This window comes from Sporolactobacillus sp. PKPK-6 (assembly GCF_056678885.1).
Genome location: NZ_JBWXPA010000001.1, coordinates 1,959,009 through 2,016,679, shown reverse-complemented (window position 1 = coordinate 2,016,679; position 57,671 = coordinate 1,959,009). Strand labels below are relative to the sequence as shown.

Annotated in this window: 49 protein-coding genes and 3 tRNA genes (2 of these 52 cut by a window edge); 19 read left to right on the top strand and 33 right to left on the bottom strand. The window is 44.3% G+C overall.

The window, feature by feature from the left end:
* Together msrA and AC1MBV_RS09900 are read right to left on the bottom strand one after the other, a co-directional pair.
* Positions 1–336, bottom strand: partial view of a peptide-methionine (S)-S-oxide reductase MsrA gene (msrA, locus tag AC1MBV_RS09905; RefSeq protein WP_255747903.1) — the 5' portion only. The gene continues 618 nt to the left of window position 1, outside the view; only the first 336 of its 954 coding nucleotides appear in the window; its start codon is at positions 334–336; its stop codon lies off the left edge, out of view.
* A 159-nt stretch (positions 337–495) separates the two neighbouring features.
* The gene (locus AC1MBV_RS09900; RefSeq protein WP_255747905.1) at positions 496–1,218 is read right to left on the bottom strand and encodes an LbetaH domain-containing protein; all 723 of its coding nucleotides are present in this window, start codon (positions 1,216–1,218) and stop codon (positions 496–498) included.
* A 351-nt stretch (positions 1,219–1,569) separates the two neighbouring features.
* On the opposite strand from AC1MBV_RS09900, the gene AC1MBV_RS09895 reads away from it, so the two are divergent.
* Positions 1,570–3,954, top strand: coding sequence for a phosphoketolase family protein (locus tag AC1MBV_RS09895; protein ID WP_370645989.1), 2,385 nt, complete (start codon positions 1,570–1,572; stop codon positions 3,952–3,954).
* A 93-nt stretch (positions 3,955–4,047) separates the two neighbouring features.
* Here the strand turns inward: AC1MBV_RS09895 and AC1MBV_RS09890 are convergent, their stop codons facing one another.
* Together AC1MBV_RS09890 and AC1MBV_RS09885 are read right to left on the bottom strand one after the other, a co-directional pair.
* Positions 4,048–4,878, bottom strand: coding sequence for an ROK family protein (locus tag AC1MBV_RS09890; protein WP_255747909.1), 831 nt, complete (start codon positions 4,876–4,878; stop codon positions 4,048–4,050).
* A gap of 294 nt (positions 4,879–5,172) precedes the next feature.
* Positions 5,173–5,337, bottom strand: coding sequence for a hypothetical protein (locus tag AC1MBV_RS09885; protein WP_255747911.1), 165 nt, complete (start codon positions 5,335–5,337; stop codon positions 5,173–5,175).
* A gap of 175 nt (positions 5,338–5,512) precedes the next feature.
* Here AC1MBV_RS09885 and AC1MBV_RS09880 point away from each other — a divergent pair, with 175 nt between their 5' ends.
* Positions 5,513–6,034 (top strand): GNAT family N-acetyltransferase, encoded by a 522-nt coding sequence (locus AC1MBV_RS09880; RefSeq protein ID WP_255747913.1) that lies wholly within the window; start codon positions 5,513–5,515, stop codon positions 6,032–6,034.
* Between the two features lie 121 nt (positions 6,035–6,155).
* Here the strand turns inward: AC1MBV_RS09880 and AC1MBV_RS09875 are convergent, their stop codons facing one another.
* From AC1MBV_RS09875 to AC1MBV_RS09850, 6 genes are all read right to left on the bottom strand, one after another.
* Positions 6,156–6,437, bottom strand: a complete 282-nt coding sequence (locus tag AC1MBV_RS09875) for a hypothetical protein (RefSeq protein ID WP_255747914.1) — start codon at positions 6,435–6,437, stop codon at positions 6,156–6,158.
* A 160-nt stretch (positions 6,438–6,597) separates the two neighbouring features.
* Entirely contained in the window at positions 6,598–7,413 is an 816-nt protein-coding gene (locus AC1MBV_RS09870) for an ABC transporter permease (protein WP_480948169.1), read from the bottom strand.
* Positions 7,410–8,435: an ATP-binding cassette domain-containing protein gene (locus AC1MBV_RS09865; RefSeq protein WP_480948168.1), complete on the bottom strand. Its 1,026-nt coding sequence runs from the start codon at positions 8,433–8,435 to the stop codon at positions 7,410–7,412. Before AC1MBV_RS09865 ends, AC1MBV_RS09870 begins: the two co-directional genes overlap by 4 nt.
* A 251-nt stretch (positions 8,436–8,686) precedes the next feature.
* Positions 8,687–9,187, bottom strand: a complete 501-nt coding sequence (locus tag AC1MBV_RS09860; protein ID WP_480948167.1) for a shikimate kinase — start codon at positions 9,185–9,187, stop codon at positions 8,687–8,689.
* 6 nt (positions 9,188–9,193) lie between these two features.
* Positions 9,194–10,087 (bottom strand): prephenate dehydrogenase, encoded by an 894-nt coding sequence (locus AC1MBV_RS09855; protein WP_480948166.1) that lies wholly within the window; start codon positions 10,085–10,087, stop codon positions 9,194–9,196.
* Positions 10,084–11,253 carry an MFS transporter gene (locus tag AC1MBV_RS09850; protein ID WP_480948280.1) on the bottom strand — a complete coding sequence of 390 codons (1,170 nt, stop codon included), beginning with the start codon at positions 11,251–11,253 and terminating at the stop codon, positions 10,084–10,086. Before AC1MBV_RS09850 ends, AC1MBV_RS09855 begins: the two co-directional genes overlap by 4 nt.
* A 526-nt stretch (positions 11,254–11,779) precedes the next feature.
* On the opposite strand from AC1MBV_RS09850, the gene AC1MBV_RS09845 reads away from it, so the two are divergent.
* Both AC1MBV_RS09845 and AC1MBV_RS09840 read left to right on the top strand, forming a co-directional pair.
* On the top strand, positions 11,780–12,724 hold the full coding sequence (locus AC1MBV_RS09845) for an aldo/keto reductase family protein (RefSeq protein ID WP_255747924.1): 945 nt from the start codon (positions 11,780–11,782) through the stop codon (positions 12,722–12,724).
* Between the two features lie 141 nt (positions 12,725–12,865).
* Positions 12,866–13,357 carry a hypothetical protein gene (locus AC1MBV_RS09840; RefSeq protein ID WP_255747926.1) on the top strand — a complete coding sequence of 164 codons (492 nt, stop codon included), beginning with the start codon at positions 12,866–12,868 and terminating at the stop codon, positions 13,355–13,357.
* 691 nt (positions 13,358–14,048) lie between these two features.
* Here AC1MBV_RS09840 and AC1MBV_RS09835 read toward each other — a convergent pair.
* The gene (locus AC1MBV_RS09835; RefSeq protein WP_480948165.1) at positions 14,049–15,158 is read right to left on the bottom strand and encodes a PTS sugar transporter subunit IIC; all 1,110 of its coding nucleotides are present in this window, start codon (positions 15,156–15,158) and stop codon (positions 14,049–14,051) included.
* 289 nt (positions 15,159–15,447) lie between these two features.
* On the opposite strand from AC1MBV_RS09835, the gene AC1MBV_RS09830 reads away from it, so the two are divergent.
* From AC1MBV_RS09830 to nrdG, 6 genes are all read left to right on the top strand, one after another.
* Complete coding sequence (locus tag AC1MBV_RS09830) at positions 15,448–17,091, top strand: malolactic enzyme (RefSeq protein ID WP_480948164.1); 1,644 nt, start codon at positions 15,448–15,450, stop codon at positions 17,089–17,091.
* Positions 17,088–18,506 carry an anion permease gene (locus AC1MBV_RS09825; protein ID WP_480948163.1) on the top strand — a complete coding sequence of 473 codons (1,419 nt, stop codon included), beginning with the start codon at positions 17,088–17,090 and terminating at the stop codon, positions 18,504–18,506. The genes AC1MBV_RS09830 and AC1MBV_RS09825 overlap by 4 nt, the downstream gene beginning before the upstream one ends.
* Positions 18,507–19,194: 688 nt before the next feature.
* Positions 19,195–21,123, top strand: coding sequence for a PTS fructose transporter subunit IIABC (locus tag AC1MBV_RS09820; RefSeq protein ID WP_480948162.1), 1,929 nt, complete (start codon positions 19,195–19,197; stop codon positions 21,121–21,123).
* 107 nt (positions 21,124–21,230) lie between these two features.
* The gene (locus tag AC1MBV_RS09815; RefSeq protein ID WP_480948161.1) at positions 21,231–21,377 is read left to right on the top strand and encodes a hypothetical protein; all 147 of its coding nucleotides are present in this window, start codon (positions 21,231–21,233) and stop codon (positions 21,375–21,377) included.
* A gap of 210 nt (positions 21,378–21,587) precedes the next feature.
* Entirely contained in the window at positions 21,588–23,795 is a 2,208-nt protein-coding gene (gene nrdD / locus AC1MBV_RS09810; protein ID WP_480948160.1) for an anaerobic ribonucleoside-triphosphate reductase, read from the top strand.
* 16 nt (positions 23,796–23,811) lie between these two features.
* Complete coding sequence (nrdG, locus tag AC1MBV_RS09805) at positions 23,812–24,399, top strand: anaerobic ribonucleoside-triphosphate reductase activating protein (protein ID WP_480948159.1); 588 nt, start codon at positions 23,812–23,814, stop codon at positions 24,397–24,399.
* A 63-nt stretch (positions 24,400–24,462) separates the two neighbouring features.
* Here nrdG and AC1MBV_RS09800 read toward each other — a convergent pair whose 3' ends face one another.
* Positions 24,463–24,921: a hypothetical protein gene (locus AC1MBV_RS09800; protein ID WP_480948158.1), complete on the bottom strand. Its 459-nt coding sequence runs from the start codon at positions 24,919–24,921 to the stop codon at positions 24,463–24,465.
* Between the two features lie 335 nt (positions 24,922–25,256).
* Between AC1MBV_RS09800 and AC1MBV_RS09795 the strand changes: the two genes are divergently transcribed.
* The 5 genes from AC1MBV_RS09795 to AC1MBV_RS09775 all read left to right on the top strand — a co-directional run bounded on the left by AC1MBV_RS09795 (position 25,257) and on the right by AC1MBV_RS09775 (position 30,409).
* On the top strand, positions 25,257–26,138 hold the full coding sequence (locus tag AC1MBV_RS09795) for a LysR family transcriptional regulator (protein ID WP_480948157.1): 882 nt from the start codon (positions 25,257–25,259) through the stop codon (positions 26,136–26,138).
* Positions 26,139–26,319: 181 nt separating this feature from the next.
* A complete protein-coding gene (locus AC1MBV_RS09790; protein WP_480948156.1) occupies positions 26,320–27,285 on the top strand; it encodes an ABC transporter substrate-binding protein in 966 nt (321 codons plus the stop codon).
* Positions 27,286–27,382: 97 nt separating this feature from the next.
* On the top strand, positions 27,383–28,405 hold the full coding sequence (locus AC1MBV_RS09785; protein ID WP_480948155.1) for a FecCD family ABC transporter permease: 1,023 nt from the start codon (positions 27,383–27,385) through the stop codon (positions 28,403–28,405).
* Entirely contained in the window at positions 28,406–29,431 is a 1,026-nt protein-coding gene (locus tag AC1MBV_RS09780; protein ID WP_480948154.1) for a FecCD family ABC transporter permease, read from the top strand.
* Positions 29,432–29,602: 171 nt separating this feature from the next.
* Entirely contained in the window at positions 29,603–30,409 is an 807-nt protein-coding gene (locus AC1MBV_RS09775; RefSeq protein WP_255748724.1) for a MetQ/NlpA family ABC transporter substrate-binding protein, read from the top strand.
* A gap of 138 nt (positions 30,410–30,547) precedes the next feature.
* Here the strand turns inward: AC1MBV_RS09775 and AC1MBV_RS09770 are convergent, their stop codons facing one another.
* The 4 genes from AC1MBV_RS09770 to AC1MBV_RS09755 all read right to left on the bottom strand — a co-directional run bounded on the left by AC1MBV_RS09770 (position 30,548) and on the right by AC1MBV_RS09755 (position 34,491).
* Entirely contained in the window at positions 30,548–31,141 is a 594-nt protein-coding gene (locus tag AC1MBV_RS09770; RefSeq protein WP_480948153.1) for an isochorismatase family protein, read from the bottom strand.
* A 19-nt stretch (positions 31,142–31,160) separates the two neighbouring features.
* Positions 31,161–32,381, bottom strand: a complete 1,221-nt coding sequence (locus tag AC1MBV_RS09765; RefSeq protein ID WP_480948279.1) for a multidrug efflux MFS transporter — start codon at positions 32,379–32,381, stop codon at positions 31,161–31,163.
* Positions 32,382–32,482: 101 nt separating this feature from the next.
* A complete protein-coding gene (locus AC1MBV_RS09760) occupies positions 32,483–33,313 on the bottom strand; it encodes an AraC family transcriptional regulator (RefSeq protein ID WP_255748723.1) in 831 nt (276 codons plus the stop codon).
* Between the two features lie 134 nt (positions 33,314–33,447).
* Complete coding sequence (locus AC1MBV_RS09755) at positions 33,448–34,491, bottom strand: alpha/beta hydrolase (protein ID WP_480948152.1); 1,044 nt, start codon at positions 34,489–34,491, stop codon at positions 33,448–33,450.
* 295 nt (positions 34,492–34,786) lie between these two features.
* On the opposite strand from AC1MBV_RS09755, the gene AC1MBV_RS09750 reads away from it, so the two are divergent.
* Both AC1MBV_RS09750 and AC1MBV_RS09745 read left to right on the top strand, forming a co-directional pair.
* The gene (locus AC1MBV_RS09750) at positions 34,787–35,206 is read left to right on the top strand and encodes a MarR family winged helix-turn-helix transcriptional regulator (RefSeq protein WP_480948151.1); all 420 of its coding nucleotides are present in this window, start codon (positions 34,787–34,789) and stop codon (positions 35,204–35,206) included.
* Positions 35,203–36,066: an SDR family oxidoreductase gene (locus tag AC1MBV_RS09745; RefSeq protein WP_480948150.1), complete on the top strand. Its 864-nt coding sequence runs from the start codon at positions 35,203–35,205 to the stop codon at positions 36,064–36,066. The genes AC1MBV_RS09750 and AC1MBV_RS09745 overlap by 4 nt, the downstream gene beginning before the upstream one ends.
* Before the next feature lie 408 nt (positions 36,067–36,474).
* Here AC1MBV_RS09745 and AC1MBV_RS09740 read toward each other — a convergent pair whose 3' ends face one another.
* From AC1MBV_RS09740 to AC1MBV_RS09660, 17 genes are all read right to left on the bottom strand, one after another.
* Complete coding sequence (locus AC1MBV_RS09740; protein ID WP_480948149.1) at positions 36,475–37,929, bottom strand: alpha-amylase; 1,455 nt, start codon at positions 37,927–37,929, stop codon at positions 36,475–36,477.
* Between the two features lie 321 nt (positions 37,930–38,250).
* The gene (locus AC1MBV_RS09735; protein ID WP_255748718.1) at positions 38,251–39,456 is read right to left on the bottom strand and encodes a CynX/NimT family MFS transporter; all 1,206 of its coding nucleotides are present in this window, start codon (positions 39,454–39,456) and stop codon (positions 38,251–38,253) included.
* A gap of 136 nt (positions 39,457–39,592) precedes the next feature.
* On the bottom strand, positions 39,593–40,072 hold the full coding sequence (gene rlmH, locus AC1MBV_RS09730; RefSeq protein ID WP_480948148.1) for a 23S rRNA (pseudouridine(1915)-N(3))-methyltransferase RlmH: 480 nt from the start codon (positions 40,070–40,072) through the stop codon (positions 39,593–39,595).
* 1,458 nt (positions 40,073–41,530) lie between these two features.
* Positions 41,531–42,769, bottom strand: coding sequence for a S1C family serine protease (locus AC1MBV_RS09725; RefSeq protein ID WP_255748715.1), 1,239 nt, complete (start codon positions 42,767–42,769; stop codon positions 41,531–41,533).
* 217 nt (positions 42,770–42,986) lie between these two features.
* Positions 42,987–43,781, bottom strand: a complete 795-nt coding sequence (locus AC1MBV_RS09720; protein WP_255748714.1) for an MBL fold metallo-hydrolase — start codon at positions 43,779–43,781, stop codon at positions 42,987–42,989.
* A gap of 33 nt (positions 43,782–43,814) precedes the next feature.
* Positions 43,815–44,633, bottom strand: coding sequence for a two-component system regulatory protein YycI (locus AC1MBV_RS09715; protein ID WP_255748713.1), 819 nt, complete (start codon positions 44,631–44,633; stop codon positions 43,815–43,817).
* Positions 44,630–45,946 (bottom strand): YycH family regulatory protein, encoded by a 1,317-nt coding sequence (locus tag AC1MBV_RS09710; protein ID WP_255748712.1) that lies wholly within the window; start codon positions 45,944–45,946, stop codon positions 44,630–44,632. The genes AC1MBV_RS09715 and AC1MBV_RS09710 overlap by 4 nt, the downstream gene beginning before the upstream one ends.
* A gap of 1 nt (position 45,947) precedes the next feature.
* Positions 45,948–47,762, bottom strand: coding sequence for a cell wall metabolism sensor histidine kinase WalK (gene walK, locus AC1MBV_RS09705; RefSeq protein ID WP_255748711.1), 1,815 nt, complete (start codon positions 47,760–47,762; stop codon positions 45,948–45,950).
* Entirely contained in the window at positions 47,755–48,474 is a 720-nt protein-coding gene (gene yycF / locus AC1MBV_RS09700) for a response regulator YycF (RefSeq protein ID WP_255748710.1), read from the bottom strand. Before yycF ends, walK begins: the two co-directional genes overlap by 8 nt.
* A 328-nt stretch (positions 48,475–48,802) precedes the next feature.
* A tRNA-Phe gene (locus tag AC1MBV_RS09695) sits at positions 48,803–48,875 on the bottom strand.
* A 7-nt stretch (positions 48,876–48,882) separates the two neighbouring features.
* Positions 48,883–48,958, bottom strand: a tRNA-Asp gene (locus AC1MBV_RS09690).
* Positions 48,959–48,961: 3 nt separating this feature from the next.
* Positions 48,962–49,038, bottom strand: a tRNA-Met gene (locus tag AC1MBV_RS09685).
* 225 nt (positions 49,039–49,263) lie between these two features.
* Entirely contained in the window at positions 49,264–50,550 is a 1,287-nt protein-coding gene (locus tag AC1MBV_RS09680) for an adenylosuccinate synthase (protein ID WP_255748709.1), read from the bottom strand.
* Between the two features lie 150 nt (positions 50,551–50,700).
* Positions 50,701–52,071, bottom strand: a complete 1,371-nt coding sequence (gene dnaB / locus AC1MBV_RS09675; protein ID WP_255748708.1) for a replicative DNA helicase — start codon at positions 52,069–52,071, stop codon at positions 50,701–50,703.
* A gap of 235 nt (positions 52,072–52,306) precedes the next feature.
* Positions 52,307–52,750: a 50S ribosomal protein L9 gene (gene rplI / locus AC1MBV_RS09670; protein WP_255748707.1), complete on the bottom strand. Its 444-nt coding sequence runs from the start codon at positions 52,748–52,750 to the stop codon at positions 52,307–52,309.
* Positions 52,751–54,730 carry a DHH family phosphoesterase gene (locus AC1MBV_RS09665; RefSeq protein ID WP_255748706.1) on the bottom strand — a complete coding sequence of 660 codons (1,980 nt, stop codon included), beginning with the start codon at positions 54,728–54,730 and terminating at the stop codon, positions 52,751–52,753.
* Positions 54,731–54,876: 146 nt separating this feature from the next.
* Complete coding sequence (locus AC1MBV_RS09660; RefSeq protein ID WP_255748705.1) at positions 54,877–55,824, bottom strand: YybS family protein; 948 nt, start codon at positions 55,822–55,824, stop codon at positions 54,877–54,879.
* A 474-nt stretch (positions 55,825–56,298) separates the two neighbouring features.
* On the opposite strand from AC1MBV_RS09660, the gene AC1MBV_RS09655 reads away from it, so the two are divergent.
* Positions 56,299–57,234, top strand: a complete 936-nt coding sequence (locus AC1MBV_RS09655) for a cation diffusion facilitator family transporter (protein ID WP_255748704.1) — start codon at positions 56,299–56,301, stop codon at positions 57,232–57,234.
* A 117-nt stretch (positions 57,235–57,351) separates the two neighbouring features.
* Positions 57,352–57,671: the 5' portion of a chemotaxis protein CheW gene (locus AC1MBV_RS09650; RefSeq protein WP_255748703.1), read on the top strand. Its footprint extends 157 nt past the window's final position; 320 of the gene's 477 nt are visible here — the first part of the coding sequence; the start codon lies at positions 57,352–57,354; the stop codon falls past the right edge of the window.

Below are 57,671 nucleotides of genomic sequence, written 5' to 3'. Positions count from 1 at the left end.
TTCGGCAAGTGCCTTCTGTTCATCACTATGATAAAAAATAGCTGTACGATACTGACTGCCCCGATCATGGAACTGTCCCTTGCGATCGGTAGGATCAATCTGCTGCCAGTACAGCTCAAGCAGCTTAGCGTATGGAAAAACATCCGGATCAAACGTAATCTGGACCGCTTCGGCATGCCCGGTTTTTCCATAACATACTTCACGATAGGTCGGATTCTCCACATGGCCGCCGGTATAGCCGGACACGACGTCAACGATGCCCGGCTCCTGATCAAAGGGCTGCACCATGCACCAAAAACACCCGCCGGCAAATGTCGCCTTTTCCGTTCGACTCATCTAAATCACCTCATAATTGAAATCGGTTTCTTTATTAATTATTATATCATCCCCAAGGGCAAATCAAGAAATACGGGGCCAGGAGGTGTCGCATCCGTCACAAAGCGCGCAAAAAAAAGCGCTCCGCGGGAGAACGCTTCTCTTTACTTTCAGTTTTATTTACGGCTTCAGCTTCATTTTCTTGTTCGGTGTAAGGTTAAGTTCCTTGCCGCCCATCGATACTCGTGTTTCTTTTGGAATAAATCCGTGGGCGCGCGTCAATGGGAACACCCATGTATACGGCCCGATGCACGTTCCAGGTAAGGTTGCCGAATTGGCACCGATTCGGCTGAAATCGCCAAGCACACAACCGAAGAAATCAGTATCAAACTTTGTATACGTATCGCCGACCTTGACCCCGATGATACCCTGATCAAAACGCCTATTTGCAATAATCGTACCGGAACCGACACGTGCGCCTTGTCCAATGACCGAGTCGCCGGCAAACGTGAAGCTCTGTACCTTAGCACCGTTGCTGATAATTGCATGCTTCACTTCGCAGCCATGGCCGATCACACAGTTATTGCCGATCATCGTATACGGACGAATCAGCGCCCCGGACTGAATTGTGACGTTTTCGCCGATAATGACCGGTCCTTCAATGGTGACTTGCGAATGAATTTGTGTCCCCTTGCCGATCGAATAATTGCCGTGCAGATAGCTTCCCTCAGCAAGTTCTCCGTCATTCTTTTTCAGATTGTTGTTTTCCACACGTTGCTTTATAATTTCCGTCGCCTTTTGCAATGCTTCCCAAGGATACTCAACCCCTTGGAAAACTTCCGGAACGTAGAAGCTATCCATATTCTCAAAGAAATAGCTAAGCTTCAATTGTTCTTCACTCATGCTCATAACCTCCATTGCTTATGTTGAGATCTGTCTGCCATCTGTATTTTTAATAAGTGCGGTCATCAGAGCGTCCACGCCTATTGCTGCCTTGAATCACTTAACGGATCCTTCTCCATTATATCCATAACACGATATGTTTCACAGTGCTTTCATTGATAAGGCCAAGTACGCAGAAAACCAAACAGGAATCTGCTTCCCATTTAGCGAAAATAGACTTATGGTAAGAATAAAGCATTCCATGAATTAACCAGCATTTACTTATTTTTTTATCCCGCTTGACGAACACTATACTATCCGCACTATTGTACCAGTCAAACTTATTCCCGCTTTTGAAAGGAGCCGCGTATGATGAATGAATCAGTAGAAAAAATAGTGGACTACTCTTCTGAATCCTATCTGGATAAAGTTGATAAATACTGGCGTGCCGCGAACTATCTGTCCATCGGTCAAATTTACTTAAAAGACAACCCGCTGCTTGATCGGCCGATTGTGCCAAGCGACATTAAAGTTCATCCGATTGGACATTGGGGAACGATCTCCGGTCAAAATTTTATCTATGCCCATTTGAATCGAATTATTAACAAGTATGATGTGAACATGTTCTATATTGAAGGACCCGGTCACGGCGGACAGGTTATGGTTTCGAATGCCTATCTTGACGGCAGCTACAGTGAAATTTATCCGAATATCTCGCAGGATAAAGCAGGTATGCAGCGTCTTTTCAAACAATTTTCCTGGCCGGGCGGTGTTGCGTCGCATGCCGCTCCCGAAACCCCCGGATCCATTCACGAAGGCGGCGAACTCGGCTATTCCATTTCACACGGCGTCGGTGCCATTCTGGATAATCCGGATCAAATCGCTGCTGTCGTAGTGGGTGACGGTGAGGCTGAAACAGGACCTCTTGCCGCCTCGTGGCACGCAAACCATTTCATTAACCCAATATACGACGGCGCTCTTTTGCCGATTGTCTATATTAATGGGTATAAATTAAGCAATCCGACCCTGTTTTCCCGAACTTCCGATGAGGATTTAAGAAGCTATTTTGAGGGATTGGGTTGGGATCCTTACTTTGTCGCAGGCAGCGATCCGCAAGCCGTTCATCCGGCCATGGCAAAAGTGCTGGACCAAGCCCTTGAAAAAATTAAAACCATCCAGAAAAATGCCCGAGATCATAACGATGCAGCTATGCCAAAATGGCCGGTCATCATCTTCCGAAGCCCTAAAGGCTGGACGGGACCGAAGATGTGGGAAGGCAAGCCTGTTGAAGATTCTTTCCGGTCTCATCAAATTCCCATTCCGGTTGACCAGCATCATTTGGAGCATGTGGATGCACTGATTCAGTGGCTGAAATCTTATAAACCGGAAGAACTGTTCAACTCGGACGGTTCCTTAAAAACTGAGATTGCTTCGATCATTCCTAAAGGAAACAAGCGGATGGCGGTCAATCCGATCACGAACGGAGGAATCGAACCGCGAGCGCTTCGCCTGCCGGATTATCGTCATTATGCGGTCGACATCCGGGAACGAGGCAGTCAAGTTACTCAAGATATGATTATCTTAGGGAAGTATGTCCGAGATATCATCCCGCTCAATCCGCATAATTTCCGCATTTTCGGTCCTGATGAAACGGCATCTAATCGGCTGACATCTATTTTCGAAGTCACAAGCCGACAATGGTTGGGTGAAATTGATGAGCCTCGCGATGAATTCGTCGCGCCTTCCGGTCGGGTATTGGATGCACAGCTCTCCGAACATCAAGCCGAGGGCTGGCTTGAAGGATACATTTTGACCGGCCGTCATGGATTTTTTGCCAGCTATGAAGCGTTCCTGAGAGTTGTGGATTCGATGCTCACACAATATTTCAAATGGCTGCGCAAATCGAGTGAACTTGCTTGGAGAAAGTCGTGTCCATCGTTAAACCTTATTGCTTCTTCAACGGTTTTCCAGCAGGATCACAACGGCTACACACACCAGGATCCGGGACTGCTCTCGCATCTCGCTGAGAAAAAGCATGAATATATTCGTGAATACCTTCCGGCAGACGCCAATACACTGCTCGCCGTCGCGAATAAACTGTTCCGGAGCCGAGACAAGATTAATTTAGTCGTGGCCTCGAAGCACCCGCGGCAACAATGGTTTTCCATTGATGAGGCCTCCGAATTGGTCGATAACGGATTGGGAATTATCGACTGGGCCAGTACCGATCAAGGAACAGAGACCGATCTCGTTATTGCAAGCTCCGGCACCGAACCGACACTGGAGAGTCTCGCCGCCATTCAATTGCTGCACCATGCTTTCCCTGAAATGAAAATTCGCTTCATTAATGTGGTGGATTTGTTGAAGCTGAAAAGTCCTAGAAAGAGTCCGAGAGGATTAACGGATGAAGCATTCGATCACTATTTTACAAAAAACAAACCAGTACTTTTTGCTTTTCATGGCTATGAGGACTTAATCGAAGATCTGTTCTTTGGCCGTCACAACACAAACCTGACCGTACACGGCTATCGTGAAAATGGAGATATTACAACACCGTTTGACATGCGCGTGCTGAACCATTTGGATCGGTTCCATCTTGCCAAAACGGCAATTATGCTGCAGCCGAGCTATGCAGAGAAAGGCGATGCGTTCATTGCGCAAATGGATCGCATGATCGCCAAGCATAATCGCTACATCCGCGAGGAAGGTGCAGACCTTCCGGAAGTAGTGAATTGGGAATGGACACCGTTAGACTGACAACTTCGCCGGCAAATTTAAGATCATCATTTGAAACTCCCTCCTTCACCGGTTTAGTACCGGTCTAGGAGGGATTTTTGCATGCAAACCTATTTATTTTTCCAATTGATTTTTCGCCAGCAAAAAGCCGCCGATAATTCCTGCCTGATCGTTAAGTCCAACAGGCTGGATGTAGTTTTCTAAGTCAGGCAGATCCACATAGTCGTTAAGCATGTTCTTAAAATGCGCTCTGATCAGCTGAAATATCTGCTTCTGTTTCATGAGCCCGCCTCCCAGAATAATCCGTTCCGGACGCAGAACAAGTGTGTAACTAATCAGTGCTTGAGCAAGGTAATAAGCTTCAAGCTCCCAGACTTCGGACCGTTCGGCAAGATCAACACCCTTTTTCCCCCAACGCTTTTCAACTGCCGGACCGGAAGCCATCCCCTCCAGACAATCCTTGTGAAACGGACAATTTCCCTCATAGTTATCGTCCGGATGGCTGTATGCATTCAGAATTTTGCCTTGATTGACAAAGCCTCCGCCGATCCCGGTACCGATCGTCAAATACAGACAGCTTTTCGTACCCTTGGCGTTCCCCAAAACATACTCAGCATAGCCTGCCGCATTCACGTCCGTATTCCACGCGATCGGCACTTCATAATGACTGCTCAGATTCCCGACAAAATTAAAATTTTTCCAATGGGGTTTCGGAGTTGATGTAATATACCCGTAGGTGTTCGAATCCTGGTTAACATCAATTGGGCCAAAGGAACCGATACCGACCGCATCGAGTTGAAACTGATCGAAAAAACGAAAAATCGGCTTCATCGTTTCTTCCGGTTTCGTTGTCGGAACTGTAATCGTGTCGATGATATTCATTTGATGATCACCGATCGCCGCGATAAATTTTGTTCCGCCTGCTTCAATTGAACCTAATACCATATGCTCCACTCCCAAATGAATTTGTCATCACTCGATTACAAAGAAGCAGCCCCGATGTCGCACCAAGGCCGAATTCTTTATTTTTCTCCATACTACACGAGAAGCCTCTCACTTTTTTGATCACCACTGGTTACTTTGAGTACTGTGGTCCTACTTTTCGTTTTAAGTTTACCGTATCAAGGAGAAAAAGCGTAACTATTTAGGCTCGGAGCATCGCAAATCATATGTATACGTGATTAATACGTCTCACGTTCATTGTTTGGCCCATAATAAAAGTAAAGATCTTAGTGACCTTCATTTTTGATTCCTTTTCTGCTTCTGTGTCAGCATGACCGTTATGATCGCCGATACAAGGATGCCTGACACAAGGCACGGATACACAGCTTTAAAAACCAAACCTGTAATCATCCCTCCGATGACCCCAATACCCAATATTGTTGCACGCTCTTTTTTATCCATGTTCATTCCTCCATTTTTATTAGCAGCACATTGCCTTTATTTATTGTGTCATCTTTCAACGATTCCCTTGTTAAACACTAGTGTATTAATTGCCTCTTGTTGAACCTGTATCCTATAATGAGCATACATAGATTTTTTTGCAACAGGAGTATGAATTGCGATAGGGGGACCACGTTTGACTACTTATTTACGTAAGGCAACAAGCCATGATTTTCCTGAGATTAAAAAGATTATTGATGAGGCTAAGCTCTTATTGAAGGCTGATGGAATTGATCAATGGCAGGACGGATACCCAGACGACGCAACCTTGAAAGAGGATATCGCCCAGGAGATCAGCCATGTGCTCATCGTTGACGGACGAGTTGCAGGTACCGGAGTTCTTTTTGCGAAAATAGAACCTGCCTATGAGGCCATTGAGTCCGGCTCTTGGATTCAAACGAGTGCATCCTCATATGCATCCATTCATCGAGTAGCGCTCTCTCCTGATTATCGCGGCCGTCATTTGGCTTCTTCGCTCATGACATTTCTCATTACTGCCGCTGCACTGAATGGCCATACTGACATCCGCATTGATACGCATCCTGAAAATCCCCGCATGCAGCATGTCATCAAGCAAGCAGGATTCGAGTATCGCGGCGTTGTTCATTTGGATATGCCGAACGGAAAACGATGGGCCTACCAGTTGGTATTAGCTTAATCTGTAAGACAGGAACATGACAAAAGAGCAGATCGCCTCGTGCAGATCTGCTCTTTCAATATGGAAATCGCGAATAGTTTTCCAAAAACAAGTAGTGACATTCTCTCAACTGCTTTCGGAATTATCTCGTGAACATCCATTTCACTAATTTCCAGATAGCTACAATGATCAAAATGATCAATAACCATTTCAGCATAAACCCGAAAAAGAGAAATAAAATCAGTGCAAGAATACCGACCGCAATCCACGCAAAGGCTGTAATTAACGCGCCGCCAACCACGATAAGCACGACAAAAACAATAATCGCTGCAATGAATCCAAAGATCATTCCCATTTTCATTCGTTCCTTTCGTGACACATTCGTAAGCCCTGTACGAGCTTGATCAGCGAAAAAATAATCCATTACTTATGCAGATCTAAGTCTATATGCTTACTATAATGCACGGCTGGAGTTTTGATAATGAGCGTGAGGCGGGGAATTCGCTACGCCTTAAGACTTATTTTCACGGATTCCATCACCGGCATATAAATGAATCAAATGATCGCAGGTTTAAAAATTAAGTTCAAGTACGGCGCATATACGCGCGAACTGTAAGCGGCGCAAAAATAACCACAATGACCGCCGCCCCGATAAGCGTCAACGCAAAATCCCAGCCAAAGGTCCCGGAGTTCGTCAAATGCCGAACCGCTGTAATTAAATGTGAGACCGGATTGATGTCTGCAAACCAGCGGAGCCAGCCTGGCATTGTTTTTACCGGTACAAACGCATTAGAGAGAAATGTGAGCGGAAACAACACCAGCATTGAGATTCCCTGTACACTTGAAGCCGTTCGCGCAATCACGCCAAAGAAAGCAAAGATCCAGCTGATTGCCCAGGAGCACACAATGACGAGAAGAGCGGCAAGAATGACATATGCCAAACCCCCGTCAGGCCGATAGCCCATGATATATCCCATGGTGAATGTGAGTACGGTCGCAATGGTATAGCGGATCGTATCCGCCAGCAGCGCGCCGGCCAGTGGAGCAATACGCGCGATCGGCAGCGACTTAAATCGATCGAATACGCCTTTATCCATATCCTCACGCAGCTGCACACCGGTAACAATTGATGTCGTGATGACTGTCTGTACGAGGATGCCGGGAATAATAACCGGAAGATAGCTTTGTACATCTCCGGAGATCGCCCCGCCGAAGATATACGTAAACATCAGTGTAAAGATAATGGGCTGGAGCGTGACATCGAATAATTGCTCAGGTGTGCGCCGGATTTTCAATAATCCTCTGTAAGCCATCGTTAATGAATTGCGGAAGGTCTGCCCAAGGCTCGTGTTATTTTTCATCCCGCGTTCGGATACCGGTGTAATTGAAGCGCTTTTCATTGCTTAACCCCCTCGTTCATTTTTTCTTGCGCATCCGTCTCCTTCGATGCGTCCTCCTTAACCCCATGACCGGTGATGGTCAGAAAAACCTCGTCAAGAGTCGGTTTCTGCACACTCATTTCAGCCAGCTTGATTCCGGCTTCTCGAAGTGCAATAAGAAGATCGGTAACCTTGTCTGCGTCAGCCATTGGCGCGGTGATCTTAGCGCCTTCCGGTGAAACGGTGGAATGAACACTAAGCACCCGTTCGACAGTCCGCCGCGCAAGCTCAGTATCTTGAGACTCTTGAATCCTCAATTGCAGCGATGATCGGCCAATCGAAGCTTTCAGCTCATCTGCTGTACCTTCCGCAACGACTCGTCCGCGATCAATGACCGCGATCCGATCCGCCAGTTCATCTGCTTCTTGCAAGTACTGCGTTGTCAAAAGCACGGTTGAGCCTGTTTTGACCAATCGACGAATGGTGGCCCACATTTGATTGCGTGTTCGCGGATCCAGTCCTGTTGTCGGTTCATCCAAAAAAATGAGCGGTGGCTGGGCGATCAGGCTTGCCGCCAGATCGAGGCGGCGGCGCATGCCTCCCGAGAAATTTTTCAACGGGCGTTTTGCAGCTTCTGTTAAGCCGAATTCTTCAAGCAATTCCGCTGATTTATGCTTTGCCTCTGCACGTCCTAAGCCGAGCAGCCGAGAGAAGATCACCAAGTTCTCGGTCGCCGTGAGCGATTCATCAACTGAAGCATACTGTCCTGTTACTCCGATCAATTGACGCACAATCTGTGGTTCCTTGACCACATCGTATCCGAATATTTTTGCTGATCCTGCATCTGGCCGCAATAAAGTCGCAAGCATTTTAATTGTTGTGGTTTTCCCTGCTCCATTCGGCCCGAGCACACCATAAATAGCTCCCGGCCTCACATTAAGATTGACGCCGTCAACAGCATAGTTGCTGCCAAACTTTTTCACTAATCCTTGCGCCTCAACGGCCCATTCGCTATTGTCTCGCATATTTTTATTTACGTTCATTTTCATTCCTCCTCTTTTTCCTACTATAATTGGAATCCAAATTTTTTATAATGAACGCGCGACGGGAATGTTCTCAACCCACAGACGGATCTTTTGTCGCTTCTTCTTCAAAAAAGATGATAGTTGCTGATGATGAACGGGAGATGAACACAAAGCAAGCTCACGCGCAGCAAATTTCTTATGATCACCTATTGTATAAAAAAGAAGCAAGACAATGAGATTCTCGCTTCTTTCTAGACCATGTATGAGGTTCACAACCTGATGCTTTGTTGAATTTCATTCACTATTTGTTCCGGAGACTTGTCATCTGTGACAACAACCAAATCAGCCGATTGTTCGTAATCATGTCTTCTGCGCTGATAGAGATCTTTTAATGCTTCGGTACCCTTTTGAACAAGAGGACGCGTTTGATCGCCGTTCAGTCGTTCGATAATCGACTCAAAGGAGGTTTTTAAGTAAATCACCGGAGCTTCGTTTTTCCCGAGCAGTTGTTGATTTTTTTCATTTCCGATCGTTCCGCCGCCCGTTGATAAAACGCCGGATTGACCGAGAGCTGCCGACAGGAGTTCTGTCTCCAGCACTCTAAAATAGGCTTCCCCATGCTCGGCGAAGATCTGATTTATTGTTTTTGATGCATGCTGCACGATAAGATCATCCAGATCAAGATGCCTTCGATGCGCACCATTTGCCAGCAATTTGCCTATCGTCGTTTTTCCGCTTCCCATAAAGCCGGTCACTATTGCTTCCACCATTTTTTATCACCTGAAACGATCTGAATTATATGTTTTATCTTGATCTAAGTTTATTCGTATCGCCTTCGCCTGACGAAAATAGCGGCAGATGTATTCCATATCACCCTTTTGAAGTGCCGTTTTCATTTCATCAAGATAAGATTCAAAACGCTCAATATCTTCAATCAGTATGTCCGAATTACTTTGCAAAATGGCTGTCCACATCTGTGGATCGGATGCGGCAATCCGCGTCGTGCTTTTAAATCCGCTGCTTGCATACTGGATTGGGAAATGCATTTGCTCCGCTTCACACTTTGTCCGATTAACGAGACCTGCCGCAAGAATATGCGGGAGATGGCTGAGCTGACCGACTATTCGATCATGTGCTTCCGCTGATAACTGTTTCCAGCAGACGCCCAATCCGTTTAATAGTTCTTTTATTTGTCCCATGGCCTGCTCGCTCATTATATCCTCGTCATGCGGAATCAGGAAATAATTTGCCTCCTGGAACAGATCCGAACGTGCGGCATGGATGCCGCTTCGCTGCGAGCCTGCCATCGGATGCCCACCGATAAATGATATTCCTTGATGTATAAGCGGTTCCGAATACTCCATGATTTCCTTTTTTGTACTTCCGACATCCGTGACGATAGCGCCTCTCTTTAACTTAAGCTGTGACAATACGTTCAGATGCGTGAGGATTAAATCGACCGATGTCGCAAGAATGATGAAATCTGCTTGCCTCGTAATATCTTCTAACGTATCGCAGCCATCATCGATAATGCCTTGTACTTTGGCAAATTCAAGAGATGCCCGATTGGTATCAACTGCATAAATTTTAGCATTCGGCCATTGCTTTCTGATCCCCATCGCGAGCGATCCGCCGATCAGACCTAAGCCGTCAATAACGATCGTTATCATCGGACCAGAACTGCTTTCTGATTATCCGCTGTGTCCATGAGGCGATGACCGATCATACATAAGACAAAAGAAAACAGTGCGATCACGCCGTCCGCACGCATGACGGCGGCAAAACTGTATTGTGAGAGCATACCGGTAATAATTGGGATCGTAAATGAAGCAAGACTGCCAAAGGAAAAATAAATACCTGTTATCTTTCCTTTTTTCTCCGGGAAAAGCTTACCGAAAATATTCAAGCCCACCTGCATGACACCGCCTGCGGCTGTCATACCGAAAAAGAACGAGCAAAGCGTAACGAGCATTGCATTGCCGGAGAAACAAATCACAAGCAGGATCAGAAAAGAAAGGCCATTCAAAATCGCTACAAATTTCATTTCATCAGTAATCCGGTGGAGCAAAATAAAGATCAGCAGTACACCCGTGATTGATCCTATGCTGTAGAGCGACAAAAGAAAATGAGCGGAAAAATTGCTCATGTGCAGAACGCTAACGCCGAATAAGGTAATCCATTGCGTAAAGAGAATCATCATCGCCATGGAACAATATCCGTATAACGAGAGAATGATGAATAAGCCGATTCGTGCCCGCGAAATTCTCACTGCTCTCGTATTCGGTGAGGCCTGACTTTTTTCCTGATACACTCGTTCTGGGAATCGAAGTTTAATCAGCATCAGCAGATTGATCAGAACAATCGCTCCGACGAAAAGAAAAATAATGCCGTACCAACCATTAATGCTTTCATTAAAGGCAATCATGATCGGCAAGATGAATTCCCCAATCGACATTGCTGCTTTAATCAGAATATTGGCTGACCCGTTTTCTCCCTTTAATTCAAGAAATGTAGGGTAAGTTCCGGAATCCAGTGCAGAGTTAGCAACTCCGAGGAGAATGGCTAGTAAATAAGCAATCTTAAAATCAGTGGTCACTGCCATGCCGAAAAGAGCAACCGCGTAGCTGATCATACCAAAGGCAATGAATGTTTTCCGTCCGTATTTGTCAGACAATGTGCCTAAAATGTAATACGCAAGCAAACGTCCGATTCCGATGCCGGAAACGACATAGGAAACCGTCGCGAGCGGCGTCTGCCAGCTCTCCGCCAATGCCCTCATGTTCTGCGTCAGGATGATTAAGCCCATTCCATGCACCAAATAATTCAGGTACAACACACTTTTCAAACGTAGATGCCTTGCGTTCTCCATCTTTTCCTCTCCTATCCCTTATCTATAATGAAAAATAAAAACCAGCCAATAGCGATCCGGCTGGTTTCGAGAAATCTCAAGATAATGCTGAAGCTTTCTGACCAGTCGGGTTTTCTGCCTTACTGCATCCGGCTGGTGCTGTATTATTAGCTCCCCAACTCTAGATACAAACGAATGACTCGTTCGTACACAGAGGGGTACGAACGACTATCTAAAGTAATAGAAAGTATAATAATACCAGTCTTTCGTCTTCAGCTGGTTCATCATCTTCGAGATCCTTTCTGTTTAAGGTTGTTTTTTATTATATCATGGCCAATTAAAATAGCAACCGAAAAACAGAGCTATTGCCAAACGGACATCCGAATCAATCGTTGCACATACTAGCTTTTTGTTCCCCTATTGTTTGACGCTTACAAATGCGCAAGATTATCATAGAACTATACGTTGCAGCATACACACAACGATAATTAAATATGGCTTGAGGAGGGTTTCCATGAACTATCGTCGTCTTGGCAACACAGGTCTTAAGGTCAGCACCGTCAGTCTCGGCAGCTGGCTAACTTACGGTGGCTATGTCGCCAACGAAAATGCAGTGAATACGATTCTAAAAGCTTATGATCTCGGCATTAATTTCTTTGATACGGCAAATGTCTATATGCGCGGAGAAGCGGAAAAAGTGGTTGGCAAAGCAATCAAAGCCTTTCCCCGCGAATCAATCGTACTCTCAACAAAAGTCTACTTCCCAATGGGCGACGGACCGAATGACCGCGGTCTGTCTCGTAAGCATATCATGGAGCAAGCGAATGCCAGTCTAAAACGACTGGATGTCGATTACATCGATCTGTACTACTGCCACCGCTTTGATAACGAAACACCAATTGAAGAAACCTTGCGCGCGTTCGATGACCTGATCCACCAGGGCAAAGTCAACTATATCGGCGTCAGCGAATGGACCGCAGCTCAGATCACCGAGGCCGCGCAGATTGCCGATCAGAAATTGCTCAATCATTTTGTCGCCAATCAATCGAAGTACAATATGCTCGCACGAGAAATTGAAAAAGAAGTCATTCCCGCGAGTCAGGCACATGGAGTCAGCCAAGTATGCTGGTCTCCGCTCGCTCAGGGTGTTCTGGCCGGAAAATATACGTCGATTAGCGATTTCCCATCCGGAAGTCGGGCAGCTGAAAACAAAGGCGGTATCCGAGAGTATTTGACGGAAGATAACTTGAATAAAGTTGCTGAGCTTAAGAAAATCGCTGCCGAACTTGGCATCAGCATGGCTCAGTTGGCACTCGCCTGGATTCTTCGTCAAGACAACGTTGCCAGTGTCGTTGTCGGCGCCAGCAGGCCCGACCAAATCGTGGATAACGCTAAGGCGGCTGATGTCGCACTTAATACAGAAACATTAAATCAAATTGAAAACATACTGAATCCTTAACAGGACAAGCAGGCTGACCAACCGTGTTCAGAAATCTGAACACGGTTTTTTATGCCCTCAAGCATTCAATTACGAATCACCGATTCGGGCCATTGTCATAGTGTAGATTGAATAAATCTGCAGAGAATCCGGGTGATTTAAATGAACATTAACTGGCAATCCTTTCAAGGCGTGGTCACAATGATCAGTGATTTTATGATCGGACCAAGCGAAGAAGGTCAGGGCTGTTACAAACTATTTACCCTAGAAAATCATTCCGGTACCGTAAATTTTGTCGTATCGCCTACGACCTACTTTGTGGATCATGTCCGAGTAGCCGTGGGCGACAGGATCACGGGTTATTATGACGGAAACGTACCTGTTCCACTGATTTATCCTCCACAGTATCGAGCGCTCATCATCGTTAAAGATGATCCGAATCAAAATGTCAAAGTCGATTTCTTCAACGATCATCTTCTGAGCAGTGACGGACAATTAATCTTGACACCGGCACCTTTTACACAAATTTTACTAACAAATGGACAGTATTTTTCGCACAATCCCGCCAATCGGAATTTAATTGTGATTTATGGTCCCTCGACAAAAAGTATCCTCGCACAGACCACGCCCTACAAAATCATCATCTGGTGCTAACGTTGCAAGAAAAGCCAGGCAAAAACCGCCCGGTCCTTCATTAAGTAACGAGTAAAATAAGCGGAGATTTTCCGGTTATATGCACCATGGCGCTAGTTTTGCCTGTAAATAAGGGTAATTTTTCCGCTTATTCAGAGAAAAAACCTCTATTTTTACGTTTTTCGATTCAATAAGGGTAATTTCTCCGTCTATTTAAGCGATTTTACCATTCATTTTCAATTTAAGCGGAATTTTTCCGTCTATTTCTCAGATTGGGCGCTTGCCTGATCGCACACCCGAATCTTATAACGCTGATCATTATACCAGCAAGGCAGAACGACATACTTTCTTTTCTTGTAAGAAAAACCGGGCAAAAAGCGCCCGGTCCTTACTTTCACAGGATGTGATGGCTTTCGCGTTGCATGCAGGACGTATGCGTATTTAGCGAAAGCTCCTTTTTTAGCATTGGTTTGTGTCTTTACAGTGTTGAATCATCGCTTCGGTTACTCGCACCAACAGAGCACGACCGCGAGCCTCAGACAAGCAGAAATCTGCGGGATCTCGCTGGCACCTGATCCCGCAGGAGTCTCGCACCTCCACTTTGATTCTCGGCCAAGACACTGGTTTATTCGTTTAAATACGGGGCAGAATCATATACTTTCTTTACTTGTAAAAACCCTCACGCGCTGCATGAGGGTTTTGTATACCTGTATTAAGCCTTTTCCAGAACGAGCTTCGGCTGCGGTTCCGGTTTTTCTTTTTTAAATTCAGCCATTTCTGTCCCGTAGTCTTCAGATTCATACAGATGAAGCACCCTGCGACAGACCCATTCGAAGAAAAATCCGCCTGCAAAAGGTACCGCAATGAATACGAGACCGATGATCAGCAGGTTAGCAATCGTCGCTCCGCCGGGCATAAAATGGATAGCATTGATTGGACCGACCATTCCTGAAAATCCGAATCCGGCACTGATCGGTGTCCCCTTGATTTGAAAAGCGGCACCGAGTGCGCCTAGTAGAGCACCGTTAAGTATAATCGGCACCAAAATTTTCGGCTGCCTAACCATTGCTGCGATCATAATCTTAGGTGTTCCGAGAACAATAGAAAGCGAAAGACCGATTTTATTGACACGCAGTCCACCAACAAACATACCCACAGCCGCAGCAACGCAGCCCAGATTGCCTGCACCCGAGGCAATACCGCTCATACCAATTGCCGATGCGATGGCTACTGTTGATACAGGCGAGATCATAATTACTGAGAATGCTGACGCAATCAAGACGCCCATCAGGACTGGCTGTAGCGCTGTGAAACTATTGATCATCCCGCCAAGTCCGGTTGTTACCGTGTGTACAAGAGGATAAACAATCAGTCCCATGCCGCCTCCGACGATACAGATAATCGGCGGCATAATGAGCGGTTCAAAGGACTTCAGACGTCCTCCAATAAGCAAGACGAGCCCGCATGTTAAACTGATCGTCACCAATATATTAACTAAGTCACCCATGCCTCCGATCACAATACCGTTTGGTGTGAATTGCAAGGCACCTGATCCGGCCCAAGCCGCCGCGGCCACACAAACCATCGGAATCGGCTTCAATTTGAATTGATGCGCTACCGCTGCGCCGATCAACAAAGGAACGGCCAGCATGAAAATGGTGACCAATTGATAAATGCTTCCAAAAACCGGTACCGTTCCCATCAGCGCTTTGCTTAATTCACCAAGCAGCGCTGATGGAATCAATGCTGCGACAATTCCTATGGCATGCCCGACAAGGACATGGTTTACGAATGCTTTCACCGTCATCTTTTCTGTTTTCAAACGTCAACACCCTCTCCGTTTTTTCTATCTCTGTTTTCTCTCCAAAATTGTGAGTGATGTTATTCTAACACGTTTGTTTTCTCAATGCAACGCGTTTATTTGCTAAAGTGATTTGTCCCTATTATTCCTGATGTTGTTCTATAGAAATCATATAATGGACACACTACAAGTTGCATCCAAACAGCTTTCTCATATTAAATAAATTTATAACAGCAGCAAGGTTTGACTATAAACAGCTATACTTTCTATGATTGATCTGTGAAATTAAAACAAACCTGGAGGCCTTTTTATGAGCCCAATAACTCTTTTGAATGATCCCTTTTTGAACAAAGGAACAGCCTTTACAAATGAGGAACGCAAAAAATACGGTTTGGAAGGATTGCTTCCTCCTAAAGTTCAGAGTTTAGAGGAGCAAACCAAACAGACCTATGCTCACTATCTGACGAAATCATCTCATTTAGAAAAAAGACTCTTTCTCATGCAGATTTTTAATGAAAATCGTGTCTTGTTCTTTAAATTATTCAGCCAGCATGTTGTCGAGTTCATGCCCATTGTTTATGACCCGACCATTGCCGACACCATAGAGAACTACAGTGAACTGTTTGTACAAACGCAAAACGCAGCATTTTTATCTATTGATGATCCTGATTCTATGGAAGCAGCATTAAAAAATGCCGCGAATCATCGGAATATCCGCCTCATTGTTGTCACCGATGCAGAGGGAATTCTCGGTATTGGCGACTGGGGCACCAACGGCGTGGATATTGCGGTAGGTAAATTAATGGTCTATACGGCGGCCGCCGGAATTGATCCGAGTCAGGTACTGCCCGTTGTTTTAGATGCCGGCACCAATAATAAGAAATTATTAGACGATCCACTGTATCTTGGAAATCGTCACGAGCGGATAAAAGGTGAGCGTTATTACGCATTTGTCGATCAATTCGTTGACACTGCAGAACGATTATTTCCAAAGCTGTACCTGCACTTCGAAGACTTCGGCCGCGACCACGCAGCCAGCATTTTAAACAAATATAAGGATAAGATCACGACATTTAATGACGATATTCAAGGAACAGGCATTATTGTTCTCGCAGGTATTTTAGGAGCATTAAACATTTCAAAGCAGAAAATGACCGATCAAGTGTACATGTCCTTTGGCGCAGGTACAGCTGGTGCGGGTATTACAAAACGCATTTATGACGAATTTCTGCAGCAGGGATTGTCTGAGGAAGAAGCGAAAAAGCACTTCTATCTTGTCGATAAGCAAGGCTTGCTTTTCGATGATGATCCGACGCTCACACCGGAACAAAAACCGTTTGCCCGCAAACGCACTGAATTTAATCATCCTGAAATGCTGACCAATTTAAAGGCTGCCGTTCAAGCTGTACACCCAAGTATTCTGGTCGGTACGTCCACACAGCCCGGAACTTTTACCGAAGAAATTGTGAACGAAATGGCGGCACACACGGAACGTCCGATCATTTTCCCGCTTTCCAATCCTACGAAACTCGCCGAAGCCAAGGCTGAGGACCTGATTAAATGGACAGACGGAAAGGCACTTGTTGCGACCGGTATTCCTGCACCGGATGTTACCTATAATGGCGTTACATACCAAATCGGACAGGCGAACAATGCGCTGGTCTATCCGGGACTGGGCCTTGGCGTGATTGCCTCTACAGCCAAGGTATTGAATGATGAAATGATTTCCAAAGCCGCTCATTCGCTCGGCGGCATCGTTAATCCAGAACAGCCGGGTGCAGCCGTGCTCCCACCCGTTTCTAAGCTGGATGCATTTTCACAAACGGTCGCCTTGGCTGTGGCACAGAGCGCCGTGGATCAGAATCTTAATACAGAACCGATTTCTGATGCGGCCCGGGCAATTGAGGATGAAAAATGGGCACCTGAATACCGAGAACTAGGCGACCTATTATGAGCCTGGAAAAAATTAATTACAAGAAATTTCTTATCCCTGTGATCGTGGGAATCATTATCTGGCTGTTGTCGCCAGTTAAGCCGGCAGGCATTTCTCTTACTGCCTGGCACATGTTTGCGATCTTTGTCGCAACCATTATCGGCTGTATTACCCAACCGCTCCCCATTGGAGCAGTCGCTGTTATCGGGTTTACGATGACGGTCATTACCGGCGAGGTACCGATGGACACGGCCATTGCCGGATTTGGAAACAACAGCATCTGGCTCATTGCAATGGCTTTCTTCATCTCGCGCGGATTTATCAAAACCGGCCTCGGCACACGTATTGCGCTGAACTTTGTGAGGCTTTTCGGCAAGAAAACGCTGGGACTTGCTTATTCATTGATTGGCGTTGATTTGGTTTTGTCACCTGCCACGCCGAGCAATACAGCTCGAGCAGGCGGAATTATGTATCCGATTATTAACTCTTTGTCGCGTTCATTCGGATCCAGCCCCGAATCCCATACCGAACGGAAAATGGGTTCCTTTTTGATCTTTTCGGAATTCCACGGCAATACCATTACATCGGCCATGTTTCTAACAGCCATGGCAGGCAACCCCTTGGCGCAATCCCTGGCCAAAAGTGCCCATGTCTCGATTACCTGGATGAACTGGTTTACTGCCGCATTCATTCCCGGCATTCTGTCTCTGATCATTGTCCCTTATATCATCTATAAATTGTATCCGCCCGAAATCAAAGAAACACCTAACGCCAAGGAATGGGCAGAAAATCAATTGGGCGAATTAGGCAAAATGGCACGTTCCGAAAAATTCATGTGCGGTATCTTCCTAATCTCACTGATTTTATGGGTCCTTGGCGGCACTCTGAACATTGATGCTACATTAACCGCCTTTATCGCACTGACATTACTATTAATTACCGGTGTTCTGTCCTGGAGTGACATACTGCAAGAGAAAGGCGCATGGAATACGCTCGTATGGTTTTCCATATTAGTGATGATGGCCGGTCAGCTAAATACACTCGGCTTTATTCCGTGGTTGAGCCATTTTATTTCAGGCGGTTTGAACGGAATGAATTGGGCAATCGTGTTAATCGTGCTCATCCTTGCCTATTTCTACAGCCATTATCTATTCGCAAGTGCAACCGCACACGTCAGCGCTATGTACAGTGCTTTGTTAGGTGTTGCTTTGGCATCGGGTGTCCCGGCATTACTCGCTGCACTGATGCTCGGATTCTTCGGGAACCTGTTTGCATCAACGACACACTACAGTGACGGGCCTGCTCCGATCCTATTCTCATCCGGTTACGTCCCGCAAAAAACCTGGTGGAAATTGAACGCAATCTTGGCCATTGTTTATTTCATTATATGGCTCGGATTAGGGTCGCTTTGGATGAAACTCATCGGTCTTTATTAATCGAATTTTTGCTTAAAACCTCTGAATCGTTTTTGATTCAGAGGTTTTAATTTTCTTTGAACAGCCTCCATTCAGAAGCATTTCTTCCCTTGTGCATTCGCAGAAATCGGGATTTGCGATGGTTTCCGCCCCAAATAAACCCATTCCCGTGGATCAAACTTTTTCCAGCGTTAGATTTCTATTGACAAAAAGAAATAAGATAATTATATTGAAAATAGTTCAAATAAATATATAAAACTTAAAATTAATTTCATTTTTGAACCGTAGAGAGGTGGACTCTCGATCATTCACTCTTTACACACGAAACATCGCAAGACTCGGAAAAAACTAATTAATGATTGGAGGATGGATGGAATGGCTGATGCGTTAGTCGAACGTTCGAAACCTTTGGGCATGAAGTACTCAATTAATTATACGGACTATAAATTTTGAAATACGAGCAAATGTAAGCGCTTCGCGCGGATGTTCTGTCAAAGAAAATCCTGAAAAAGATCCATTAGATAGGCTGTTCATTTTAGAATGAATTGTAATCGTTTTCAAATTTTGCCGAAATAATAAAAATTGGAAGTCTCACATTCTTTTGAATGAACGTTGATTGACACAAACAGAATCGATACAGCAATTAAATAATTGCTATGAACGGTCGGGTCTGATGATTTCATACAAGAATACGAAAGGTGAGTATAAAATGAAGATAACTGATCTGATGATTCAACGTGCAATGGTGATGGATATGCAGGCAACAACAAAAGAAGAAGCCATTGACGAACTCGTTGCCAGTATGGAAAAGAACGGGAGGATTAATGATACGAAGTTCTTCAAAGAAATGATTCTGAAGAGAGAAGCTGAATCAAGTACAGGGATCGGTTCCGGTATTGCCATGCCGCATGCGAAAACCAAAGCGGTTAACGAAGCAACCGTTGTGTTCGGACGCAGCAAGAAGGGCATTGATTACAAAGCGCTCGATGGCAAGCCTTCTTATCTCTTTTTTATGATTGCTGCTCCCTCTGGCGCAGCCGATGTGCATTTGCAAACACTGGCAGCGCTTTCTCGATTACTGATCGATGAGGAATTTGTTGCCAAAGTGAAACAAGCTGAAACACCTGCAGAAATTGCTCAATTATTTGACGACAAGCAGGCTGAAAAAGAAGAAAATGAAAAAAAAGAATCGTCACGGACAACTGCTAGAGTAACAGACAATGAGAAATTTGTCGTTGCAGTCACCGCGTGCCCGACAGGGATTGCCCATACCTATATGGCAGAAGATGCGCTGAAGAAAAAAGCCGAAGAGATGGGCGTTTCAATCCGAGTCGAAACAAATGGTGCTGACGGTGCGAAGCATGTGCTCACCCACGATGAAATCACGCGCGCGGCCGGAGTCATTGTAGCAGCAGACAAAACAGTGGAAATGGCCCGCTTTGACAACAAGAAAGTACTGCAGACGCCGGTCAGCGACGGTATCCGTAAACCGGAAGAATTGATTTCAAAAGTAGTGAACGGTCAGGCACCGGTGTACCATGCAGAAAGCGGTGCGAGCTTTACTGATACAGATAGTGCAAACAGCGTTTGGAACAGAATATATAAAGACCTGATGAACGGTATTTCTCATATGCTTCCCTTTGTTGTCGGTGGTGGTATTTTACTCGCCATCTCCTTCATGTTTGAACATTTAGGCAAGGACAATACAGTGTATCAAATGCTGAGTGCAGTTGCCGGCGGACAAACCGGTGCCTTTCACTTTCTGATTGCGATTTTGGCCGGCTATATCGCCGTCAGCGTCGGCGACCGTCCCGCTCTAATGCCCGGTGTTGTCGGAGGATTTATGGCGTACTCATCGAACGCCGGATTTCTTGGCGGTCTTGCTGCCGGATTTTTGGCCGGATGGGTCATTATCCTCCTGAAAAAAGTGTTTACCGGCCTTCCCAAAACGCTAAACGGTTTGAAAGCAATTCTGATTTTCCCAGTGTTCGGTTTACTTATTACCGGCGGACTTATGTACTATATTCTCGATCCAATCTTTACATGGATCAATACGGGAATGATTGGCGCACTGAGTCATCTTGGCACGGGTAATGCTGTATTGCTTGGTCTTGTTCTTGGCGGAATGCAAGCTGTTGATATGGGCGGTCCTGTAAACAAGGCAGCTTATACTTTTGCGATCGGCGTATTCGCCAGTGGCGCGTCAAACGGTGGGTTGATGATGGCCGCAGTAATGGCCGGCGGCATGGTTCCCCCGCTTGCGATCGCTCTAGCGACAACCTTCTTCAAAGCGAAATTTAATGAAGAAGAGCGTAAAGCAGGAATCACGAACTATGTTCTCGGGTTATCTTTTATTACGGAAGGCGCTATTCCGTTCGCTGCGTCCGATCCTCTGCGGATTATTGCATCAAGCATTGTCGGTTCGGCGACCGCGGGTGCTCTGACGCAATTATGGAAAGTCAACATTCCGGCACCTCATGGCGGTATCTTCGTGGTTGCCTTGAGCAATCAGCCATTTTTGTTTATTGCCGCCATTCTGATCGGTGCCATAATCTCCGGCCTGATGATCGGCTTCTGGAAGAATCCTTTGGAGAAGCGGACAAAGCAAGCATCCCAATCAGCAAACTCCTTGTACTAAAGATTCCCGGTCATAGCTTGCAGGGAAAATTAACCTCGCTTAATCGGATAAATCGGTACGAGACAAAACAACGGTTTTCCGAAAAGCGAGCACAAATAACCATTATTATGCAACAGAAGATTAACCGGTCAATGACCGGTTTTTCTATTGCGTTCGAAATGGGCGAACGGATAGGCAATGAACATCCGCTACAGAGTTATCATCAGGCAGTGTCCAAAAAGTATTTGAAATTCGTTGATCGGCTCATCATCTAAATAAAGAACCAAATTCGAACACCAACGACAGTAAACGAAAAGTATCTCTATTTTTCACAGGGTTGTCACATATTAAAAATTCCCCATTGCCATACAATATATAGTGCTTTTTATGAGTTTTTCAGACTTTTATTTTCTATATATTGATTGAAAGATGTCCAATATTCTCCTATTATAGATTGAGTAATTGTTCAAAAGGGGGTATTCATAGTGCTAAATACAAAACAAAAAACACTAACCAAACAGCTGACGATCAACGTTCTGAAACGTGATGGTCGTATTATAGATTTCAACACCGAGAAGATCACAACCGCGCTGCTAAAAGCAGCGAAGCATGTACTCGGTGAATTAGACCCGCTGACTTACCAATTAATCAATGAAATTACTAATGATGTTATCGCTGAAATCGAATCGCGTTTTCACAATGACGTTAAGATTTACGAGATTCAAAATATCGTTGAGCAGACACTTCTGACCCATCACCAGTATGACATCGCTCAAGAATACATTAATTATCGGACCCAACGCGATTTCTCGCGCAACCAGGCAACCGATATCAACTTCACGATTCGCAAATTACTACATAAAGATAAAACCATTGTGAACGAAAATGCGAACAAGGACAGCCATGTATTTAATACGCAAAGAGATTTGACCGCAGGTACCGTTGCCAAGGCGATCGGACTGAAAATGCTTCCGCCACAGGTAGCCAATGCTCAACTAAAAGGCGAAATTCATTGGCATGACTTAGACTACCAGCCATACAGCCCGATGACCAACTGCTGTCTGATCGACTTTAATGAAATGCTCAATCATGGCTTTAAAATTGGCAACGCTGATGTCGAGCCGCCGCACTCCATACAAACAGCCACAGCTCAAATGGCGCAAATTATAGCCAACGTTGCTTCCAGTCAATACGGCGGATGTTCAGCCGACCGCGTGGACGAGCTTCTCGCTCCATTTGCGAAAAAGAACTATGACAAGCATTTAGTCGATGCCAAAGAATGGGTCGATGGCGACGAACGGCAGCAAGCATTTGCTCGCAAAAAAACTAAAAAAGATATCTATGACGCAATGCAGGCATTAGAGTATGAAATTAATACTTTGTACTCTTCTCAGGGGCAGACTCCTTTTACGACTTTAGGCTTCGGGCTTGGAACAAATTGGATTGAACGAGCGATTCAAAAAGCAATTCTGCATATCCGTATTGATGGATTGGGAAAGGAGCACCGCACGGCAATTTTCCCAAAATTGGTATTCAGCTTGAAACGTGGGCTCAACCTTAATCCAAGTGATCCGAATTATGATATTAAGCAACTGGCTGTAGAATGTGCCACCAAACGGATGTATCCTGACGTGCTGATGTATGACAAGCTCATTGAACTGACTGGGAGCTTTAAAGCGCCGATGGGCTGCCGATCTTTCCTGCAAGGCTGGCATGATGAGAACGGCCAAGAGGTGAACTCCGGGCGAATGAATCTCGGTGTCGTTACCGTTAATCTGCCTCGCATTGCCATGGAATCAAAGGGAGACAAGGAAAGCTTCTGGAAAATTCTCGAAGAACGGCTTCAAATCTGCAAAGAAGCGCTGGTCTTTAAAGTGGAACGCGCAAAGCAGGCAACACCGGAAAACGCACCGATTCTTTACCAATACGGAGCTTTCGGTAAACGATTAAAACGAACGGACTCTGTCGATGAACTCTTTAAGAATTCTCGTGCGACCGTGTCACTTGGCTACATCGGCCTTTATGAAGTCGGTACTGTTTTTTACGGCAGCGCATGGGAAACCAATCAAGAAGCGAAGGATTTCGCAATCAGCGTCGTGAAAAAGCTTTGGGAACATTGCCGGGATTGGGAAAATGAATACGGCTATCATTTCAGCGTATACAGCACGCCAAGTGAAAGTCTGACGGACAAATTCTGCCGCAAAGACACCGAGAAATTTGGTAAAGTAAAGGATATTACCGACAAAGAGTACTATACCAACAGTTTTCACTATGATGTTCGAAAAGCGCCGACACCATTTGAAAAATTGGATTTTGAAAAAGATTTCCCGCCATATTGTGCCGGCGGATTCATTCACTACTGCGAGTATCCAAATCTGAAACAAAACCCAAAAGCTTTGGAAGCTGTCTGGGACTATGCCTATGATCGTGTCGGTTATTTAGGGACCAATACGCCGATTGACCAATGCTTCAAATGCGGATTCAAAGGTGAATTCAAGCCGACGGATCGCGGCTTTGAATGCCCGGAATGCGGCAACAACGACCCACAAACATGCGACGTAGTGAAACGTACCTGCGGCTATTTAGGAAATCCGCAGCAGCGTCCGATGATTCACGGCCGCCACGTTGAAATCGCATCACGCGTAAAACATATAACGCTTGGTAATGACAGCAACACGATTGCTCGACAATAAAAAGGGGGAGCACCTGATGGTCAAAAACATAGAAAGAACAGGGCCACGAAATCCGAACCCAAAGACATGGCTGGCAGAAAAATTAAGTCAGAACTATATTGCCAGCTATAAACCATTTAATTTTGTCGATGGCGAAGGCGTGCGCTGCAGTCTCTATGTCAGCGGCTGTCCTTTTGACTGCCCCGGATGCTACAATAAAGCGGCTCAGAACTTTCGCTATGGACAGCCGTACACCAAGGATTTAGAAGATCAAATTATTGAAGATATAAGTCAGCCTTATGTTCAGGGACTGACCCTGCTCGGTGGAGAACCTTTCTTAAACACGGAGGTTTGCCTGTCCCTCGTAGATCGACTCCGCAGCGAATACAAGCATACTAAAGATGTTTGGTCATGGACAGGCTATACTTGGGAGGAGTTGCAGCAAGACTCTGAAGACAAGCGCAAACTTCTGTCAAAAATTAATATTTTGGTAGACGGCCGCTTCGAGCTCACTCAGAAAGACTTGACCTTGCAGTTCCGCGGCAGCGCCAACCAGCGCATCATTGATGTTCAAAAATCATTGAAAAATGGACAAGTCGTCCTTTGGGATCGGCTTGTTAAATAAATCATTTTCTTCCATTCAGCTCGTACCTTGGATCAGGTGCGGGCTGTTTTTTTAACATTTTTCCTATTCCTCAATAGGAACCATGAAATCACATTCAGATTCCCCATACTTCGCAAACATCTTTTCCTTGTAGTCTTCAAATGACAGATGAAAATTTTCAGGGGGATTGCCGCCCAGAATGGAAAATACTCCATCTTTAAAAGAGACTAAGTAGCTTTTTCCCTGATCAACAGTATCATCCTCGAATAAAGCCTTATGCTCTTCTAAATGCTCATCTGTAACCTTATTCAACAACATACTTTTACGGCTTCCGTCTTTATTGACCAAAATAAAGATACCATTCCCATCATACTTTTCTTCCTTGTATTCAACACTTTGAGCAGTTTCGCTTACAATTAATTTGGTGTGATTATAACCACAGCGCAAGCAATAGATATAATACTCATCCGTTTTGTAATAATCATCTTTAATTGCGGAACGTCCGCAGCAGGGGCATTTTATTGCATAAATCATCGAGGCCACTATAAACTCTCTCCTTTGTTTATTCAATTAGAAATGAAATGGACTGCGAAAAAATGGGCATCTAAGAAAAAGAGGTTAAAAAAAGGATGGCGGCATAGAAGGTAAATTAAAGCGGTAAAATCGAGTTGGAAACAGCAACAAGGTTCTTTCATCCGAAAGTATTCATTATTCTCACAATTTATAATAGGCCATATGTTCGTATTTGTCTACTTTTTTTTAGGTCACTTCATAGAGCTGATGCTCAGATCTAACAAAGCAGCGGCGACAAACCAATTCACGAGATGGTAAACTATAGAAAATGGGACAAGCTGAGAGCAAGCGAGGCGGCAATACTGATGAATATACGAGATCTCAATTATTTTATACAGCTCTTTCGAGAAAATAATTTCACAAAAGTCGCACAGTATTTCAATGTCAGTCAGCCTACCATCACGGCAGCTGTTCAACGGCTCGAAAAAGAGCTGGATGTGCAGCTGGTCATTCGTGATCAATCGCATAAAGAGCTGATTTTTACAGAAAGCGGCAGACAATTCGAAAAGCATGTCATCCAAATTTTGCAGGAACTTGATGCTGCCAAGTTGGAACTTACAGCAATCAAGCAAGAACGCGTTCGCTTTGGACTTCCCCCTATAATTGGCAGTTCACTTTTTCCCGCTCTTTCAGCCAAACTTTTAGAAAAGAATTGGCTTTCTCATTTGGATACACGCGAAGACGGGTCGAAATCGCTTTTAAACCAATTGAAAAGCGGCAAGCTGGATTTGGCCCTTTTAAGCTCTACCAAGCCGATTAAGGACTCAAAGTTTACCGTCCATTTGCTCGCAAGAAAAAAATTTAAAGTCATTGTCAGTCCCAATCATCCCTTAGCACACGCAGGTTCAGTTGCATTTCAAGATCTTAAGAACGAGTCTTTCATTCAGCTCAATGAACGCTTTGTGCATTCCATTGCCTTCCGTCAGTTCAGTGAGCAGGCGCAAATTAAGCCGGCCATCATCTATCAAACAAATGACGTACCAATCATTAAAGGCATGGTTTCCAGCGGAGTCGGTATCAGCCTGCTTAGCGAAACTGCGCTTCTGCCGCAAGATCCTGTTGCCGTACTCACCCTAAAGGATCAGCCGCAGCCTGAATTTTTAATTCAGCTTGTTTATCGCTCGAACCATCTTCTGACTTCCTTGCAGCAGAACATAATGCATTTGCTTACTCAAGGAGATTTTTAAACGGCTGTATTTCCTCTTTATAAGACGATAAATTTGAATCAGCCGATTACCTTGGAATGACAGCGCTGAACTAATATTTGCTCAACCACTACCAAAATTTTTTTTGATATTGACGATATTGTCACGTTTTGGTAACATTTAATGAAAATGATAATCATTTTCATTAAAAGGAGCCAATAAAATGAATCTTTTTTCACATAAAAGAAGATTATTTACTGTAGTGGGCAGCTTGGCGCTGATTCTAGCCTTGCTGTCTGCCTGTGCCGGACAGCAAGATACCAACAATGCCAACAGCCAATCTTCTAAGCAAAGAACAATTACAGATGCAACGGGCAAAAAAACTATTCCCGCACATCCCAAAAGGGTAGCTGCCACCAGCCAACAACTCATGGAATATCTAATTCCTCTCGGCATTCCTGTCAAAGCAGCACCTAAGGCCACCATTACCGAAAAATTCTACCCCTACTTTCCAAAAGACAAGCAGAAAGGAATTCATGTGGTTGGTGATTCCGCACCTCTGAACTTCGAAGGCTTTTTAGCCCAAAAGCCGGATTTGATTTTCGTCAGAGAAGATACTCAATCCTATGACAAAATGTCTCAAATTGCACCATCAATTATGATTAAAGAAACACAGAACTGGCGCACCGATTTCAAGGCATATGCAAAGATCATGAATAAAGAGCAAGCGGCAAAGGACTATTTAGCCAAGTATCAAAAACAGGTTGATGCATATAAAGCTCAACTGAAAAAGTCTGTCGGAAATAAAAAAGTGGTTTTCATTAGGCTTCTGGACAAGCAGGTCCGTATCTATAATAATTTACCGACAAGTGTCGGCGGTGTGCTCTACCATGACCTCGGTCTGACTCCTGTTGCAGGTATTGAATCTAAGGATCTCTTTGCTGCGATATCCTTAGAAAAACTGCTTGAAATGAATCCTGACTACATCTTTGTGCAAACCGGTAAACAGGATGAGAAACCGGAAGTATCAGAAAAACGTCTGAAACAAATTACAAGCGGAGCGATTTGGAAATCACTTAATGCATTTAAAAATCATCATGTTTTTGTTGTCGACTCCAGCTTCTTTAACAATACACCAATGTCACAGCTTAATACGGCCAAAATTGTCACTGAGAAGTTAAGCAAATAAAACCGGACGCACTTATCTGGTTCCTGATCAATGTTTCGACCCTATATGATCTTTAGAAAGAACGGTGGCAAAACTGGCAGTATCAGCGTCCAAACACATGAATCGACCAATCAAAAATAGCCTCATGAAAAAGTGGGCCTTCCCAATCATTTTAATGATCGGACCGGTTTTACTGGTTCTGACTATGGGATTGTCCATCTCTTTTGGTGCGACAAACATTGATTTGAAAACGGTATGGGATGCGGTCTTTCACTATGACCCTCATCTTGTGTCGCATAAAGTTATTTGGGACCTGCGCATGCCCCGTGTACTTGGCAGTGCCATCATTGGTGCCTGCTTTGCCGTTTCCGGGGCATTGATGCAAGGCGTAACCCGAAATCCGCTCGCCGATTCAGGAATTCTAGGAATCAACGCGGGGGCAGCATTTGTTCTTGCTCTGTGCTATGCATTTTTCCCCGCACTCCCATTTTTCTATCTGATCATCTGCTCTTTTATTGGCGCAGGTATTGGTGCAGGCATCGTCTATGGGATGAGTTCGCTGTCAAGGGATGGAATGTCGCCGGTCCGTCTCGTCCTGGCAGGAGCTGCAGTCAGTGCTTTGCTCACCGCACTGAGCCAGGGCTTAGCTATTTATTTTCAAATCGGCCAGGATCTTGCCTTTTGGTACGCAGGGGGAATGTCCGGCATCCGCTGGCCTGAGCTCATGATGATCACCCCTTGGGTCGTCTGTGCATTAATCGCCTCACTGATCCTGTCACCTTCCATCACCATTCTCAGCCTTGGAGACAGCGTGGCATCCGGACTCGGCATGCACACAGGCATCATTAAAGCTGCAAGTGTCGTCATTGTGCTTATTCTTGCCGGTTCAGCTGTGTCTGTCGTCGGGGCCATTGGCTTTGTAGGATTAATCGTCCCGCATCTGACGCGCTATCTTGTTGGTACGGACTACCGCAGAGTCCTTCCCTGCACAGCGATTCTCGGCAGCCTATTGCTAATTTTGGCTGACCTTGGTGCGCGCAGCATTAATCCGCCTTATGAGACGCCCATTGGTGTTTTAATTGCACTCATCGGCATCCCATTCTTTCTCTATTTAGCCGGATCGGAAAGGAGTGATCACTGAATGACTCAACTAACGACAGCAGAACGAAGCAAAAGAAACAAATGCCTCCAAATAATGATCTTCATCAGCGGACTTATTGTTGCAGTCTTTATAATCAGCATGAATACCGGGTTTACGAAACTGGCCCCTCTTGATGTGATTCGTACACTGCTTGGCAGTGGTACAAAAGCCCAGTCACTTATTTTGTTTGAATTCCGAATGCCGCGCATCCTCATTTCCATACTCGCTGGCGCAGGTCTGGCCGTATCAGGATGTATTATTCAAAGCGTCACGCGCAGCCCGCTCGCCGATCCGGGAATCCTAGGCATAAATGCCGGTGCCGGCCTTTCGATTGTCCTGTTTATCTCTTTCTTTCAAAGTCAGCAAGCCGTTCCGGTCTTCATGCTCCCAATTGTTGCACTCATAGGGGCAGCCGCTGCAGCTGTACTTATCTATGTGCTTACACTTAAACGGCAACAAGGTTTTTCATCCACCCGTCTCTTACTGACCGGTATTGCCGTCGCATCGGGTATTAGTGCGCTCATGGTTATCCTGACGCTTAAATTCGATCCGAATCAGTATCAATTTGTGTCAACATGGCTTGCAGGAACCATTTGGGGCTCGAATTGGCACTTTGTGCTTGCGCTTCTGCCTTGGGTCCTTGTTATCTTTTCCTATGTCCTGTATCACACGCGAACACTGGATATTTTGAAGCTTGGTGAATCAATAGCCATCGGACTTGGCGTACCCATCGAAAAAAATCGACGGAGACTCCTCCTTGCTGCAGTCGCACTTGCTGCTGCCTGTGTAGCAGTAAGCGGCGGAATCGGATTCATCGGACTGATTGCACCACATCTCGCACGCCGACTCGTAGGAGCTCAGCACCTGAAGCTGCTCCCTGTTTCAGCACTAACCGGCGCACTTTTGCTGCTTGCGGCTGATACTCTTGGCCGGTGGATGCTCCAGCCGGCAGAGCTTCCGGCCGGAATTATTGTATCCGTAATTGGTGCGCCCTATTTTCTTTATTTACTGGCACATGCAAAGTGAATAAACGATTTTCTGGAGACTGCAATCCCCATCAAATTGTTGGCGTGCACTCTTATAAGATTCAGCCACTTACTTGTTTTTAATTCGGAGTTAACTCATAATATTAATTATATTTATTAGCTGTTTATCGGCTAAGATAAAATGACTTTGCTTGCAACGGGGGAATTTTTAATGAAAAAGGTGTTCTTTTTAGGACTAATTATGACGATCATTTTTACATTGACTGCTTGCGGTAGCAACTCTGCTACGTTAAGTGAAAAAGAGATTACTGTCGGCGTAACCGGCGGACCGCATCAACAAATTATGGAACAGGTTGCCAAGATTGCTAAGAAAGATGGATTGACCATCCACCTGAAAGTTTTTAATGATTATAATCAGCCGAATACCGCACTGGATACCGGTGACCTAGATGCCAGCAGTTATGAAACCTTACCCTTCCTGAAGGCACAGATTAAAGACAGAGGCTATAAAATTACCGATGTTTTTAAAACCGTCGCGTTGCCGATGGGGATATACTCAAATAAGATCAAAAACTTAAAGGATTTGAAAAAAGGGGATAAAATCGCAATACCGAATGATCCGTCCAGCCAACCGCGCAGTCTGACCTTGCTGGAAAAAGCAGGCGTAATTAAGATGAAGAAGGGGACACAAAGAACCGGCTCAACCCGTGATATCGTCAGCAATCCGAAGCATCTCGAATTTATAGCTATGGATCCCGCTCAGATTACTTCTCATCTCGATGAAGTGACCGCTGCAGCAATTAATTCGAATTTTGCTATGGGTGCTAACCTGACCATTCTGAACGACTCCATCTACCATGAGTCGCTCACTCACAATAGTTATCCAAACTATTTCGTCGTTCGAACAAAGAATAAAAATGATAAGGTCGTTAAGCAAATAAAGAATTACTATCATTCGCCTCAAATCAAAGCATACATTAGTAAAACATTTCATGGTTCTGTAGTTCCCGCTTGGTAAAAAGGGTTATGAATTAAAAAACGATCCGGTTCTTGCCTCATAATGGCATGAATCGGATCGTTTTATTTAGCTATACCCGTTCATTGACCGATGCAGACTATTTTTTAGGTCAAATAAACAACTTTAACCTTCCCTGTATTACTCATCGCTTAACAAACGTAGTACTTCATCGCATGTCCGAATTCTCCCAATCCGCGGGAAAATATAGTGACACACATAATCATGTTCTTCTTTGGTTGAAGCGGTCATTGCATCCTCAACAAAAATTTGCGAGTAGCCATGCTGATAAGCTTCACGTGCGGTCGTGTCGACACCAATTCCTGTAGAAATGCCGCAAAGCACAACAGTTTGAATACCGCGACGGCGCAATTGCGCGTCAAGATCTGTGCCATAGAATGCGCCCCATTGCCTTTTAGTCATCGTATAAGCGTTCGTAAAGTCTGCTAACTCAGGTACCCATTGATCCCAGCCCTCACTGAACCGGTTGAAACGGCTGCTTTGATCAGTATTAGGCCTCAGCATATCTTTTCCATCAAATGTGGCAACACGGACAAGAACGACAAAGGCACCTTTTTCCAGAAATTTACGAACCATGCTGCTCGCCTTTTGAACAACCTGCACACCTGTATAAGGCGCACGCGGACTGTTGACAATACCATTCTGCAGATCAATAACTATAAGAGCCGTTTTAGCCGCTGTTAAACGTTCCGTTCCTGCTTGTTTCTTATCCATAATCATTTCCTTTCCTATTTCAAATGGCCTTGTGTGATACACGATGACGATCATTGATGCTTATTTTTCGATAAATTCTAAAATAAACCCATAATGCATTAATGAGCAGCAACGCAGCAGTCATATAAAATACAGATCGGATGCCGAACCAGGCAGCAGCCTGTCCGCCAAATACGGACCCGCTGAATACACCAAAATACATTGCAGACATGCTGAATCCGAAAATTCTGCCTGTGAGTGCATCAGGGGTGATCTTTTTCACCAGAATGTTAATGGAGGGCATCAGACCCGCCGCGGTTAAGCCGAATAAGAATCTAAGGCCAATTAATTGCCATGGATTGTTCACGAATGCCATGGGAATAAAAAGGATTCCGGCAAGAATAAGCGCTGCGAGTATCACTTTTTGAGCACCGATTCGATCCGAAAGTTTCCCTAGTCTAGGCGCCGCCAGAATGTTTGCCAGTCCGGAAGCAGAGAAAGCCATGCCCGCAAAAAGAGCAATATGACTGGTACTATGAGCAATGTGTGCCACGTACACAGTAATAATCGGCTCCGCTGAATAGAGAGCAACCGTTAAAATAAAAGCAGTGACAAACAAGGTAACGGTTAAGCTTTTTTCCGGAATACTTGCCCACACTTCCCCGCTGCGCAGTACCTTATGATCCTCACGATGAAATTCCTCTTTCACAAAGAAAATTGTGGTTAAAAAGGCAACAAGCATCAGTGCACCGGTAATAAAAAACACATTTTGAATACCGGCGAATTCCGATATGAATCCACCGATCATTGGACCCAGTAAAGAACCGGCAATGTTTGCTGTTGATAACGTACCCAGCGCCCATCCGGCATGCTCATTATCTGTCTGAGTGGCAATTAATGTTGTGCAAGCCGTGCTATAACCGGTGATCACTCCTTGCAGCAGTCTCAAGCCAATGAGCACATAGACATTAGGCGCAAAACCCATGCAGCCAATCACAAGTGCCATACCGAGGCTTGCACGCAAAAGCATTGGTTTTCTCCCAAACCGGTCAGCCGCCGCGCCCCAAATGGGTGAGAAAATTGCCGAAAGAATAAACGTAATGCCAAAGGCAATCCCAGATAATTGGGCGATTGCAGCTGCATTGTGGACACCAAGATGCCGAATATAAAGCGGCAACACCGGAGCGATTTGACTCATGCCGATACCCGTGGCAAACATGCCAAACCAGCAAAAAATTAAATTTCTTTTCCAAATCGGCAAAAAAAAGCCACCCTTCTGCTGATGATTCATTGATCGTCCCACATAATGAACAATAACATCCTCATACTAGCTGAAGAATGGCCTTTATTACATGAACAATATTAGATTCCATGGACATTTTTGCTATAAAATTCTGAAGGACTCATGCCTTCAATTTTTTTAAATACCCTGCTGAAATAAAATTCATCGGTGAATCCCAATTCTTCTGCGATTTCTTTTATCTTTTTATCGCTCTCTACCAACAATGCTTTTGCCTTATCAATTTTCATCCTGTTGAAAAAAGCAATGACGGTATAGCCAGTTGTATCCTTGAAAATTCTGGATAAGTAAGCTGGTGACAATTTCACCAGATCTGATAAACCTCTTAAAGTTATGCGACAATCAATATGTTGCTGCATACATTCGATAACCTGTTCAATTTTTAAAAACGCTGTGGCCTTTTGATTCTGCTTTTTCATGGTTTCAAAAATGACTGCGATCAATTGCTGAAGCAAGATCTTGGCTGCAAATTCGTACCCAGGTTGTTTCGCATACCAGCGACTTACCAGCTTATGAAACAGATCATTCACTTGATAATGATCCTTTAATACCTGCGCCTCATGCAGCGGCAGTAGTCGTGTTTCATTTTTTATTTCCCAATGATTATCGGCAAGGTACACATGTCCATAACTAAAATGTACAGATTGAAAACAAAGGGGTTCACTACCATCGATCTCAATGGAATGCATAACAGCAGGACAAATATAGAAAAGCATGTCCTTCTCTAGAAGGTACTTTTTCTTCCCAATAGCAATATGACCTTTTCCCGAGGAAAAGCAGATCAATTCATGATGTTGAAGCGTTCTGGTGATGCTTCTCGTTTCATTTCCAGATTCACGACCTTCTCTGCTGTTGCAATAATGAATATGAAAGAAGAGATCTTTTAGCCACATGGTGCCTCCATCGTTTTCAAGCTTTATCTATTCTAAGTATTTGCTAGTAGAAAACATAATCGAAAAAATTAAATCGTCTCACTCATATGATTGAACAATTGGAGTCATACTCTGTTCTCCCTAAGCGTCTTCATTCAATTACGGATACTCATATGTTTCTCAATAAAACGGAAGAGTGTTGAAAAATACAAGTCGGGGTCGACAAGTGACGAGGCGGCATGCGTAGCATTCTTTACGAGCAAAAGCTCCTTTTCTCCGGCTGCAGCTTCGTACACGCGATGCACCATGCTCGTTGGAACAAACGTATCCTGTTCACCATGAATGAACAAAATCGGTACTTTTGCTTTTTTCAATTGCTCAACAGCCGATGCTTCAAAAATGCCATAGCCGGCACGAGACCGTGTGACCCGATCGGCAAATCGAAGGATAGGGAACGAAGGCAGACGAAAAAGATTACGTAATTCATAGGAAAATTCATCAGCCACCGATGTATAACCGCAATCCTCAACAATGCAGACCACATGATCAGGAAGCTTCTCGCCAGCCGTCATCATCGCGGTCGCGGCACCCATTGAAACGCCGAAAATGACAATCTGTGCCTGCGGATCCCATTTGATGATCTCATGAATCCAGCCGACCACATCCAGCCGGTCGTTCCAACCCATGCCGATATAATCCCCCTCGCTCTGCCCCGCTCCGCGCAGATCCGGAACGAGAGCATTAAAACCATGGTCAGCAAAAACTGATGCATAGTAGAACATATAGGAACCTTCATTCATATATCCGTGCAAAAGTACGACCCAACGATGGCCTTTCGGATGAGCATCAAACCGGCAGGCATGCAGCTTCAAACCATCGGATGCATTTAAAAAAGCGTCGGTCGGCGGACACTCCTGGAGAAAGCGTTCTTTCACAGCCTTTCGCTCGTCAATCCGTGCTTTAATAATCGGTGAAAAGTGCTCCTTCGATACTGCCGGATCAAGATTTTTCCGATGAGGCGATTGCTCCCGCGCAATGGCCAGACGATAAAAGTAACGACCGACCATACTTTCCGTCACCTTGAAAACAGCAGCTGCGGCCGTCAAAATTCCCGACACCACAAGGATCTTTGTTTTCAATTTCCCGTGCTTAATCTTTGCCTTTTCTTTTTGATCACTTGGATCACTCAGCAGCCGCATAAAACAACACCCTCCTCTCATGATTTTGCTCTACTTTAATAATAAATGAACAGAACATAAACTGACAAAAAAACGACTGAAAAATTTTTCATTAGTGATACCATACAGTGTGAGTGAGGTTTTTTAGTGTCCAAGTATGGTTCGTCTCTTCCAAGCTCTCATTATCTTGCACAAAAATGGGTTAATCAAACAGAATTTAAAAATCATGAATGATTGTTGCGTGTCAAACCTATTGAAATAGTTAAGCAGATGAACTAAAATTAGTTCAGTAGATTAACTATATTGAGGTGACATCATGGACGAAATGTACCAAAGTGCAGAAATTATTGCACAATTTTGCCGAACACAAATTAACGTAAAGAAAAATATTCCGATTCGCAATAGTGAAATGGGTGTTTTAATCTATTTAGTCAGAAGTGAAGAAGCGGTAACCCCTTTACAAATTGCTCAATTCTTCGCAGTATCAAAACCAATGGTTACTGAAATGATCAATTCCTTGAATAGAAAAAAATACTTAATAAAACACTCTGATCAAACAGATGGGAGAAGTTATAAAATATCTCCAACTTCACTAGCTAAAGAGCTCGTCAATGAATCTTATAAAGAATACTTGAAAATGCTATACACCTTAGAAAAGAAGATGGGGCAAGATGATTTTAGACAATTGGTTCACTTAATCAGTAGAGCAAATCAGATATTAGCAGAGGAGAAATGAAATTGGGTAAAATTTTAGTCACTGGAGCATCAGGGAACTGTGGTACATTTGTTTCGCATACATTAGTGAAATTAGGAGAAATTGTTGTCCGTACCTACACAACAAATAATCGATTACCTGCCTTAGAACATTCAACAGATGTTAAATTTGATTTCACTGACCCTTCAACCTTTGAAAATGCGTTAAAGGGTGTAGATCGAGTCTTTTTAATGAGACCTCCTCATTTAGGAAAGCCCGAAGCTCTTTTTCCATTCATAGAATGTATGAAGAATCATGAAATTAAACTTGTATGTTTTCTGTCATTAATGGGAATCGAAAAAAATAGCATTCCTCCGCATTACAAAATAGAAAAATATATTGAAAAACTAGAAATTCCTTATGCTCATATTCGACCAGGATTTTTTATGCAAAACATTTCAGGCGTTCATGCTGTAGAAATTCGTGAACAAGACACTATTTTTGTACCCGCAGGAAAAAGTAAGACAAGTTTTATTGATGCAAAGGACATTGGAGAGGCCACGGCGGTCATCCTGCATAACTACCAGAACTATGTAAACACAGCACATACAATTACAGGACCGGAAGCATTAGATTATTACCAAGTTGCAGAAATTCTATCCAAAGTTTTAAGCAGAAAAATTACCTATGCAAAGCCCTCCTTTCTTAACTATCGAAGCGTGTACATTAAAAAAAGAAAGCTCAACAAAACGTATGTAAACGTTACTGTGGCTTTATATTTTATGACCCGAATGGGAACTGCTAAAAACGTAACGGACGATTTTTATCAAATTACTGGTAAACAGCCCAGAAGCTTTGAATCATTTGCAATGGACAATAAAAATGATTTTTTGAAAGTATAAATCTTGAGACATCTAATACTTTTCTTTTAGATCTTATAAGGTGGAAACATAGCAGGTGCAGATAATTTATTCATCTTTTTCTCTAAGCAATGATATCGCTATCGAAATAGTGTCTTTCCTTTGATTCGGCCAGCCTAAATATTTTGGTTAACTGCTTTTTAAAACCTTGCTGATCATATATGTCACTAAATAGTAGCCCACGCATGGTGTCAATTTAGTAAAAGAAATGTCCATTTTTTCGAATCCATTTGTTGGTCTATTTGACCACTTACTTTCCCCATGTCCAAGAGGTTAGTTAACGACTGGGGGGATAAATAAAATACCCTGGGTGACTACGTCTTATCCGATCACGAGTGACATAACAACTTTACTGTTTGGTAAGCTTGGTGGTTTATTTGGTCACATAGGTTAGGTACAAGTCCAGACAGAGAATGAACCGCCATTAACCGGAAAGATTCCCTGTCCGTCTTCATCAATTTTTACTTGAGCCTGCTGATGACCCATTTGATCGGCATATTTTTTTCCCTTGTTTTCTGAACCGACATTCATTGGAATCTGATTCTCATCGCCTGTCGAAAGAATAACGACGAGTCCACCTGGATGCTGGTCCGTGCCGGAACGGGTCCAGCCAATACAATGTTCATCCTGAAAGTAATCCATTTGATCGCCATAGGCAAATTTTCTGCGCAGATTCATCAAGCTATCCAGATCCTTCTGAAATCCTTTTGATGGCTTCGGTCCTTTAAGGCCGTAATAGTCACCATAAAAGATAACCGGAAATCCTTCCGCACGAAGCAGAATCAGACTGTACGCCTGCAATTTGAACCAAGGCGCGACACTGGACTCGAGTGATTGTCCCGGCTGGGTATCGTGGTTATCGACAAAGGTGACGGCAAGAGATGGGTGCTCCTTCATCAAAGTCCCCTCCAAGATTTGCCGCAAATCATAGTCCCTCCCCTGCTGCGCTGCCTGATAAAAATTGTTATGCAGCGTCACATCGAATAAATCAAGTTTAAAGTCGGTATCTTCAAGATAATTCTCCACCCCCTGCGTCTCATCCTTCCAAAACTCGCCAACCAAATAAAAGGAATCGCGGTAGGTCCTGCGAATATGCTCAGCCAATTGAGCAATGAACGCGCGGTTAATATGCTTCACCGCGTCAAGCCGGAAACCATCAATTCCAGTCGTTTTCAAAAACCAGTTCGCCCACTCTTTAATCTCCCGGATAACGTCGGGATGACGATAGTCAATATCTGCATACATCAAATAATCATAATTGCCGTTTTCATTATCCACCAAATCGTCATCGGCCCATCCCTTATTAAGTCCTTCAATCATATAAATGGCCTTTTTGCTGGTCAGCTGATCATAATCAACCCCAGAAAAGTGCTCCCACGTCCATATAAAATCGGAATACTTTCCTTTACGCCCAGGAAAGTTGAACCGTGTCCATCCTTCAATTTCGTGGGCCTCGCTGAGCTTTTCTTGGCGGTTAGTCGGATTCACCTCGTAGGCTTGAAAACGTTCGCATGCATCGGCACCTGCTTTGTGATTCAGCACGATATCGGCATAGACCGATAGACCGTGATCGTGCAACTCCGCGATTGCAGCCAGATAATCTGCTTTTGTTCCGTACTTGGTTCGGACGGTTCCCTTCTGATCGAATTCTCCCAGATCATAGAGATCATAGATGCTGTAGCCAACATCTTCCTGCTTGCTACATTTGAACACGGGCGGCAACCAAACAGCCGAGATCCCTATCGTTGCCAAATGCTCAGCATCTGCCTTTAAGCGTTCCCAATGTTTCCCATCATTGGCCAAATGCCATTCAAAATATTGCATCATCATTCCATTTTCCATCACGCATCCCTCTTTACCAGCTGGCCCTTTGTTAAAAAATCTTTACTGCCTATTCCCATTTTCTGGTTTGGTAAAACTTTTTTTGCGTGAATGGCTATTTTTATCTCGTTCTTTTAGCGATGCGAAGCGATCGTATAAAAGAACCAAATGATCCACTAGAACATCCAAATTATTTATATCTAAGGGTTATCGTGCTTTTGTTCACTCATCCGAGCGTGATTGGCTAGCAATGTCCTGCCGTCCCTCTTTTTACTTACGCCCAAATACCTTGCCCTCTTAGTCTTTCTTAGATAACTTGAAAAAACATTCTCTTCAGAAGCAGCTTCAAGATTTTCTGTGCACGACCAGGTGAACCTTACGATCCTGACCGACGCCAAAAGCCAACACAGTCAGGAGGACAGCACAGATAAGAAGAAAGATTTTAGCCGCTTCCCAGCTGCCGGAAAGATCATGAATATAGCCTGTGATGACCGGGGCAACAGCAGCCATCAGATAACCAACAGATTGTGCCATGCCGGAAAGCTTTATGCTTTCCTCTGCCGTATTTGTCCGCAGGCTGAAAAGTGAAATAGCAAAACTGAACGAAGCACCACTGCCGATGCCGATCAGAACCGACCAAAGATAGATCCAGTGTCCGCTAAGCAGACCGCCGAATGCAATCACATAAATGGCGCAAGCTGATACAACAAGCTTCGTCTGGTTTTTGAATCGACTCGCAAGGACAGGTGCAAGAAAAGAAGTGGGCAGGGAAACAATCTGGATGACCAGAAGCAGAAAACCGCCCTGACTCATCGACAGTCCTTGCGCGTTCAACATCGAAGGAAGCCAGGCGAGCACGGTATAAAAAAGAATAGATTGAATGCCCATGTAGAGAGTCACGAACCAGGCCAGCCCGGAGCGCCAGATTGAGCCAGTAGGTTCCCTGTTTTCTTCTTCTGATGAAGATACCTTTGATTCTTTCCTACGTAGGAGGGGCCAGAGGGCAATGAGTGCAGCCAGGGACAGCAAACACCATATAAGCAGACTCCCCTTCCAGCCCAGATGCCCGTTCACGGCAAGCGGCAGACCAAAACCCGAACTGATACCTGCCCAAAGCGACATAGATACTAAATAAACTCCGGTCATTAAACCGATGTCCTGCCGGAACTGAGATTGAATAAAACTGGGCAGAATCACGTTTCCGGCCGCAATAGCGACTCCCACAACTGCCGTACCGACGAACAGACCAAATATACCCGGTACAAGAGAGCGAACCAGAATGCCTGCAGTCAGCCAGGCCATACTGAAAAACAGCATGCGGACCATGCCCCATCGGCGAACGAAACGAGGCGTTATCGGTGCAATAAAAGCAAAGGCGAGCATAGGAAGTGACGTTAGCAACCCGCTCAGCGTTCCATTAATGCCTGTATCCCTCTGAATCAAATGAATAAGAGCACCGACAGCGGTAAAGGGAGCGCGAAGGCATGCAGATATTAATAAAATTACTAATAGCAAGATGAATCCTGTTTGCTGATGATGTTTTTTTACCATGTTACTTATCTCCATCTCCGACTTCCGTCTTTATTTATTCGTGAAAAAAGCACACGTATTATACAAAATTGTTACTTACAAACTGTTATATCAGCTCACGTTCCTGTATTTTGGTGAAGAAATTAACTTCCTTCATCTACTTATGATACGGTTCGTTTCGCATAATCTTAAACGCTCGATAAATTTGCTCGATCAAGATCAAGCGCATGAGCTGATGCGGAAACGTGAACTTGGAGAAGGAGAGCTGGAAATCTGCTCTGCTCAGAACTTCATCGCTCAGGCCGTTTGATCCGCCGATGATGAAGGCAATGTCACTGTGACCATACGTTGCCAGTTCCTGAATTTTTGCTGCGAAGTCTTCGGAAGGCATCTGTTTTCCCTTGATAGCCAGTGCGATTGCGTAGGCATGATCGGGCAGTTTCTTCAGCAAGCGTTCACCTTCGGAACGTTTCACCTGTTCGATTTCCGCTTCGGAAAGATTTTCCGGTGCTTTCTCGTCGGTGACTTCCATAATAGTTACTTTTGCATAGGGACCCAGCCGTTTTGCATACTCATCAATTCCTTGTTTAAAATATTTTTCTTTTAGTTTTCCAACCGTTAAAATACTGATATTCACAACTTATCCCAACCTTATTAAGAGTTATGCACAGAAGTTATGCACATATCCACAGGTCGTTTCTATATTCTGTATGGAATCATTCGTTTGCCACAAGATATGCGCATCGAAAAATGTTGTATTTTGACGAATGTGGATAACTATTTTCATCATAAATACTCAGAATTTGTCACAATTCACTATTTATTCATTCATTGCCTTTTTCATGTGCCATTGTGTTCTGCATATACGAATAACTCCCGTGATACCGGACTTTTCCCTGTTTTTACTCTTTTTACAACTATGTTTTCTTTATATTTTATCATAGTTGAATGTGATGAATTTTCAGAGTTATGAACAGTTTTTCCTCAAATGTGGATAAGCTGTGGATATTTATTCGATGATGCACACAAATTGTCCACAGACCTGCTTGTATTTGTTCACAACATCTGTCCACAAGGTTACGCACATTGCGCATAAGAAAAACCGAGCAAAAAGCGCCCGGTCCTTCATTAAGTAACGAGTAAAATAAGCGGAGATTTTCCGGTTATATGCACCATGGCGCTAGTTTTGCCTGTAAATAAGGGTAATTTTTCCGCTTATTCAGAGAAAAAACCTCTATTTTTACGTTTTTCGATTCAATAAGGGTAATTTCTCCGTCTATTTAAGCGATTTTACCATTCATTTTCAATTTAAGCGGAATTTTTCCGTCTATTTCTCAGATTGGGCGCTTGCCTGATCGCCCACCCGAATCTTATAACGCTGATCATTATACCAGCAAGGCAGAACGATATACTTTCTTTCCTTGTAAGAAAAACCGGGCAAAAAGCGCCCGGTCCTTACTTTCGCAGGATGTGATGGCTTTCGCGTTGCATACAGGACGTATGCGTATTTAGCGAAAGCTCCTTTACACTTGCGAAAGTTCCCTTTTTTAGCATTGATTTGTGTCTTTATGGTGTGAATCATCGCTTCGGTTGCTCGCATCAACTGAGCGCGACCGCGGGCGCACCGCGAGCCTCCTCAGACAAGCAGAAATCTGCGGGGTCTCGCTGGCACCTGATCCCGCAGGCGTCTCGCACCTCCGCTTTGATTTTCGGCCAAGACACTGGTTTATTCGTTTAAATACGGGGCAAAATCTTATACTTTCTTATCTTGTAAGAAAAACCGAGCAAAAAGCGCCCGGTCTTTAATCTCCAGCCATGTGTGATTGGTTTGTGTCTTTACAGTGTTGAATCATCGCTTCGGTTGCTCGCATCAACAGAGCACGACCGCGGGCGCACCGCGAGCCTCCTCAGACAAGCAGAAATCTGCAGGGTCTCGCCGGCACGCGATCAACAGAGCCGCACCCGCAGGCATCTCACCTTTCGTGTCTAGTTTCTTACTTTTTGTTAATTCGAAAATCATATACCTTCTTTACCTGTAAAAAAACGGGCTCAATAACCTTAATTTCGGTCATTGAACCCGCCTGATATTTACCTATTACGAAAATGTCTTGCTTCCTAATGTTAACTTGGATGTGTGCACTTTGCCCATCCGATAATATTTAATATTCACTGTCTGTCCGGCATGAAGCTCCGTGTACATGTACGTTGAAAATTCAATATAGCTTTTGATTTTATGTCCATTGATCTCCGTAATGACATCGCCTGCTTCGAGCCCGCTCTTGGCAGCAGGACTTGAGCTTTGAACATCGGTAACAACCAGTCCGGTCTTTACATCGGACGGCAGCTGTAGTTGCTTTGCTTCTTCATTCGGTACCATGGAAAGGTCGACGATACTGACGCCCAGCATCGGCCGTTCAATTTTGCCCCCGGATTCAAGTTTGTTGATGACCGGTTTCGCAACATTAATTGGAATTGCAAATCCGATACCTTCAACGCCCTCATCAGTACCGCTTCCTGTCGACGCAATTTTTGATGAGTTAATACCGATGACCTGACCTGCAATATTCACAAGAGCACCACCGCTGTTCCCAGGGTTAATGGCCGCATCTGTTTGGAGAACCTGTGCCTCGATTGAAGCGTTGTTGCTTTCAACCGGAATCGTTCGGCTCGTCGAACTGATAATTCCTTCAGTTACCGAACCGGAAAATCCGAGCGGGTTGCCAATTGCAATCGCCGGCTCGCCTCGCTTTAGTTTGGACGAATTGCCGAACTCTGCAACGCTTTTAACGTTCTTCGCCGGGATTCGCAACACTGCCAAATCATAAAGTGCATCTTTTCCCAGAACTGTAGCATTTGTTTTTAATTCATCATTCAAGCGAACTTCCACTTTTTCCGCACCAGAAACCACATGGTTGTTCGTTACCACATAAGCATACTGATTATCCTTTTTATAGATAATACCTGAACCGATTCCTGATTCAGTATACTTATTATCAAAGAAATTTGCCTTTTGCAGATTAATGACGGCTACAACTGCAGGTGATACCTTGTCTACCGCCTCAGTAACCGATGAGGTAACATTAACATTCATTTGCCGATTGAATGTCGGATTGCTCACATTATTGGAATTCTGTGCGCCTGTCGACACCTGATAGGGAAAGACGCCTAGATCCGAAAGTATAGGAGCAAAGATCAAAAGACAAACCATACCGACGACAGCCCCGATGAAACCCGAGAAAAACCAACCGCCACGCATGCGGGTTTCTCGTTTTTGGCGGGAATTACCTTCGGATTCCGAATCGCTCCCTATGTGGTTGTCATCATAATACCCCATACACATTTCCCCCTCACAACATTTACAATGATACCCGGAACCAAAGAAACGCGCACGATCTTCAAAACGATCTGAAGTCCCAGTAATCACATAACTTCTTTATCAATAATTTACCACTGAATATCTTGCTAATAAAAATTATGTGACTATTTCTATATGCATCGCAAAATTGCCGTTGTTCTATGTAAAGAATAGCCAAAGTCACCATCAACTAAACCTAAATCGCGGTTAATTCCGTTGCGTGATCAGGATCGGTATCATGAAGAGCTACTTCCCTTCCTAATTTAAGCCCAATGCTTTCCAAACGCTGACCGACACTCATCCGTGCCAATTCTTTCATATTATTATCCTTGCTCAAATGGGCAAGATAAATTTTCTTTGTCCGGTCTCCAAATACATCAGTCAGTGCGAGCCCTGATTCTTCATTTGAAATATGACCGGTATCGCCCAAAATACGCCGTTTCACACTCCATGGATAGCGCCCCATCATGAGCATCTCTGTATCATGATTTGCTTCCATAATATATGCATCTGAGTTATTAATTAACCCCTTAATATGCTCGGAAACATAACCGAGATCAGTCAGCAGTGTCAGCTGCTTCTCGTGATCATGAACAACATAAAACATCGGATCAGCAGCATCATGGGAAACAGAGAACGACTCAAGAACCAAGCCTCCGAATTCCTTCGTTGTATTCGGCGCAAACTCAAATTTCTGCTCGACTGGAATCTCGCCAATTCCGGCCGACATCGCCTGCCATGTCTTCTTATTTGCATAAACCGGCGTATGAAAACGGCGCGCGAAAATGCCAAGCCCTTTGATATGATCACTGTGTTCATGGGTGACCAGAATCCCATCGATATCTTCTGGTCGGCGTCCGATTTGCCCTAGTAATTCAATCATTTTCTTGCCGCTTAATCCGCAATCAATTAATAAATGTTGCTGCTCCGTTTCGATATAGAGCGAGTTCCCCGTACTGCCGCTTGCCAGTACACTAAAATGTAACGTCACTTCTACCCCTCCCAAGGGTGAAAAAATCGACCTTTAATTGACTGATTGTACGTTGCCAGAGACCGCGTTAACAAAGTAATCACTTGTATGACCGTTCGTACGAATCGTAATATGCCATGCCGGAACGAAGATGAGCGGGTCAGCGCTGCCATCACCCACCGTATTTAGGTAGCATAGTTCAATTGCTTTAATGTGCAAGGTACTATAGCCCACTAGATCGGTTCGATCTGCCAAATACTTAATAGCTTGTTCAGCATTAATCAGATCCACTTGGTTATTCTGATTCGAGCTTAGTTTAAAATAGTTTTGATGAAAGCCTGTCACCTGATCACCTTGAACGGTAAAATCAAGCATCTGCACTCGATTTCGAGTGCTGACATACACTGGCCGGTTACGGTAAGTCTGGACAAATTTCACAGTGCTTTTATCGGCCCCAAGCTCCCAGAATTTATAATCCTGCCCCTGATAAACCATGCTGAGCAGCGTGTTTTGTATATCTTCATTCTTCTTAACATTGCCAAGCACTTTAGGAGTCGAAAAGAGCCCCGTCAATTGCCGACCATCCTCTTCCAAAGTGATTTTTTGCTTTTCGGCATCCTCTTTACGATCCGTTAACTGAACAAGCGCATCTTTCTGTTGATTAAAATCAATTCTTGTTCCACGAAGGAACGTGACATCTTTAGGCAGTGATGGAATCACGGTTTCTGCTTTGTAATTATTGTATTTCGAACCGCTGTCTGAGACGTCTTCAACACTCTCATCCTGCTGTCTCATGTACATCTCAAAGACGAGAAAGACGTCGAGAAGAAGAAAACAAATAATGAAAATTGATTTTGTTCTGCTCCAATTCATGACGGATCCTCCTTCCCGTTAATACCATGGGCAGGCAGAAGCGCATCGGTCACTGAATACCAGCGGCCGCCGATTTTATAAAACCAATCCGGCGTTGCCACTATGGATTGGTCTGAACCTGTGTCCGGATTTTTCAATTCATAGCCAATAGCCAGATCTTCAATAGACTTTACATGTACATTGGCTTGGCTCAATTGATTAAGTATATCTTTACCTGAGTCAAGTGTCATGCTTCCCTGACTGTCAACAGGATTCAAATCAAGAAGCGTGCCTTTATAGTTGCTTAATTCACCGCTTCGCCAAGTAAGCTCAATCATACTCAAATACCAATTGGGGTACTCCGTATTGAATACCATATAGTCGCCTATGGTCATACGAAAGCTGACTGTTCCATCCCCGCGAAAATTTTTCAATGTAACACCTTGGTAAATATAATCATCAGTCCATAATTTAACGCTGTTCACCCAGTCAAAGCTGCCGATAATCGGATCCTGTTTTTGTTCCGATGTACTCGTAATTCCCGGATTCACAAACTGGATAATATTATTCGTGCGTTCTATTTGCCGCTCGCTGTCCGTGTATTCTGTTTTTCCTTTTGCAGCAAATACGTTATCGGGATCGGTAAAAAAAATCGGTATGAATTTTTCTAAGGAAAGTCGTTCATAATAGCTGACTTCTGAATCTACTGCTGTCTTTTCCTGGGGTAAATAGACGACCTTTCCTTTCAAAGCCGTACGCTCATAAGGGCGAAGATCCACATCAGCAAATAAAGCTTTCAAACTGTTAATATTCAAATGATCAACCGTTGTATAGAATTTACTTTTTTCATCTTGAGAAGAGAAAATTGCCGTAACATTTTGTCCGTTCGAGGAACTGAATACGTCAACACGATCTACAAGCACATGATTTGTACTCTGTGACTTATCATTGTCAAATTGAAACACTTTGCTCAACGCATCAAATGTAAGCGGCGCCGGAAAAACAAGCTTATAATGAGTGCTATCACTACCGTTGTCATTGTCGGAGTCATCACTTGATAGGTCACTAAAAACGCACTGGCGAAGCAGCGTGTACACCTTTTGTATCTGACTGCTGCTGGTTTGACCAAACTCACCATTCTTATTGCGTTCCAGCATCAAATTAGGGCGAATCACTTCAGGTATTTTTTGCGCCTTTGCGATGGCGACCTGTTTCGTTGAATTCGGATTATAATTCCGGAAATCAGATTTATAGAAAAGTATATTGAAGGTCATTGCGACGCTCGCAAGTACGAGCACACCCAACAATACGGATTTGAATACTTCACGATGCATCTTAGAGTTCCCTTCTATCCAGCGGGAGTACAAAATGAATGGTTGTGCCTCGGTTCCAGTCACTTTCCGCCCAGATTTCTCCGCCCAGCGCCTCAATCATTTCCTTGGCGATGGCGAGTCCCAGTCCTGTACCGCCTAATTTACGTGAACGCGCACGATCAACACGATAGAATCGGTTAAAAATCTTCGGCAGATTTTCCTTCGGAATACCGACCCCCTGATCACTAATCATTGTTCGGATATTTCGTCCTCTGCGTGTGATGCGGATCGTAATAATACCGCCCTCAGGAGAATATTTAATCGCGTTGGAAATAATATTATCGATCACCTGCGTCAGTTTGTCGCGATCGACCTGAACAAAGAACGACCCTTTCGGAAAATGGCGGACAAACTCAATATTTTGTTTTTTGGACATTTCAAATCGATCAACAATACTGCCACAGAATTCTATATAGTTCGTTCGTTCAAGACGAAGATTATGGTTTTTGGAATCCAGTCTGGAAAGTTGGAGCAGGTCGTTGACCAAGCGGATCATACGCTCCGTTTCACGCTGGGTCACGCCAAGGAACTTCGTTGCGAGTGCTGCGTCTTCAACCGCTCCGTCCTGCAGCGCTTCCAAGTAACTTTTCATTGTGGTCAGCGGTGTACGCAGTTCATGCGAGACATTGGCCACAAATTCGCGCCGTTCCATATCTACTTGCTCTTGTTCCGTTACGTCATGAATCACCGCGATTAACCCATTGGCAAGCCCGTTGTCCTTTTTAACAACTGAGAAGTTCGCACGCAACAGGATTGTTTCATCGTCTGTGCTGAAATCAAGCACAATGGAATCATTTAACTCATAGAGATCCATGATTTTGTGCTCTTTGCGAATCTTGAGCAAATCTAAAATCGAATTGCCGGTCACATCGTGGCGATAAACATTGAGCAGCTGCTCAGCGCGGTTGTTCATCAAGATAACGTTCCCTTTGCGATCAGTCGCAATGACCCCGTCGGTCATATAGGTAAGGACCGACTTCAATTTGCGCCGCTCTGATTCTGTTGTCGCATTCGCTTCACGCAACTTCATTGTCATGTTATTAAACGAAGTGGCGAGCTGACCAATCTCATCCGGCTCACTCATTTTCACCTTTCTCGTAAAATTCCCTTGTGACACGGCAAGTACTTGACGCTGCATTTGTACAAGCGGACGTGTTATGGTGCGTGCGAGAAAAAAGCCTAAAATCGCTGTGACCAATAATGCGAAGATGGTCGCCGATGCAAGAATCTGATTGACTTGCTGCAGCTGACTATAGACACTTTCAAAGCTTTTCTCGACATAAAGCGTACCATAATGCATGCTGTCTACTTGAATCGGTGTGGTCACAACATCGACGCGTTCACCATTCTTATTGTCAGTAGTTCGGTATTTATTGGTTACCTTTGATGACAGATTCTGAATGACCAGCCTGTTGGTTGTTCGTTTTCCTACGGTACTCTGATGCTTCTCATCTGCAGCAATAATAACCATGTTTGGATCGATGACTTGAATCTCTCTAATATTACTATCAAGCTCCAGCAATTGGTTCTGAATCTGATCCGTCACATGATTCGAATCATCGGCATTCGTTTCCTTTGCTTCACGTATGGCTTCGCCGACATTCCATGCAATTAACTGGCTCTGACTTTCAAGCGACTTCTCAAAGCTGTCAAGAGTTATCGTTTTGACGCGATCTGTAAAATACACACCGATCAGTTGCATGGCAAGCAGAATAAGAAGTACATAGATTAAAACGACTTTAAATTGAATCGATTTAAAGAAACCGACCTTATTCATCACTAGACTCCTGATTTGGTTCTTTCAAATAGTAACCGACACCGCGCCGTGTTATAATCCATGCCGGCCTACTTGGATTGTCCTCAATTTTCTCGCGCAGCCGTCGCACCGTAACGTCCACGGTACGCACATCGCCAAAATAGTCATAGCCCCACACCGTCTGCAGCAAATTCTCTCGAGTCATTACTTGTCCGATATGATCGGCAAGATAATGAAGGAGCTCAAATTCACGATGCGTCAATTCAACCATTTTCCCTCGTTTTGTAACCACATAAGCATCGAGATGGATCACGAGGTCACCGATTTCGATATTATTCTCTTGTTTTTTCTCTTCTTCCGCACCTTCTTGCCTGTGTCGCCTCAAATTGGCCTTAACTCTTGCGATCAATTCACGGTTGCTGAACGGTTTTGTGACATAGTCATCAGCGCCCATTTCAAGACCAAGTACCTTATCAATTTCCGAATCTTTAGCTGTCAACATGATAATCGGCATATTATGCGTTTTTCGTACTTCACGGCATACTTCCATACCGTCTTTGATTGGCAGCATCACATCAAGCAGAATCATATCCGGATTTTCTTCTTCAACCTTTTGAAGTGCTTCCTCACCGTCATAAGCGCATATAACTTCATAGCCCTCTTTTTCCAAATTAAACTGTACTATATCCGCAATCGGCTGTTCATCATCGACAACTAGAATTTTATTTTCCAATTCGTGCAGCCCCCTTGTTGAATTCTTGTGATTTATTTCCCATGCAATATTTTCTTTGTCCCACTATCTAATCGTTCGATCAGTATCAGAGTAATGGCGAGCTGCGTTTGCAATTTATGATCCATACTCTACTCTCTGAATGGAACCACTTTGTTCCGAATTAACCCTCGTTTATCGATCAGATTGTTTCCTGTTTATTTTAACATAATCATGATCTCGATGTCATAATGACAGAAACAGGAAAAAGCCTCTGATTGATCTCAGAGACTTTTCCCACTTAAGTACCATTTCTATTAAGAGCGTTTTATCGCTTATGTTTGGCAAAACATGGCTCGAGGCGGAATCGAACCACCGACACGAGGATTTTCAGTCCTCTGCTCTACCGACTGAGCTACCGAGCCATAATAATGGCGGATCCGAGCGGATTTGAACCGCCGATCTCCTGCGTGACAGGCAGGCATGTTAACCCCTACACCACGGATCCATTTGGTTGCGGGGGCAGGATTTGAACCTACGACCTTCGGGTTATGAGCCCGACGAGCTACCAGACTGCTCCACCCCGCGATATTATTAAAAAGAAAAGCATGTCTTTTTGCGGCACAAGAAATATTTTACCATGGTCGCTTTATTAACGCAAGTTTTTTTTGAAATTGATTCTTTGAACCTCGAGGACAGGCCGGGAATCTCGAACCTGATAAGCAGCTTTCTGCTTTGAAAAATAATATTAAAAATGCCACAGCCTCTTTAAGGATGGCCATGACATCAACTTTTATTCCATTAATTTTTAGATTAGCGGAAGGGATTGCGCACTTCAATGGTTTGCGTACGGTCCGGACCGACAGAGAACAGTGACAGACCAACCTGAGTTAACTGTGCAATCCGTTCAATATAGTGACGAGCATTTGGAGGAAGATCAGAAAGCGATTTTGCTCCGGTAATATCTTCTTTCCAACCAGGCATTTCTTCGTAAATCGGTTCGCATTCAGCAAGAACATTTAAACTGGCCGGGAATTCTTCAATCAGTTTTCCCTTATATTTATAAGCTTTGCAAATTTTTACCGTTTCGAGTCCGGTGAGGACGTCCACACAATTCAGCGAGAGATCCGTCAGACCGCTGACACGGCGCGAATGACGAACGACTACGCTGTCAAACCAGCCGACACGGCGTGCACGTCCGGTTACTGTTCCATATTCATGACCGACTTCACGAATCTGATCACCAATTGCATCGGTAAGTTCTGTTGGAAACGGACCGTCCCCGACACGAGTTGTGTATGCTTTCGCACAACCGACAACGTGATTAATTTTTGATGGACCAACACCAGCGCCAATCGTGACGCCACCGGCTACCGGATTGGAGGAGGTGACGAATGGATACGTGCCTTGATCAATATCCAGCATGCATCCTTGTGCGCCTTCAAACAGGACGCGTTTACCGGCATCAAGTGCATCGTTCAAAACGACAGAAGTATCGCACACGAGAGGTCTCAAGCGTTCTCCGTATCCAATGTATTCATCATAAATATCATCAATATTGAAGCCTTCGGTATCATAGAACTTCTCAAGAAGTCGATTTTTCTCTCTTAGATTTTTCGCCAACTTCGCTCGGAAGGTCTCCGGCTCCAGAAGATCAGCCATCCGGATGCCGACACGCGCCGCTTTATCCATATAAGCAGGACCAATGCCCTTCTGCGTTGTACCGATCTTGGACGCACCCTTGTTTTCTTCTTCAAGCATATCCAGCTTCAAGTGATAAGGGAGGATCACATGGGCACGGTTGCTGATACGCAAATTATCCGTGCTCACACCGCTCTCCTTCATGTAGTCCAATTCTCTGCACAGGGACTTAGGATTGACAACCATTCCGTTCCCAAGAACACAGATCTTTTCTTTATAAAGAATTCCTGATGGCATTAATCGTAATTTGTACGTCTTGCCGTTCCAGACGATTGTATGCCCGGCATTATCTCCGCCTTGATAGCGTGAAACTACTTCCGAGTTCTCAGAAAGGTAGTCGGTAATCTTTCCTTTCCCTTCATCGCCCCACTGTGCGCCAACAACAACAACAGAAGACATTCACTTAGCCCCCAACTTCTACAAAATAATATTTTAGTTCACTAAAGCCACTATTAAGTCTAACAGGAATTAGTTTTAAAAGTCAATGAGGAGACGAACATTTCGAGCTCCGTTTTATTAATTGTTCGGATTAGAACATGTAGAAAACCATTATGCGCCTCTTGGTATATCATCATCACTGTGTTTCCGATCAATATTGACGAATTTACTGTATTCTTTAACAAAAGCCAGTTCGACGGTACCTACCGGACCATTACGCTGCTTAGCAATAATGATTTCTATTATGTTCTGCTTTTCGCTTTCTTTATTGTAGTAATCATCACGATATAGGAACGCAACAACATCAGCATCCTGTTCAATACTTCCGGATTCGCGGATATCGCTCATCATCGGACGTTTATCTTGACGCGCTTCCACACCACGCGACAGCTGCGAGAGCGCAATAACCGGTACATCCAGTTCTCTTGCCATTGCTTTTAGTGTTCGCGAAATTTCGGATACTTCTTGCTGACGATTCTCTTGTCTTTGACCGCCGCCGGAACCCATGATCAGCTGCAGGTAGTCAATCATCACCATATCCAGACCTTTTTCCTGCTTCAGTCTTCGGCATTTGGAACGGATATCGTTGACACGAATACCCGGAGAATCGTCAATGTAAATACCCGCACGTGACAGGCTGCCCATTGCATACGTCAGCTTTTGCCAATCTTCATCCTCCAAGCTGCCTGTTCGCAGCTTCTGAGCATTAATATTCCCTTCTGCGCACAACATACGCATTGCCAGTTGTTTTGCTCCCATTTCCAAACTGAAAATCGCGACATTTGCCTCGTTTTTAATGGCAACATTCTGCGCAATATTAAGAGCAAAGGCTGTCTTACCTACAGAGGGACGAGCGGCGACAATAACAAGATCGCTTTTTTGGAAGCCTGCGGTCATCCGGTCAAGTTCAAGAAAGCCGGTTGGTGTGCCGGTGACATCATCCTTGCGTTTTTGCAGCATTTCAATATTGTCATAGGTTTCAATCAGCACATCCTTGATCGATTGAAATTCACCATTCCGCTTTCGCTCAGCTACTTCAAGTATTTTCCGTTCTGCATCATCTAGAATGCCCTCGACACCATCATCACGCGTATAGCCATCGGAAACAATTTGTGTTGCTGTTCGTATCAAACGGCGAAGTGTTGCTTTTTCAGAAACAATGGAGCAGTAATACTCAATGTTGGCAGCTGTCGGTGCAGATCCTGCCAGCTCCGCCAAATAAGATACCCCGCCGATCTCCTCAAGCCGCTTTGAATTCTGAAGTGCATTCGTTACTGTGACCACATCGACCGGTTCGTTCCGTTCTGAAAGATCCAGCATCACCGAGAAAATAAGCTGGTGGCTTGTCCGGTAAAAGTCGTCCGGAACAAGTAGCTCAGAAGCAGTAATCACCGTTGAAGGCTCAAGAAAAATTGCACCGAGCACCGCTTGCTCCGCTTCCATATTGTGCGGGGGAATCCGGTCAGCAAATAAATCGCTCATATCGCCCCTCCTTCTAAAACATTGATATTTTATTGGCCGCTCCGCTTACCGCTTTTTTGATAACAACGGTTAAGAACTTACTGCATCAAATCGACAAACTTTTCAACAGTTTGAAAGGCGCGAAAATCCCTTTTCACGGATAAGCCAATAAATAATGACAAGCTGCATAATCCTTTAATAAGACCAAACCGTTAAAATCCGCCGAGGTGCGCCGGCACCGGGCGGATAGAATTTTTCATTCTTCTGTTACATGTACTTTAACCTTTGCTGAAACCTGCGGATGCAGCTTCAATGGAACATCTGTATAACCTAAGCTGCGAATCGGTTCCGGTAAATCAATTTTCCGTTTATCAATAGAAATCTTCGCTTTTTTAAGAGATTGCGCGATTTGTTTACTGGTAATTGAGCCAAACAGTCGGCCGCCTTCTCCGGATTTTGCTTTCATCTCGATCGTCATGTTTTCAATTTTTTCTTTCAGCGCGATCGCTTCAAGGCGCTCATTTTCCTCAACTTCTTGGCGCTTCTTCTTTTGCGCTTCCAATTGACTCATGCTGCCCTTATTTGCTTCTACTGCCACTTTCTTTGGCAACAGATAGTTACGGGCATAACCTTCTGATACATCCTTGATTTCCCCTGCTTTTCCTTTTCCCTTTACATCTTTCAGAAAAATAACTTTCATTTAGGATAGACCTCCTTCAAGATACAGATCAATTGCGTGAGTGACACGAGTGGTCGCCTCTTCAATCGTTGTGTCTGCCATCTGTGTCGCAGCATTGTTCAAATGGCCGCCTCCGCCGATACTCTCCATGATTACCTGGACATTCAAATCACCAAGTGAGCGTGCACTGACGCCGATTTGTCCATCGGTTCGTTTGCCAATGACAAACGAGGTACGGATTCCTTCGAGCATCAACATTGTATCGGCCGTTTGTGCAAGAAGTACCTGATCATAGACTTGATCATCTTTACCCACGGCAATTGCAATATTCGTTTTATAGAGCTGTGTTCTGCGAATTAATTCCGCACGCTGATTGAACTGGTCCAAATCATCGCAAAGAAACTTCTGCACTAAGATTGTGTCCGCACCATGCGCACGCAAATACGAAGCGGCATCGAATGTTCGAAAACCTGTTCGAAGTGTAAAATTTTTCGTATCAACAGCAATGCCGCCGAGCATGGCTGTCGCTTCAATCAGATCCAAAGGACGCTCATTGGGCTGATATTCAAGAAGCTCAGTAACCAGTTCGGATGTTGACGAAGCATACGGCTCCATGTAGACAAGTACTGGATCCTTGATAAACTCCTCAGCTCTGCGGTGATGGTCGATAACCACTACACGATGAACGCTGCTGAGCAGCTGTGAGTTAACGACCATCGACGGACGATGCGTATCAACAATGACCATAAGCGTTCGTTTCGTTATTTGGTCAGCTGCCTGATCAGCACTGATGAGATTCGACCATAGATTCTTTTGTTTTTTCAATTCCTCAAGCAGTTTCGAAACACCGGAAACATTATTTGCTTGATCCATAATAATTTTGGCACTCCGCCCATTCGCATGAGCGATCTTTAAGATGCCGATACACGAACCGATTGAATCCAGATCCGGAGCACGGTGACCCATAATCATCACTTGATCGCTTTCCAGCATGAGCTCAGACAATGCATGTGAAATCACACGCGCGCGCACTCTTGTACGTTTTTCCACCGGATTCGATTTACCGCCGTAGAAACGTACATCACCGTCCGGACGTTTAATGACTGCTTGATCACCACCGCGTCCAAGCCCCAGGTCCAAGGCTGACTGAGCATAACTTCCCAAATCCTCAAGCGACACCGTGCCTGCTCCGACACCAATACTCAACGTCAAAGGAATGTGGCTGAGCGGAACCGTAATCTCTCGCACTTTATCCAAAATTAAAAAATGCTGTTCCTCTATAGAGTGAAGCAATCGTTCATTCATGACCGCGAGAAATCGATCTGAAGCCGTACGGCGGAGATAGATACCATGTTCTGATGCCCAGTTCTTAATGATCGTCGTTGTTTCATTATTAATCGTGCTGCGCACCTGATCTTCAAGGCCCTGTGTTACTTCATCATAGTTATCCAGGAAGATGAGTGCGAGAACCGTTTTTTCATTGTAATAGTGTTTCTTAATTTCCAGAATGTCCGTAATATCGGTAAAGTAAAGCAGTTTCTCCTGCCGTTTTAAACGCACGCGGTATTGCCGTTCATTTAACGCAATGATCATTGATTCCTTATCAGACGCGATTAATTTGCTTAGCGGTTCGGCAATTTCATTTAATGGCCGACCAATGGCCGTATTTCCATCCTCTTCAGTAATTTGATTCAAGTACGGGTTGCACCACTGCACACGTTCTCCCCCATCATACAGCAGAATACCAATCGGCATATGAAGCAAAGCTTCATTGCCTACCTTCTTCAACCGGTATGACAAACCCGCTGCATACTGAATCAATTCCTTGTCAAATTGACGCTCATTAATTAAAAACCACAAAACGGACAAGGCAAGAAGCACAAGTCCGGCAATAGCCAACAGCCAATTTAAAAAGGCAATGAATACGAGGAACAGAAGAAACAGCAGACCGATTACGATTAGCAAATCGCTGCGCCAACGATGTTTAAATTGGTTTGCCAAGATTATTCCAGCTCCCACAGGCCGCATTTTCCGTACTCATCGTGCGAGTAACTTCAATTCCCAACACGAATCAATCAGCTTTGAAAGATAAGCCTGACCATTTTATTATTGAGAAAAAAGGCTGTATCTGTTCGTGATTAAACTACTTACAGCTTCTTCTGGCCAATTCTTTTCCGAAGATTGAAACCTAGATCAATTATACCCAATATACATACCAATTGCAGTAACAAGAATCCAAAAATAAGCGTCAACAAAGTCACTGTAATTGGAATTATCAGCGGGAATTTCCGCATATATGTGTAGTAAAAAATAAGACTGAATCCCTGAACAGCAAGCAAAATACGCAGGATAAAGTCGACATTAAGTACAGCTGTATAAATCGGTGCCGTCTGATCTGCACCTCCGAACCATCCGATAAACAATACGGCTAAATAGAGCCAGATAATGCTTCTCGGCACCTGCCACATGCGGAACGGCACCCAATGCGGCGCCTCAACCTTCAGTTTGCGCAAAATCGGCAGACTGATTAATTCAACAACCAAGGCGTAAAAAACTCCTGCAATGATAATGACCAGTGGTGTAAGATGTACAAGCGTACCGCTCAGCAGCTTGTATTGTGTCATCAATTCATCTGTACTCTGATTCAGCATCGGCTTCATTTGCGTTACGGTTTGCTGAAATGAATCATTAAGAGCGGATTGTACCGCTGTTGCCGGATTAAAGCGAAAAGCCAGCACGGACACTGCCAGACAGATAATTAATACCGCAATGTTGGTCAAACTTCCAGCCAACAGAAGTGCGAAAGCGGATTTTTTCAAATAAACCATATAACCAATTACAACTCCGAGTACCATGAAAAAGAGTGGGAGTAACAAATAAAACGAGTGATCCAAGATGACCAGAAACAAAAGTCCAAGCCCAAAAACACCCAAGGCAGGTTTCCAGCCGTCCTTAGCCGCTAGAAACATGAGCGGCAGAGGAATAAGCCATATGGTCAGTAATGACACATAGGGCAAGAAAAAAGTTAAAACAATTAACAAATATAATGAAATCGTTGCAAGCGCTCCGCGAAGCAAAGCGTTCCGATCACTCATAGTGACACCTCTCAGCTTGGGCTGTGCAGAATTATCTAACCTGCATTCCGTATTACAAACATGATGAGCCATTTGCCTAAGATTAAGTGGAATTTTCGCTAATCAAGATTTTACTAGTCCGCTTAAGGAGGCGTTAATTTGCCTCTTTATCACCAACACAACTTGGCAACACCATAATTTTTATTATAATACAAAAGCACTTTTTAATGAAAGAGCGATCTTTTCCTTGCAATTTACATTAGACCTTCTATAATTGATAATGTTATCTTAAAACAAAAAGAAAGCGTTTTATTTAAAAGCTCAACCTCGCTTTCCTTGCTATAATTAGTGACCAATTTTATCAACGAGAGTTGGTACCATCATGAATACATTAACAGTGAACATAAATTTTTTTAAAAAGGCGGTCCGCTTGCGGATTGCCTTTTCTGTTTCCCGACTTGCCTCGGGCAAACAATTTAAGGAGTGTGAATCATTATGACCTATGAAGGACCAAAAGCCCTGCTAACCGCATGGGTCAGTCTCGTAAGCAACCTGCTTCTAACGCTAATAAAAATCATCTTCGGATTGATCTTCCATAGTACAGCTCTTGTGGCTGACGGCGTGCACAATGGAGGCGACGTTATTGCATCCATTGCCACCATCGGTTCTATGAAGTTGTCTAATCACCCGGCCGACCGGGAGCATCCTTACGGACACGGAAAAGCAGAAGACATTTCAACCGCATTCATTTCTATTGTCCTGATCGTTGCCGCATTATTTCTAACGTATGAGGCCGTCAAAGCGTTGTTCGGACCGATATCATCCGTAAGCATCTGGGCATTTGCTGCTGCTCTTTTCTCTGCTTTGGCAAAGTGGATGCTGTATATTTACACAAAAAAGGGAGCTGATCGCTATCACAGCAAGAGTCTGCATGCAACCGCTGCCGATCACTTGGCCGATATCTATGCATCAATTGCTGCAGCACTTGGGCTCGGGATCGGCTGGATCGGGACTGTTTTTGATCTTCCCTACACACATTACGGCGATCCGGTAGCAGGTATCGTTGTATCTATTCTGATTTTAAGAATTGCTATTGTGATGATTATTCAAGCCACCAATGTGCTTATGGAAAGCAGTGTTGATGAAAAAGCACAGGAGAAATATCGTCAAGTTTTCCTTTCATTTCCAGAGGTCAAAGTCATTGATATTTTACGCGCACGCGAACATGGAAATGCAGTGCTCATTGATGCACAAATTCGAATCCCAGGTTCTTATACCATTCAAGAAGGCGACGACCTTACCGAAGCTATTCGTTCAAAAATGATTCGTACTTATCCCGATGTGGAAGAAGTCCTGATCCACATCAATCCCTGGTATAAGGATCAAATATTAGTCGAACCGGATTCCGTGCCTCATTTAGGAAAAAAATGACGCGCACGAACTTTTCGTTTATAGTATTAAGTAATTTCTGATCCTGTTCGAAATAGATACTAGAAGGTTATAATCATTGACCTTGCCTAGACAGAATAATTTAGTGAGGTGATCAATATGGTGATGAGTTCAGAAGACTGTATAGGTATTTCATTATTTGTTGGCGCTCAAGAAATTGGTGTTTTAATTAAAGACATTCAGGAAATCCTTGAGCCAGTCCAGATCCTGCCCGTCCCGGTTACCCATTCTTTTTTTGCAGGACTCATTTCCGTGCGAGGATCAATTATTCCCGTTCTTTCATTAAACCTCGCTTTTCATGCATCAGAGAATCCGTTCTCGAATAAAGATAAAAAATACGTTGTCTGCGTTTCAGGATCGGAGACCGCAGCGCTGAGCATCGATGCGGTCGGCGATACGTTTACTTTCGAACCCGGACA

What these genes read in the sequence shown, in the direction of transcription:
- AC1MBV_RS09865 (WP_480948168.1), bottom strand. Translation starts at nt 8,435, where the DNA reads ATGAACGTAAATAAAAATATGCGAGACAATAGCGAATGGGCCGTTGAG.
- AC1MBV_RS09890 (WP_255747909.1), bottom strand. Translation starts at nt 4,878, where the DNA reads ATGGTATTAGGTTCAATTGAAGCAGGCGGAACAAAATTTATCGCGGCG.
- AC1MBV_RS09770 (WP_480948153.1), bottom strand. Translation starts at nt 31,141, where the DNA reads ATGGATAAGAAACAAGCAGGAACGGAACGTTTAACAGCGGCTAAAACG.
- AC1MBV_RS09840 (WP_255747926.1), top strand. Translation starts at nt 12,866, where the DNA reads ATGAACATTAACTGGCAATCCTTTCAAGGCGTGGTCACAATGATCAGT.
- AC1MBV_RS09855 (WP_480948166.1), bottom strand. Translation starts at nt 10,087, where the DNA reads ATGATAACGATCGTTATTGACGGCTTAGGTCTGATCGGCGGATCGCTC.
- AC1MBV_RS09870 (WP_480948169.1), bottom strand. Translation starts at nt 7,413, where the DNA reads ATGAAAAGCGCTTCAATTACACCGGTATCCGAACGCGGGATGAAAAAT.
- AC1MBV_RS09680 (WP_255748709.1), bottom strand. Translation starts at nt 50,550, where the DNA reads ATGTCTTCTGTTGTTGTTGTTGGCGCACAGTGGGGCGATGAAGGGAAA.
- AC1MBV_RS09795 (WP_480948157.1), top strand. Translation starts at nt 25,257, where the DNA reads ATGAATATACGAGATCTCAATTATTTTATACAGCTCTTTCGAGAAAAT.
- AC1MBV_RS09750 (WP_480948151.1), top strand. Translation starts at nt 34,787, where the DNA reads ATGGACGAAATGTACCAAAGTGCAGAAATTATTGCACAATTTTGCCGA.
- AC1MBV_RS09715 (WP_255748713.1), bottom strand. Translation starts at nt 44,633, where the DNA reads ATGAATTGGAGCAGAACAAAATCAATTTTCATTATTTGTTTTCTTCTT.
- AC1MBV_RS09815 (WP_480948161.1), top strand. Translation starts at nt 21,231, where the DNA reads ATGCAACAGAAGATTAACCGGTCAATGACCGGTTTTTCTATTGCGTTC.
- AC1MBV_RS09780 (WP_480948154.1), top strand. Translation starts at nt 28,406, where the DNA reads ATGACTCAACTAACGACAGCAGAACGAAGCAAAAGAAACAAATGCCTC.
- AC1MBV_RS09825 (WP_480948163.1), top strand. Translation starts at nt 17,088, where the DNA reads ATGAGCCTGGAAAAAATTAATTACAAGAAATTTCTTATCCCTGTGATC.
- AC1MBV_RS09875 (WP_255747914.1), bottom strand. Translation starts at nt 6,437, where the DNA reads ATGGATTATTTTTTCGCTGATCAAGCTCGTACAGGGCTTACGAATGTG.
- AC1MBV_RS09860 (WP_480948167.1), bottom strand. Translation starts at nt 9,187, where the DNA reads ATGGTGGAAGCAATAGTGACCGGCTTTATGGGAAGCGGAAAAACGACG.
- AC1MBV_RS09820 (WP_480948162.1), top strand. Translation starts at nt 19,195, where the DNA reads ATGAAGATAACTGATCTGATGATTCAACGTGCAATGGTGATGGATATG.
- AC1MBV_RS09725 (WP_255748715.1), bottom strand. Translation starts at nt 42,769, where the DNA reads ATGGGGTATTATGATGACAACCACATAGGGAGCGATTCGGAATCCGAA.
- AC1MBV_RS09755 (WP_480948152.1), bottom strand. Translation starts at nt 34,491, where the DNA reads ATGCGGCTGCTGAGTGATCCAAGTGATCAAAAAGAAAAGGCAAAGATT.
- AC1MBV_RS09885 (WP_255747911.1), bottom strand. Translation starts at nt 5,337, where the DNA reads ATGGATAAAAAAGAGCGTGCAACAATATTGGGTATTGGGGTCATCGGA.
- AC1MBV_RS09735 (WP_255748718.1), bottom strand. Translation starts at nt 39,456, where the DNA reads ATGGTAAAAAAACATCATCAGCAAACAGGATTCATCTTGCTATTAGTA.
- rplI (WP_255748707.1), bottom strand. Translation starts at nt 52,750, where the DNA reads ATGAAAGTTATTTTTCTGAAAGATGTAAAGGGAAAAGGAAAAGCAGGG.
- AC1MBV_RS09830 (WP_480948164.1), top strand. Translation starts at nt 15,448, where the DNA reads ATGAGCCCAATAACTCTTTTGAATGATCCCTTTTTGAACAAAGGAACA.
- AC1MBV_RS09660 (WP_255748705.1), bottom strand. Translation starts at nt 55,824, where the DNA reads ATGAGTGATCGGAACGCTTTGCTTCGCGGAGCGCTTGCAACGATTTCA.
- AC1MBV_RS09895 (WP_370645989.1), top strand. Translation starts at nt 1,570, where the DNA reads ATGAATGAATCAGTAGAAAAAATAGTGGACTACTCTTCTGAATCCTAT.
- walK (WP_255748711.1), bottom strand. Translation starts at nt 47,762, where the DNA reads ATGAATAAGGTCGGTTTCTTTAAATCGATTCAATTTAAAGTCGTTTTA.
- AC1MBV_RS09845 (WP_255747924.1), top strand. Translation starts at nt 11,780, where the DNA reads ATGAACTATCGTCGTCTTGGCAACACAGGTCTTAAGGTCAGCACCGTC.
- dnaB (WP_255748708.1), bottom strand. Translation starts at nt 52,071, where the DNA reads ATGAGCGATTTATTTGCTGACCGGATTCCCCCGCACAATATGGAAGCG.
- AC1MBV_RS09760 (WP_255748723.1), bottom strand. Translation starts at nt 33,313, where the DNA reads ATGTGGCTAAAAGATCTCTTCTTTCATATTCATTATTGCAACAGCAGA.
- AC1MBV_RS09900 (WP_255747905.1), bottom strand. Translation starts at nt 1,218, where the DNA reads ATGAGTGAAGAACAATTGAAGCTTAGCTATTTCTTTGAGAATATGGAT.
- AC1MBV_RS09655 (WP_255748704.1), top strand. Translation starts at nt 56,299, where the DNA reads ATGACCTATGAAGGACCAAAAGCCCTGCTAACCGCATGGGTCAGTCTC.
- nrdG (WP_480948159.1), top strand. Translation starts at nt 23,812, where the DNA reads ATGGTCAAAAACATAGAAAGAACAGGGCCACGAAATCCGAACCCAAAG.
- AC1MBV_RS09785 (WP_480948155.1), top strand. Translation starts at nt 27,383, where the DNA reads ATGAATCGACCAATCAAAAATAGCCTCATGAAAAAGTGGGCCTTCCCA.
- AC1MBV_RS09710 (WP_255748712.1), bottom strand. Translation starts at nt 45,946, where the DNA reads ATGCATCGTGAAGTATTCAAATCCGTATTGTTGGGTGTGCTCGTACTT.
- AC1MBV_RS09790 (WP_480948156.1), top strand. Translation starts at nt 26,320, where the DNA reads ATGAATCTTTTTTCACATAAAAGAAGATTATTTACTGTAGTGGGCAGC.
- AC1MBV_RS09745 (WP_480948150.1), top strand. Translation starts at nt 35,203, where the DNA reads ATGAAATTGGGTAAAATTTTAGTCACTGGAGCATCAGGGAACTGTGGT.
- AC1MBV_RS09775 (WP_255748724.1), top strand. Translation starts at nt 29,603, where the DNA reads ATGAAAAAGGTGTTCTTTTTAGGACTAATTATGACGATCATTTTTACA.